This is a genomic window from Rhodococcus sp. C1 (assembly GCF_020809065.1).
Taxonomy (GTDB): Bacteria; Actinomycetota; Actinomycetes; order Mycobacteriales; family Mycobacteriaceae; genus Rhodococcus_F; species Rhodococcus_F qingshengii.
The window spans coordinates 2590198-2647177 of record NZ_CP078080.1; the positions used below are offsets into that span (position 1 = coordinate 2590198).

General features: G+C 61.4%; 60 protein-coding genes and 1 pseudogene (2 of these 61 running past the window's edge). 44 read left to right on the forward strand and 17 right to left on the reverse strand.

Annotated features, from left to right (window positions below; genetic code table 11):
* From KTR60_RS11950 to trmD, 9 genes are all read left to right on the forward strand, one after another.
* Positions 1–1166: the 3' portion of an ammonium transporter gene (locus KTR60_RS11950; RefSeq protein ID WP_051649690.1), read on the forward strand. It extends 94 nt beyond the left edge of the window; only the last 1166 of its 1260 coding nucleotides appear in the window; its start codon lies beyond the left edge, outside the window; the stop codon is at positions 1164–1166.
* Between the two features lie 56 nt (positions 1167–1222).
* Positions 1223–1561, forward strand: a complete 339-nt coding sequence (locus KTR60_RS11955) for a P-II family nitrogen regulator (protein WP_003942772.1) — start codon at positions 1223–1225, stop codon at positions 1559–1561.
* Complete coding sequence (locus KTR60_RS11960; RefSeq protein WP_003942689.1) at positions 1551–4058, forward strand: [protein-PII] uridylyltransferase; 2508 nt, start codon at positions 1551–1553, stop codon at positions 4056–4058. Before KTR60_RS11955 ends, KTR60_RS11960 begins: the two co-directional genes overlap by 11 nt.
* Before the next feature lie 115 nt (positions 4059–4173).
* Positions 4174–5751, forward strand: coding sequence for a signal recognition particle protein (gene ffh, locus KTR60_RS11965; RefSeq protein WP_003942713.1), 1578 nt, complete (start codon positions 4174–4176; stop codon positions 5749–5751).
* Positions 5752–5754: 3 nt separating this feature from the next.
* Positions 5755–6837, forward strand: coding sequence for an amidohydrolase family protein (locus tag KTR60_RS11970; RefSeq protein ID WP_050656640.1), 1083 nt, complete (start codon positions 5755–5757; stop codon positions 6835–6837).
* Positions 6838–7046: 209 nt separating this feature from the next.
* Positions 7047–7517 (forward strand): 30S ribosomal protein S16, encoded by a 471-nt coding sequence (gene rpsP, locus KTR60_RS11975; RefSeq protein ID WP_003942818.1) that lies wholly within the window; start codon positions 7047–7049, stop codon positions 7515–7517.
* Positions 7514–7756 (forward strand): RNA-binding protein, encoded by a 243-nt coding sequence (locus KTR60_RS11980; RefSeq protein ID WP_003939023.1) that lies wholly within the window; start codon positions 7514–7516, stop codon positions 7754–7756. The genes rpsP and KTR60_RS11980 overlap by 4 nt, the downstream gene beginning before the upstream one ends.
* A 14-nt stretch (positions 7757–7770) precedes the next feature.
* Complete coding sequence (gene rimM, locus KTR60_RS11985) at positions 7771–8343, forward strand: ribosome maturation factor RimM (protein WP_054802159.1); 573 nt, start codon at positions 7771–7773, stop codon at positions 8341–8343.
* A 9-nt stretch (positions 8344–8352) separates the two neighbouring features.
* Complete coding sequence (gene trmD, locus KTR60_RS11990; protein ID WP_003942745.1) at positions 8353–9057, forward strand: tRNA (guanosine(37)-N1)-methyltransferase TrmD; 705 nt, start codon at positions 8353–8355, stop codon at positions 9055–9057.
* Here the strand turns inward: trmD and KTR60_RS11995 are convergent.
* Positions 9054–9629 carry a dihydrofolate reductase family protein gene (locus KTR60_RS11995; protein ID WP_030535433.1) on the reverse strand — a complete coding sequence of 192 codons (576 nt, stop codon included), beginning with the start codon at positions 9627–9629 and terminating at the stop codon, positions 9054–9056. The two genes, trmD and KTR60_RS11995, sit on opposite strands and share 4 nt — an antisense overlap.
* Before the next feature lie 68 nt (positions 9630–9697).
* Between KTR60_RS11995 and KTR60_RS12000 the strand changes: the two genes are divergently transcribed.
* The gene (locus tag KTR60_RS12000; RefSeq protein ID WP_003942695.1) at positions 9698–10276 is read left to right on the forward strand and encodes a TetR/AcrR family transcriptional regulator; all 579 of its coding nucleotides are present in this window, start codon (positions 9698–9700) and stop codon (positions 10274–10276) included.
* 4 nt (positions 10277–10280) lie between these two features.
* Here KTR60_RS12000 and KTR60_RS12005 read toward each other — a convergent pair whose 3' ends face one another.
* Positions 10281–10727 (reverse strand): GtrA family protein, encoded by a 447-nt coding sequence (locus KTR60_RS12005; protein WP_030535434.1) that lies wholly within the window; start codon positions 10725–10727, stop codon positions 10281–10283.
* On the reverse strand, positions 10724–12922 hold the full coding sequence (locus tag KTR60_RS12010; protein ID WP_064444658.1) for a hypothetical protein: 2199 nt from the start codon (positions 12920–12922) through the stop codon (positions 10724–10726). The genes KTR60_RS12005 and KTR60_RS12010 overlap by 4 nt, the downstream gene beginning before the upstream one ends.
* Positions 12923–13094: 172 nt before the next feature.
* Between KTR60_RS12010 and KTR60_RS12015 the strand changes: the two genes are divergently transcribed.
* Complete coding sequence (locus KTR60_RS12015; RefSeq protein ID WP_228402174.1) at positions 13095–14081, forward strand: glycosyltransferase; 987 nt, start codon at positions 13095–13097, stop codon at positions 14079–14081.
* Positions 14071–15213 carry a dTDP-4-amino-4,6-dideoxygalactose transaminase gene (gene rffA, locus KTR60_RS12020; RefSeq protein ID WP_003942806.1) on the forward strand — a complete coding sequence of 381 codons (1143 nt, stop codon included), beginning with the start codon at positions 14071–14073 and terminating at the stop codon, positions 15211–15213. Before KTR60_RS12015 ends, rffA begins: the two co-directional genes overlap by 11 nt.
* Positions 15214–15239: 26 nt before the next feature.
* Here the strand turns inward: rffA and KTR60_RS12025 are convergent, their stop codons facing one another.
* Complete coding sequence (locus tag KTR60_RS12025) at positions 15240–16226, reverse strand: serine hydrolase (protein WP_007729299.1); 987 nt, start codon at positions 16224–16226, stop codon at positions 15240–15242.
* A gap of 75 nt (positions 16227–16301) precedes the next feature.
* Between KTR60_RS12025 and KTR60_RS12030 the strand changes: the two genes are divergently transcribed.
* The 6 genes from KTR60_RS12030 (at position 16302) to KTR60_RS12055 (ending at position 21997) form a co-directional block, all read left to right on the forward strand.
* Entirely contained in the window at positions 16302–18641 is a 2340-nt protein-coding gene (locus tag KTR60_RS12030) for a Tex family protein (RefSeq protein ID WP_228402175.1), read from the forward strand.
* 104 nt (positions 18642–18745) lie between these two features.
* Positions 18746–19633, forward strand: a complete 888-nt coding sequence (locus KTR60_RS12035) for a hypothetical protein (protein WP_003942742.1) — start codon at positions 18746–18748, stop codon at positions 19631–19633.
* Positions 19634–19722: 89 nt separating this feature from the next.
* Positions 19723–20064, forward strand: coding sequence for a 50S ribosomal protein L19 (rplS, locus tag KTR60_RS12040; RefSeq protein WP_003942791.1), 342 nt, complete (start codon positions 19723–19725; stop codon positions 20062–20064).
* 55 nt (positions 20065–20119) lie between these two features.
* Positions 20120–20923, forward strand: a complete 804-nt coding sequence (gene lepB, locus KTR60_RS12045; RefSeq protein ID WP_172403453.1) for a signal peptidase I — start codon at positions 20120–20122, stop codon at positions 20921–20923.
* A gap of 50 nt (positions 20924–20973) precedes the next feature.
* Positions 20974–21654: a ribonuclease HII gene (locus tag KTR60_RS12050; protein WP_024487346.1), complete on the forward strand. Its 681-nt coding sequence runs from the start codon at positions 20974–20976 to the stop codon at positions 21652–21654.
* Between the two features lie 37 nt (positions 21655–21691).
* Complete coding sequence (locus KTR60_RS12055) at positions 21692–21997, forward strand: DUF2469 domain-containing protein (RefSeq protein WP_003942715.1); 306 nt, start codon at positions 21692–21694, stop codon at positions 21995–21997.
* A gap of 84 nt (positions 21998–22081) precedes the next feature.
* Here the strand turns inward: KTR60_RS12055 and KTR60_RS12060 are convergent, their stop codons facing one another.
* The 3 genes from KTR60_RS12060 to KTR60_RS12070 all read right to left on the reverse strand — a co-directional run bounded on the left by KTR60_RS12060 (position 22082) and on the right by KTR60_RS12070 (position 24667).
* Positions 22082–23263, reverse strand: a complete 1182-nt coding sequence (locus KTR60_RS12060) for an RtcB family protein (protein ID WP_228402176.1) — start codon at positions 23261–23263, stop codon at positions 22082–22084.
* A 97-nt stretch (positions 23264–23360) separates the two neighbouring features.
* A complete protein-coding gene (locus tag KTR60_RS12065) occupies positions 23361–23579 on the reverse strand; it encodes a hypothetical protein (RefSeq protein WP_003942716.1) in 219 nt (72 codons plus the stop codon).
* Positions 23580–23659: 80 nt separating this feature from the next.
* Positions 23660–24667, reverse strand: a complete 1008-nt coding sequence (locus tag KTR60_RS12070; RefSeq protein WP_225320347.1) for an iron-siderophore ABC transporter substrate-binding protein — start codon at positions 24665–24667, stop codon at positions 23660–23662.
* 144 nt (positions 24668–24811) lie between these two features.
* On the opposite strand from KTR60_RS12070, the gene KTR60_RS12075 reads away from it, so the two are divergent.
* Entirely contained in the window at positions 24812–25618 is an 807-nt protein-coding gene (locus KTR60_RS12075) for a helix-turn-helix transcriptional regulator (RefSeq protein ID WP_228402177.1), read from the forward strand.
* A 115-nt stretch (positions 25619–25733) separates the two neighbouring features.
* Here KTR60_RS12075 and KTR60_RS12080 read toward each other — a convergent pair whose 3' ends face one another.
* Complete coding sequence (locus KTR60_RS12080; protein WP_228402178.1) at positions 25734–26468, reverse strand: hypothetical protein; 735 nt, start codon at positions 26466–26468, stop codon at positions 25734–25736.
* Positions 26469–26955: 487 nt separating this feature from the next.
* On the opposite strand from KTR60_RS12080, the gene KTR60_RS12085 reads away from it, so the two are divergent.
* The gene (locus KTR60_RS12085; RefSeq protein WP_267133025.1) at positions 26956–27654 is read left to right on the forward strand and encodes a DUF262 domain-containing protein; all 699 of its coding nucleotides are present in this window, start codon (positions 26956–26958) and stop codon (positions 27652–27654) included.
* A 217-nt stretch (positions 27655–27871) separates the two neighbouring features.
* Here KTR60_RS12085 and KTR60_RS12090 read toward each other — a convergent pair whose 3' ends face one another.
* Positions 27872–28360, reverse strand: coding sequence for a DUF3846 domain-containing protein (locus tag KTR60_RS12090; protein ID WP_228402180.1), 489 nt, complete (start codon positions 28358–28360; stop codon positions 27872–27874).
* A gap of 530 nt (positions 28361–28890) precedes the next feature.
* On the opposite strand from KTR60_RS12090, the gene KTR60_RS12095 reads away from it, so the two are divergent.
* Positions 28891–29847: a hypothetical protein gene (locus tag KTR60_RS12095; protein WP_228402181.1), complete on the forward strand. Its 957-nt coding sequence runs from the start codon at positions 28891–28893 to the stop codon at positions 29845–29847.
* Positions 29848–29939: 92 nt separating this feature from the next.
* On the opposite strand, the gene KTR60_RS12100 is transcribed toward KTR60_RS12095, so the two are convergent.
* The 3 genes from KTR60_RS12100 to KTR60_RS12110 all read right to left on the reverse strand — a co-directional run bounded on the left by KTR60_RS12100 (position 29940) and on the right by KTR60_RS12110 (position 32772).
* Entirely contained in the window at positions 29940–30890 is a 951-nt protein-coding gene (locus KTR60_RS12100; protein WP_228402182.1) for a hypothetical protein, read from the reverse strand.
* 926 nt (positions 30891–31816) lie between these two features.
* Positions 31817–31999, reverse strand: a complete 183-nt coding sequence (locus KTR60_RS12105; protein WP_228402183.1) for a hypothetical protein — start codon at positions 31997–31999, stop codon at positions 31817–31819.
* Between the two features lie 206 nt (positions 32000–32205).
* On the reverse strand, positions 32206–32772 hold the full coding sequence (locus KTR60_RS12110) for a hypothetical protein (protein WP_228402184.1): 567 nt from the start codon (positions 32770–32772) through the stop codon (positions 32206–32208).
* A gap of 102 nt (positions 32773–32874) precedes the next feature.
* Between KTR60_RS12110 and KTR60_RS12115 the strand changes: the two genes are divergently transcribed.
* From KTR60_RS12115 to KTR60_RS12160, 10 genes are all read left to right on the forward strand, one after another.
* Positions 32875–33507 (forward strand): hypothetical protein, encoded by a 633-nt coding sequence (locus KTR60_RS12115; protein WP_228402185.1) that lies wholly within the window; start codon positions 32875–32877, stop codon positions 33505–33507.
* Positions 33508–33523: 16 nt separating this feature from the next.
* Complete coding sequence (locus tag KTR60_RS12120) at positions 33524–33976, forward strand: hypothetical protein (protein WP_228402186.1); 453 nt, start codon at positions 33524–33526, stop codon at positions 33974–33976.
* 83 nt (positions 33977–34059) lie between these two features.
* Positions 34060–34734: a uracil-DNA glycosylase family protein gene (locus KTR60_RS12125; protein WP_228402187.1), complete on the forward strand. Its 675-nt coding sequence runs from the start codon at positions 34060–34062 to the stop codon at positions 34732–34734.
* Between the two features lie 113 nt (positions 34735–34847).
* Positions 34848–35390 (forward strand): hypothetical protein, encoded by a 543-nt coding sequence (locus KTR60_RS12130; protein ID WP_228402188.1) that lies wholly within the window; start codon positions 34848–34850, stop codon positions 35388–35390.
* A 141-nt stretch (positions 35391–35531) separates the two neighbouring features.
* Positions 35532–35792 (forward strand): hypothetical protein, encoded by a 261-nt coding sequence (locus KTR60_RS12135; protein ID WP_228402189.1) that lies wholly within the window; start codon positions 35532–35534, stop codon positions 35790–35792.
* A 179-nt stretch (positions 35793–35971) separates the two neighbouring features.
* Positions 35972–36328 carry a YraN family protein gene (locus KTR60_RS12140; protein ID WP_228402190.1) on the forward strand — a complete coding sequence of 119 codons (357 nt, stop codon included), beginning with the start codon at positions 35972–35974 and terminating at the stop codon, positions 36326–36328.
* Complete coding sequence (locus tag KTR60_RS12145; RefSeq protein WP_228402191.1) at positions 36328–37836, forward strand: YifB family Mg chelatase-like AAA ATPase; 1509 nt, start codon at positions 36328–36330, stop codon at positions 37834–37836. The genes KTR60_RS12140 and KTR60_RS12145 overlap by 1 nt, the downstream gene beginning before the upstream one ends.
* A complete protein-coding gene (gene dprA / locus KTR60_RS12150) occupies positions 37833–38960 on the forward strand; it encodes a DNA-processing protein DprA (protein ID WP_228402192.1) in 1128 nt (375 codons plus the stop codon). Before KTR60_RS12145 ends, dprA begins: the two co-directional genes overlap by 4 nt.
* 461 nt (positions 38961–39421) lie before the next feature.
* Positions 39422–39781 (forward strand): histone-like nucleoid-structuring protein Lsr2, encoded by a 360-nt coding sequence (locus tag KTR60_RS12155; RefSeq protein ID WP_228402193.1) that lies wholly within the window; start codon positions 39422–39424, stop codon positions 39779–39781.
* A 293-nt stretch (positions 39782–40074) separates the two neighbouring features.
* The gene (locus KTR60_RS12160; protein WP_030535667.1) at positions 40075–40845 is read left to right on the forward strand and encodes a siderophore-interacting protein; all 771 of its coding nucleotides are present in this window, start codon (positions 40075–40077) and stop codon (positions 40843–40845) included.
* Here KTR60_RS12160 and KTR60_RS12165 read toward each other — a convergent pair.
* Positions 40842–42014, reverse strand: coding sequence for a multidrug effflux MFS transporter (locus KTR60_RS12165; protein WP_118602697.1), 1173 nt, complete (start codon positions 42012–42014; stop codon positions 40842–40844). The genes KTR60_RS12160 and KTR60_RS12165 overlap by 4 nt on opposite strands.
* An 84-nt stretch (positions 42015–42098) precedes the next feature.
* Here KTR60_RS12165 and KTR60_RS12170 point away from each other — a divergent pair, with 84 nt between their 5' ends.
* A complete protein-coding gene (locus tag KTR60_RS12170) occupies positions 42099–43025 on the forward strand; it encodes a tyrosine recombinase XerC (protein ID WP_228402194.1) in 927 nt (308 codons plus the stop codon).
* A 123-nt stretch (positions 43026–43148) separates the two neighbouring features.
* Positions 43149–44258 (forward strand): MinD/ParA family ATP-binding protein, encoded by a 1110-nt coding sequence (locus tag KTR60_RS12175; protein WP_003942711.1) that lies wholly within the window; start codon positions 43149–43151, stop codon positions 44256–44258.
* A gap of 25 nt (positions 44259–44283) precedes the next feature.
* On the opposite strand, the pseudogene KTR60_RS12180 reads toward KTR60_RS12175, so the two are convergent.
* Positions 44284–44783: pseudogene (locus tag KTR60_RS12180) on the reverse strand (M23 family metallopeptidase).
* 307 nt (positions 44784–45090) lie between these two features.
* Between KTR60_RS12180 and rpsB the strand changes: the two are divergent.
* The 6 genes from rpsB (at position 45091) to KTR60_RS12210 (ending at position 50120) form a co-directional block, all read left to right on the forward strand.
* Complete coding sequence (gene rpsB, locus KTR60_RS12185) at positions 45091–45948, forward strand: 30S ribosomal protein S2 (RefSeq protein WP_003942709.1); 858 nt, start codon at positions 45091–45093, stop codon at positions 45946–45948.
* Positions 45949–46082: 134 nt separating this feature from the next.
* A complete protein-coding gene (gene tsf / locus KTR60_RS12190; protein WP_007734877.1) occupies positions 46083–46910 on the forward strand; it encodes a translation elongation factor Ts in 828 nt (275 codons plus the stop codon).
* A 200-nt stretch (positions 46911–47110) separates the two neighbouring features.
* Positions 47111–47839 (forward strand): UMP kinase, encoded by a 729-nt coding sequence (gene pyrH / locus KTR60_RS12195; protein WP_003942722.1) that lies wholly within the window; start codon positions 47111–47113, stop codon positions 47837–47839.
* A gap of 43 nt (positions 47840–47882) precedes the next feature.
* The gene (frr, locus tag KTR60_RS12200; protein ID WP_003942777.1) at positions 47883–48440 is read left to right on the forward strand and encodes a ribosome recycling factor; all 558 of its coding nucleotides are present in this window, start codon (positions 47883–47885) and stop codon (positions 48438–48440) included.
* Positions 48441–48488: 48 nt separating this feature from the next.
* Positions 48489–49385 (forward strand): phosphatidate cytidylyltransferase, encoded by an 897-nt coding sequence (locus tag KTR60_RS12205; RefSeq protein ID WP_003942673.1) that lies wholly within the window; start codon positions 48489–48491, stop codon positions 49383–49385.
* Between the two features lie 6 nt (positions 49386–49391).
* On the forward strand, positions 49392–50120 hold the full coding sequence (locus KTR60_RS12210; protein ID WP_054827408.1) for a class I SAM-dependent methyltransferase: 729 nt from the start codon (positions 49392–49394) through the stop codon (positions 50118–50120).
* A 79-nt stretch (positions 50121–50199) separates the two neighbouring features.
* On the opposite strand, the gene KTR60_RS12215 is transcribed toward KTR60_RS12210, so the two are convergent.
* Complete coding sequence (locus KTR60_RS12215; RefSeq protein WP_030535660.1) at positions 50200–51042, reverse strand: HpcH/HpaI aldolase/citrate lyase family protein; 843 nt, start codon at positions 51040–51042, stop codon at positions 50200–50202.
* 95 nt (positions 51043–51137) lie between these two features.
* Positions 51138–51548, reverse strand: coding sequence for a LapA family protein (locus tag KTR60_RS12220; RefSeq protein WP_221741945.1), 411 nt, complete (start codon positions 51546–51548; stop codon positions 51138–51140).
* A gap of 102 nt (positions 51549–51650) precedes the next feature.
* On the opposite strand from KTR60_RS12220, the gene rlmN reads away from it, so the two are divergent.
* Positions 51651–52760, forward strand: a complete 1110-nt coding sequence (gene rlmN, locus KTR60_RS12225; protein ID WP_003942816.1) for a 23S rRNA (adenine(2503)-C(2))-methyltransferase RlmN — start codon at positions 51651–51653, stop codon at positions 52758–52760.
* 78 nt (positions 52761–52838) lie between these two features.
* Here rlmN and KTR60_RS12230 read toward each other — a convergent pair whose 3' ends face one another.
* The gene (locus KTR60_RS12230; RefSeq protein ID WP_003942762.1) at positions 52839–53108 is read right to left on the reverse strand and encodes a DUF2631 domain-containing protein; all 270 of its coding nucleotides are present in this window, start codon (positions 53106–53108) and stop codon (positions 52839–52841) included.
* A 120-nt stretch (positions 53109–53228) separates the two neighbouring features.
* Between KTR60_RS12230 and dxr the strand changes: the two genes are divergently transcribed.
* From dxr to KTR60_RS12250, 4 genes are all read left to right on the forward strand, one after another.
* Positions 53229–54386, forward strand: a complete 1158-nt coding sequence (gene dxr / locus KTR60_RS12235) for a 1-deoxy-D-xylulose-5-phosphate reductoisomerase (protein WP_064073702.1) — start codon at positions 53229–53231, stop codon at positions 54384–54386.
* Between the two features lie 7 nt (positions 54387–54393).
* On the forward strand, positions 54394–55614 hold the full coding sequence (locus KTR60_RS12240) for a M50 family metallopeptidase (RefSeq protein WP_003942672.1): 1221 nt from the start codon (positions 54394–54396) through the stop codon (positions 55612–55614).
* Positions 55615–55701: 87 nt separating this feature from the next.
* Entirely contained in the window at positions 55702–56859 is a 1158-nt protein-coding gene (gene ispG / locus KTR60_RS12245; protein WP_007734888.1) for a flavodoxin-dependent (E)-4-hydroxy-3-methylbut-2-enyl-diphosphate synthase, read from the forward strand.
* Positions 56860–56970: 111 nt separating this feature from the next.
* On the forward strand, positions 56971–56980 hold the 5' end (the start) of the coding sequence (locus tag KTR60_RS12250) for a GNAT family N-acetyltransferase (RefSeq protein ID WP_003942692.1). 827 nt of this gene lie beyond the right edge of the window; the window shows 10 of its 837 coding nt (coding positions 1–10); its start codon is at positions 56971–56973; the stop codon falls past the right edge of the window.

The window sequence follows — 56980 nt, forward strand, 5'->3', positions numbered from 1 at the left end:
TGATGATGTCCTTCGGGGCCATGGCCGTCATCGGCGTCATCTACGTTCTGTGGGGATGGTCGATGTCCTACGGCTCTGAGAACATCGGGGGCATTTTTGCCAACCCGTTCGAGTTCTTCGGCCTCAAGAACAGCATCACCGATGCTGACGGCAACTTCATCGCCGGCGCCTGGGGCTACCCCAACGTCATCGACATCGCGTTCCAGGTGACATTCGCGATCATCACCACCGCCCTCATCAGTGGTGCCCTGGCCGAGCGGGTCAAGTTCGGCACCTGGCTCCTGTTCTCGGGTATCTGGGTCACCGTCGTCTACTTCCCGCTCGCACACATGGTGTGGGGTGGCGGACTCCTCTCGGGTTCCGAGGACGGCATCGCGGCAAAGCTCTTCGGCACCACGGTCAACGACGACGGAGTCACCGTCGCCAACGTCGCTCCGATCGACTTCGCCGGTGGCACAGTCGTTCACATCAACGCGGGTATGGCCGGTCTGGTCCTCGCACTCATCGTCGGCAAGCGTCTCGGCTTCGGCAAGACCGCCTTCCGTCCGCACAACCTGCCCTTCGTGATGCTCGGCGCCGCACTCCTCTGGTTCGGTTGGTTCGGCTTCAACGCCGGCTCGGCATTCGCCGCCGACGGTAACGCCGGTCTCGCCTGGGTCAACACGACCACCGCGACGTGTGCCGCAGTCCTGGCCTGGCTCGCTACCGAGCGTATTCGTGACGGCCACGCCACCAGCCTCGGCGCAGCTTCCGGTGCGGTCGCCGGTCTGGTCGCCATCACCCCTGCTGCCGGTGCGCTCAACCCGGTCGGTTCCATCTTCCTCGGCGCAGTAGCCGGCATCCTGTCCGCTCTCGCAGTCGGCCTGAAGTTCCGCTTCGGCTTCGACGACTCGCTCGACGTCGTCGGTGTTCACCTTGTCTCCGGCCTGTGGGGCACGATCGGTATCGGATTCTTCGGCACCGCAACCGGCCTCTTCTACGGCGGCGACTACAAGCAACTGGTGGTTCAGATCGTGATCGCACTCGCAGCACTCGTCTTCACCGGCGTTCTGACGACGATCATCGGCTTCGCACTCAAGCCCCTGGGCTGGCGAATCTCGGCCGAGGACGAGGCACGCGGCATCGATGAGACCGAACACGCAGAGACCGCATACGACCTCGCGTGATCAGCACGTGATTAAAGTGAATTCAGGCACTTCAGAGTTTGGAAAGGGATGAGCACATGAAGCTGATCACAGCAATCGTCAAGCCGTTCACGCTCGAGGACGTCAAGACCGGACTCGAGCAGGCCGGAGTGCTGGGTATGACAGTCAGCGAAGTTCAGGGCTACGGCCGACAGAAGGGCCACACCGAGGTGTACCGAGGCGCGGAGTACTCCGTGGACTTCGTACCCAAGGTCCGGGTCGAGGTCGTCGTCGACGACGCGGCCGTTGACAAGGTGGTCGAGGTGATCGTCGAGGCCGCTCGAACCGGCAAGATCGGTGACGGCAAGGTGTGGGTCTCGCCAGTCGAGTCGGTCATCCGGGTTCGCACCGGGGAACGCGGTGGCGATGCACTCTGACCCGAAAGGGTCCGAGAACTTCGGCCCTGGTTCCGTCGCGAAAGCGACGGGGCCAGGGCCGGTCTCGTCAGGGGGATCCGACGAAGCTGCGGACCTGGCCCGCGCACGCAAGGCCCTACTCACCGGAGGCGTCAAGAACAGGAGGCTCGACGCCCCCGCGCTGCGACATGCACTGGTCGATCTGCACGAATTCTGGTTGACCACCAAGGGGACCGAACTGGGCATCAAACCGGATTGTGGGTTTGCCATCGTCGCCGTGGGTGGTCTCGGCCGACGCGAACTGCTGCCGTATTCCGATCTCGATCTGATTCTGCTGCATGACGACATGGACCCGGCGGTCGTGGCCCAGGTCGCGGACAGCCTGTGGTACCCGCTGTGGGACGCGCACATCAAACTCGACCACAGCGTGCGGACGCTTCCGCAGGCGCTTCAGGTTGCGGCCACCGACATGACGGCGGCACTCGGAATGCTCGAAGCACGCCACATTGCCGGCGATGTGGAGCTGAGCAACCTGCTGATCAGTGGTGTCCGTCGACAGTGGCGCATGGACATCCGCAGCCGATTCGACGAATTGATCACCCAGACCCGTACGAGGTGGGAGCGCAGCGGCGAGATCGCCCATCGCGCCGAACCGGATCTCAAGAGCGGTCGTGGCGGGCTGCGAGACGTCCAACTGCTCAACGCCCTGTCCATCGCGCAATTGACCGACGGGATGCCGGGGCTGGGACCCAACTCGCCCGGCGGCGGTCTGGCACTTGCGCACAGGCGGTTGCTCGACGTGCGCACCGAACTTCACCGCGTTGCCGGTCGCGCCCGCGACCAACTGCGAGCACAGGACGCCGACGAGATCGGTGCGGCGCTACGGATCGGTGATCGCTTCGATCTGGCCCGCCTTCTCAGCGAATCGGCGCGCACCATCAGCTATTCGGTCGACGTCGGTATCCGTACCGCCGGAAACTCCTTGCCCCGGCGTGGTTTGTCGCGGCTGCGTCGCGCGCCGGTGCGACGGCCACTGGACGAGGGTGTCGTCGAGCATGCCGGCGAAGTAGTTCTGGCGCGCGATGCGAGACCGAAGAAGGATCCCGGTCTGGTGATGCGGGTCGCGGCAGCGGCGGCCACCAACGGCATGCCGATCTCCGCGTCGACGCTCAATCGCTTGGCAGACAATGCCCCCGAATTGCGTGAGCCGTGGCCGAAAAATGCAGTCAACGATCTCTTGGTCGTGCTGGGTTCCGGATCGCGTGCGGTTCCGGTGATCGAGGCGATGGACCGGACCGGGCTCTGGGGTCGACTCCTGCCGGAGTGGGGGACCATTCGCGATCTTCCGCCGCGCGACGCCGTCCACACGTGGACGGTGGATCGGCACCTGGTCGAAACCGCCGCGTATGCAAGCGGATTCACCACTCGCGTCGCTCGGCCGGATCTGCTCATGCTCGGTGCGTTGATCCACGACATCGGGAAGGGGCGAGGGGGAGACCACAGCGTCGTCGGTGCCGAATTGGCCACCGCGATCGGAAATCGCTTGGGACTCTGGCCTTCCGACGTCGCGACGTTGACGGCGATGGTGCGCTACCACTTGCTGTTGCCGGAAACCGCCACCCGTCGCGACCTCGACGATCCGGCAACGGTGCAGCGAGTGGTCGACGCACTCGAGGGAGACGGGACCCTTCTCGATCTCCTGCATTCGTTGGCGGAAGCGGATTCGCTGGCCACCGGGCCTGGTGTCTGGGGCGACTGGAAGTCGTCGTTGATCGGCGAGCTGGTGCGTCGTTGTCGTTTGCTGATGGCAGGGGAGGAGCTCCCGCAACCCGATCCACTCGCTCCCGAGCAATTGGCCATCGCCGAGGAGGGCGGGGTTCACGTCTCGCTCGTTCCGGCCGAGAATGCGCACACCTACGTCGTGACCGTCATCGCGCCCGACGCTCCCGGGCTGCTGTCTCGGGCTGCCGGAGTTCTGGCGCTGCAGTCCTTGCGGGTGCATTCCGCATCGCTGGGGTCGCATGCAGGTTCGGCGGTCAACTCGTTTGTCGTGACGCCGAGGTTCGGCACACCCCCGCAGGCGGTGCTGCTCCGGCAGGAATTGATCCGGGCTTCGGCCGGTGAACTGAATTTGCTCGAACTTCTCGACGCGAAGGACGAGGAGGCACGGGCAGAGCAGTGGGACGACCCGATCCAGACCAACAAGGATTCCGCGGTTCCGGTGCTCTATGCGCAGGCGCCACCGCGGGTCATCTGGTTCGACGCGCCCGGTGACGGTCAGGCGATCCTCGAATTGCGTACCGAGGACCGCGTCGGCCTGCTCTGCCGACTGGCCGCAGCACTCGAACACAGTGGAGCCGACATCCGGTGGGCGAAGGTCGCCACCTTGGGTTCCTCGGTGGTCGACGCGTTCTGCCTCGACTTCGGTGAGGCCGATACCCGCGCGGCGCGAGAGCGCGTCGAGGAGGCGGTGCTGGCGGTGGTTCCGGTGCCACAACCCAAGAAGAAAGAGGATTGACGGACCGGTTTCGGCAGTTACGCCCGCATCGGCTGGGATCGGTGCGGGCGTAGCGGCTAGGCTGGTGCCCGAGAATATCCACGGCTAACTCGCACGACCTTCAGGAGCGCACTCGGTGTTCGAATCCCTTTCCGACAGATTGACCGGATCTCTCAAGGATCTGCGTGGCAAGGGTCGTCTGTCCGGCGCCGACATCGACGCTACGGCCCGCGAGATCCGCCTTGCCCTGCTCGAGGCCGACGTAGCGCTTCCCGTAGTGCGCAGCTTCATCGCCAAGATCAAGGAACGCGCCAAGGGCGCCGAGGTCTCGGGTGCACTGAACCCGGCTCAGCAGGTCGTCAAGATCGTCAACGAAGAGCTTGTCGAGGTTCTCGGCGGCGAAACTCGTCGACTGCAGTTCGCCAAGACTCCGCCGACGGTCATCATGTTGGCCGGTCTGCAGGGTTCCGGTAAGACCACGCTGGCCGGAAAGTTGGCCAAGTGGCTCAAGGATCAGGGGCACACGCCCCTCCTCGTCGCCTGTGACCTTCAGCGTCCCGGCGCCGTCACTCAGCTTCAGATCGTCGGTGAGCGTGCAGGCGCCGCAGTCTTCGCGCCGCATCCCGGTACCTCCATCGGCGGCGGCGAGAACGCACTGGGCGTGTCCGCAGCCGACCCCGTCGAGGTCGCCCGCGCCGGCGTCGAAGAAGCACGCAACAAGCATTACGACGTCGTGATCGTCGACACCGCCGGTCGCCTCGGTATCGACTCGGAGCTGATGGCGCAGGCCGCCGGTATCCGTGACGCCGTCAACCCGGACGAGACCATCTTCGTCCTCGACGCCATGATCGGTCAGGACGCGGTCAGCACGGCCGACGCGTTCCGTGAGGGAGTCGGCATCACCGGTGTCGTCCTCACCAAGCTCGACGGCGACGCCCGCGGTGGTGCCGCGCTGAGCGTCCGCGAGGTCACCGGCCAGCCGATCCTCTTCGCCTCCACCGGCGAGAAGCTCGAAGACTTCGACGTCTTCCATCCCGATCGCATGGCCAGCCGGATCCTCGGTATGGGCGATGTCCTGAGCCTCATCGAGCAGGCCGAGCAGGTTTTCGACGCCGATCAGGCCGAAGCGACCGCAGCGAAGATCGGCTCCGGTCAGCTCACCCTCGAAGACTTCCTCGATCAGATGATGGCCGTCCGCAAGATGGGCCCGATCGGCAACCTCCTCGGTATGTTGCCGGGTGCCGGCGGCATGAAGGACGCGCTGGCCAACGTCGACGAGAAGCAACTCGACCGCATTCAGGCCATCATCCGCGGTATGACGCCGGCCGAGCGCGACGATCCGAAGATCATCAACGCCTCACGCAGACTGCGCATCGCGAACGGTTCGGGCGTCAAGGTTTCCGACGTCAACCAGTTGGTGGACCGTTTCTTCGAAGCCCGCAAGATGATGGCTGCCATGGCCGGCCGTATGGGTATGCCCGGCGCGCGTAAGCAGGTTCGCAGCAAGAAGGGCAAGAAGGGCAAGAAGGGCGGCAAGGGCCCGACGCAGCCCAAGATGCGCGGAGGATTCCCCGGCATGGGCGGATTCCCGGGTATGCCCGGCGGAATGCCGGCTGGCATGCCCGACCTGTCGAACATGCCCAAGGGTCTCGATCAATTGCCGCCCGGACTGGAAGGCATCGATCTCTCTCAGCTCAAGCTGCCCAAGAAGTAGTCGGTGGCTGCGCTTCATCTGCGGGGTATCGGTCTGCCCGATGCCGAGCCGATCGAATTGTGGATCGTCGACGGGCTGATTTCCTTCGAGCCGGTGTCCGGTGCGGAGACGATCGTCGAATCGGGTTGGATCACACCGGGTCTCGTGGATGCGCACTGTCACGTCGGTATCCGCTACGGCGGTGGCGGGGGCGAAACCGTCGACGGCTTGCTGGGGCAGGCGAAGACCGAACGTGACGCGGGCGTGCTGTTGCTTCGTGACGCCGGATCGCCGGTCGACACCAGGTTCATCGACGAGCGCCTCGATCTGCCGCGGATCATTCGCGCAGGCCAGCACATCGCAGCACCGAAGCGGTACATCCCGGGCCTGCCGGTCGACCTGGACGACGAATCTCAGTTGCCGGCCGAGGTGGTGCGTCAGGCACGCGCCGGTGACGGTTGGGTCAAGCTCGTCGGGGACTGGATCGATCGTTCCATCGGTGACCTCGCCCCGTTGTGGAGCGACGAGATTCTGGTCGAGGCCATCGCTGCCGCCCATGCCGAAGGCGCAAGGGTCACCGCTCACGTCTTTGCCGAGGATGCTCTGCCCGGCCTGATCAACGCCGGCATCGACTGCATCGAGCACGGCACCGGATTGACGGACGCGACCATCGAGTTGATGGTCGCTCACGGCACGGCCTTGGTTCCGACGCTGATCAACATCGCAACTTTCCCCGAGATCGCGGACTCTGCCACGCGGTATCCGATCTACGCGGCGCACATGCGGGATCTGCACGCTCGTCGACATCGGACGATCGGTGCCGCTCACGAGGCCGGGATTCCGATCTATGCCGGAACGGATGCCGGCGGATCGATCAGGCACGGGCGGATCGCCGACGAGATCGCCGAACTCGAAGTTGCCGGTTTGACGGCGCATCAGGCGCTGGGCGCAGCCTGCTGGGACGCGCGGAGTTGGCTGGGTGCGCAGGGGATCGAAGAAGGAGCGCCCGCCGACCTGGTGGTTTATTCCGAAGATCCGCGCGGAAACCCCGATGTGCTCGCGAAGCCGATGCGTGTGATCCTCCGCGGAACCCCCGTGAGTGGTTAGGGAGTCCCCGCACTCTCGAAGCGCGCACAGGGTGGTTTCCGAACGAGCCCACCCATCTGGCACAATGGACCATTGTTCGTCGCAACCGGTTACGTACCGCTGCGACGGTCACAGGATAGAGGCAAAACCGGGCTCACAAATCGTGTGGGTCGCTGAATTGCACGTGACATGCGCAGCACTGTTGTGCGCGCTGAAGGAGAACTGCAGCTGTGGCTGTCAAAATCAAGCTCACCCGCCTCGGCAAGATCCGCAACGCTCAGTACCGCGTTGTCATCGCCGACTCGCGCACCCGTCGTGACGGCCGTGCGATCGAGACCATCGGCAAGTACCACCCCAAGGAAGAGCCCTCGCTGATCGACATCGATTCCGAGCGCGCTCAGTACTGGCTGTCCGTGGGCGCACAGCCCACCGAGCCCGTCGAGGCACTCCTCAAGATCACCGGTGACTGGCAGAAGTTCAAGGGCCTGCCGGGCACCGAAGGCACCCTGCGCGTCAAGGAAGCCAAGCCCACCAAGCTCGAGCTCTTCCAGGCTGCGCTCGCGCAGGCCGAGAACGAGCCGGTTGCAGAAGCAATCACCCCCAAGAAGAAGAAGGCTGCAAAGGCTGACGAGGCCAAGGCAGAAGACACCGCGGCTGACGCCGAGGCTCCCGCTGCAGACGCCGAGGCTGCTGACAAGTGAGTGCCGTCGTCGCTGATGCGGTAGAGCATCTCGTGCGGGGCATCGTCGCCAATCCCGACGATGTGCGCGTCGAGCTGATCACCGGACGTCGGGGACGGACCGTCGAGGTGCACGTGCACCCAGACGATCTCGGCAAGGTCATCGGTCGGGGTGGTCGCACTGCGACCGCTCTGCGGACCTTGGTCTCCGGCATCGGTGGCCGCGGTATCCGTGTTGATGTCGTCGACACCGATCAGTAGACGGCAGTAAACAGGTGGAACTCGTAGTCGGTCGTGTCGCGAAGTCGCATGGCATCAAAGGTGAATTGGTAGTCGAGGTTCGTACAGACGAGCCCGAGGATCGTTTTGCCGTAGGTTCCGTGCTGCGTGGGCGCAAGCCGCGCGAGTCCACACTGAAGTCGTACACAGTGGAAGCCGCCCGGGATCATTCCGGGCGGCTTCTGCTGCGCCTCGAAGGCGTCAGTGACCGTGGCGACGCAGATGCGTTGCGCGGCACACTGTTTGTCATCGACAGTTCCGAACTCGAGCCTTCGGATGATCCGGACGAGTTCTACGATCACGAACTCGAAGGACTGAAGGTCGTCCTCACGGACGGTGCCGAGGTCGGTTCGGTCATCGAGGTATTGCATTCCGCCGCAGGCGAATTGCTTTCGATTCGCCGTACCGGTGAGGCATCCGGCGAATTGCTGATCCCGTTTGTCGCCGCCATCGTCACCTCGGTGTCGATCGCCGACGGTGTCGTGGTGATCGAGCCTCCCGAGGGACTGCTCGACCCGGACTTCGGCGACAAGTCGAACAGCGACAATTCGAACGCCGACAGCGACTGATCGCTTGTCATGCGTCTCGATGTAGTCACCATCTTTCCCGAGTATCTCGAACCGCTTCGTGCTGCCTTGCTGGGCAAGGCAATCGAACGTGGCTTGATCTCGGTCGACGTCCACGATCTTCGGTCGTGGACCCATGACGTGCACAAAGCCGTCGACGATTCTCCGTATGGCGGCGGACCCGGCATGGTCATGAAACCCACCGTCTGGGGCCCGGCACTGGACGACGTGATCGGGCGCTCCGATTCTTCCGGCCCCGATGATGCCGAGACCATTCTGGTGGTGCCCACTCCCGCCGGCGTTCCGTTCACCCAGGAGACCGCGCACCGCTGGTCCAACGCCAAGCACCTTGTGTTTGCCTGCGGCCGATACGAAGGTATCGATCAACGGGTTTTCGACGACGCCGCCAAGCGGGTCAGAGTCGAAGAAGTCAGCATCGGCGATTACGTCCTGATCGGCGGCGAAGCAGCCGTGCTGGTGATGGTCGAGGCTGTCGTGCGACTGATGCCCGGCGTTCTCGGCAATCAGCTTTCACACCAAGAGGATTCGTTTTCCGACGGCCTTCTCGAAGGGCCTAGCTACACTCGCCCGGCTGTGTGGCGCGACCTCGAAGTTCCGCCGGTGCTTCTCTCCGGTGATCACGCGAAGATCAAAGCGTGGCGCCATGAGCAGTCGCTGCAGCGCACGGCCGAGCGTCGACCGGATCTTCTTCCTTAGGTATTTCGCTTCAACCAGGTGATGCTTGCGCCGTCGTCGAGCGATTCGGTTGCAGTCGGTGTGAACAGTGTCGGCTCGAAGTTACCTCTGATCATCGGTATGCCTGCGCCGGCGACTACCGGATACCTCTTGATGATCAACTCGTCGATCTCCGGTAGTAGTTCGCCGGCGAGAGTTCCGCCGCCACACAGCCAGATATCTTGTCCTTCTTCCTCTTTGAGAGATCTGACTACCCCAAGCGGATCGGCGCGAACGATGGTGACGGGGGGATCCTCGGCGTCAGGGATGGTTGTGGAGACGACGAACTGACGCAGGTGCGCGAAGGGGCTTCTCACTCCGGCGGCCAGCCCGGGCTCGTAGGAGCCGCGGCCCATGACGACCGTGTCGAAGGTCTTGTTGGGTGCGTCCTCGATTCCGAGAGCGGGCCGCACATGCGTTGGCACGGTTTCAGGATATCGATCGCATATCCAGGCCGTGATCTGTTCGGAGACCGGGAGGAAATCGAATTCGCCACCAGGCCCCGCGATGTATCCGTCGAGGGAAGCTCCCACGTAGTACACAAGCTTTCGCATAAGGCGCTCCCTTCGTAGTACTATGTTTGTAGTGGTTTAATTTAGGGTTGTGTCAGGAGTGATGTCAAGTGCGAAAGAACCCGGAACGCCGGCTTGCCCTGATCGACGCGGCAATCGAGGTGTTGGCCCGAGAGGGTGCTCGAGGCTTGACGTTTCGAGCCGTCGACGCCCAGGCAGCAGTGCCGAACGGGACAGCGTCGAACTACTTCTCCAATCGCGACGACCTGCTCACTCAAGCGGGTGGCCGGATCTACGAGCGACTGATTCCGGAGGACCTCGAAGGGATGATCGATCCCGTCAACGGCACCGATCGTGAGCGCCTGGTGACGCTCATGCTCGACGTGGTCGAGCGCGTCACCTCGTTCGGAACGGGTTTCCTCGCGCTCATGGAGTTGCGACTGGAGGCGACGCGTCGACCGGACCTGCGTGCGGTACTGACCGTCCGCATCCGAGAAGACTTCGATCTGAACGTAGCCAATCATCTGGCGTCGGGCGTGCCGGGTGATGCGATGACCGTTCGCCTGCTCTATTTGTCGCTGAACTGGCTCGCACTGGATCGACTCACATTGCCGAACCTGTTCGGAGAGGAAGATATTCGGACGATCGTCGAGGCAGCGGTGGATCGAGCGCTACCCCGCGAATCGTAGAAGGTCAGTGCCGTTCGGCAGGTTTGCGGCGGAACGAGAAGTATCGATGACCGAAGAAGCTCACACCGGCAACGATCAACATGACAACCGCCTGGGCGGGAAGCGGCGGGGCATGCAGAATCGACACCGCGATTGTTCCGAGTATCAGATTCAGCACCAGGCCACCGGAATTGACGACGATGAACGCTCCCAGGTCGCGTGCCACATGTCCGCGGACGCGGAAAACGAGAGTCCGATGCAGAACGAAAGCGATGAGGACGCTGATGGAGTACGCGCCGATCACAGCCACTTGATACAGATCCTTGTTGTCGAGGATCAGTGTCCAGATCACGAAGAGCACGTATCCGATCGCCGTATTAGCCACTCCGACAATGGCAAATGCGATGGGTTGATGCTTGACCACCCGAAGCAGTGGGCCGGGATTCTCGGGTGATGCGATGTCTTCGGTCATGAAGACTCGGTTTTCACGGTGTTGATCCCGTCCTTGCGTCGGTTCCGCAGATACATCCACTCGAGCACGCCGAGTCCGAGGACTCCGGCGACCATCGAAGCGCCGCCGACCTTCCATCCCGGGGGACGCCACGTCAGGACAAGTTCCGCGTCTTTCGTACCGGCTGGAACGTCCACGGTGACAAAGGACTTCGCGACGACGTCGATCGGGACAGGCTGACCGTCGATGCTCGCCCGATATCCGGGCCAGCCGAGCCGTGCGAACACAACCTTGCCGCCGGTCTCCGAACTGACACGAAGGGTGCTCGACATGTTCGATTCCGCGATCGACGTAGCCTCGACGCCGTGGGCGTCGGCGATGCGTCCGTTGCGTGTCGAGACGGGGCCGTCGACGCGTTCGAGTACCGAGATGTAGTTCTCGTGTCCGGGGTAGTCGACCCATTTCCATCCGTCGGGAGCCGGGTTCTTGCGTGCATCGGGGTAGAGAGCGTTCTGAAGTACGACGCGGTCCACGTTCATCAGGTCGACGATGGTGCGGCCGGTGGTGGGTTCGACGGTGAATGCGCGTCGGAAGGCGTCGGGGCAGACACTCATGTCCCAGCGCATGCAGAGCAGATCACCGAAGTAGAAGTGCCCGTTGGGGGTGTAGCCGCTGGTGTAGGTCAGTTCGAGGTCTTTGGGGTAGTTGCCGAAAGCAAGGGAACCGTACGCTCCGTCGAGGGTCTTGTCCCCGGGGGCGATGAGCGCACGGTCGCCCAGTTGCAGTGTCGTGCCTTCGAAGTCGGGGAAGGCGTCTTTCATCTCCGAGCGGGATTCGGGCAGGTTCCAGCTCATCGGGGTTGGTTGCGCGGCCCGAACCTGGGCGTACGCGATGGGGGAGACCGCGACGATCGCTACGAGGCATGCGAAAGCAGTGCCCTTGGTACGGCCGAGCCAGACCATCGCGGCGCCGAGTGCGGCAACGAGCAGGGCCGAGATCACATGCCATTTCGCGAGCCCGGGAGCTGCCGAGGCTGACCGAATCAGAAGCAGGCCCACGAGGATTCCCGCTGCAACGCAGCGCCCGCGCAACTTGTCGGTCGTGGCGTAACGCCCGAGCAGGATGCACACCAGAAGCAGGAGTCCGATGGCCACCATCGGAAGTACGCGCGCGGGCCACCGCAGTGGGCCGATCGTGCTCGGCCCGGCAGTCCACATGAGGACGGCGACCGTGAAGATCCCGACGGCGGTCAATTCGCGTGCCGCGGCGCGTGCCTTGCCCCAGTCGATGAATGCCAGGGCGGGTATGAGGAACCAGGCGATGTAGACCATGGGCATGGTCTGGATGTATCCCCACCACGAGGTGAACGCGGGCATCGTGCTCGGCAGGCTCGCGTTCAGCGATTCCGACCACGGGACGGCGAGGAATGCATCGTTCTTGACTTCGGATGCACCGCGCCAGGTGACGTCCGCGGTGAGCAGGCTCGGCAGATACGTCGCGAGACCGGCCAGAGCGGCACACGCGGACACCGCCAGAAGCCGCAGTGACGGCAGCCAACGCCGCTGATAGACAACTTCGCCGATTGCGACCGCGCCGATCATCAAGCCGGATTCGACTGCGGGGAAAACATATTGGACCGACATCGCGAGATACAAGAACACGAAGGTCGGGATCGGACCGCTCTTACCTCGGGCGTAGCGGATTGCCGACGCCCACGCCTGAACCATCCAGGCAGTGCCGGTGAAGGCAGTCATCCAACTGGCCGAGTCGAAGAACAGCAGGAAACCGGTGAACGGAATCGAGACGCCGGCGACGGCAGCCCACGTGGGCTTCGAGCCGTACTCGAGGCAGATCCGATAGACGCCGAGTGCAAGGATGATCGCGAAGATCAACTTCACGATCGTCGCGTACAACGCCAGGTTGTCGAAGGACGGTGCGATCAGGTCGATCAGGAGTTGCGGTGGATTGAGAAGGCCTGCTTCCTCGATCGCGTAGTTGCCCGCCATCCAGTTCTCGGGGACGAGCACCGGGAGGTGTCCTTCTCGCAGACTGCGGCCGAGCATGACCCACAGCGGCGCGTATTGGGACTCGGTGTCGTCGGTGTAGAAGTGACGAGCATTCGCGAGCACCACGGCCAGATAACCGGCGATGACACCGATCGCCGTGACGGCGCCCCACTTGTACACGTCTGCCCGGGCGAGAGTGCGAGTTTCCACCACGAGTTCCAGACCTTAACAGGGCAGGTGGGGCGTACGGAGACGCGAGCGCGTCACGCGCCGCCGGCATCCGAAGTCAAGACATCTCTGCGTGTTAAAGTTCGCGACGGTGTGGGCCCGATCGTGCCTGTCTCTCGGCGCCAGTCGAGCCCCCTGAAGGGAGTGGAAGCGAGTGCACTCGATTTCCGTCGTAGTGCCCGTTTATCAGGGCGAAAAGACGATCACGGCGCTCGTCGAGGAGTTGGACGGCCTGGGCACACCGAGTGCGACGCCCGGTGGTGCGCAGTTCTCCGTCGACGAGATCGTGCTGGTTCACGACAACGGCCCGGACCGCTCCGACGTCGTGTTACTCGAATTGGAGCGCCGTTTCGAGCAGGTGCGTGTCGTGTGGCTCAGCCGCAACTACGGCCAGGACGCGGCGACCATCGCCGGCATGGCCGCTGCAACTGGACAGTGGATCGTGACGATGGACGAGGACGGCCAGCACGACCCGGTGCACATCGGGGCTTTCCTCGACACCGCGCTGACGGAGCGATCCGATCTCGTGTATTCCAAACCCACGAACACACGCCCGCACGGATTCTTGCGGAACCTGACCTCGCGCGGCGCAAAGATCGTCTTGGCGACGGTATTCGCGTTCCCTGATTCGACGAGATTCGAAAGTTATCGCCTGATCCGCGGTGACATCGGCCGACAGTTGGCCGGCGTCGCGGCCAACGGCGTGTATCTGGACGTTGCGCTGACGTGGGTTGTCGGTAACACGGCCACGGCGCCGGTGACACTTCGAGCCGAAGGCCGCGAAGAATCCGGGTACAACTACCGCCGTTTGTTCTCGTTGTTCTGGAAGATGGTGTTGTGTAGCGGAACACGCGGTCTGCGGCTGGTCAGCCTGCTCGGAGTCACCCTGGCGTCGGCCGGCGTGATCATGGCCGCGGTGATCTTCATCGGGGCCATGACCGGCGACAACGATGATCCCGAAGGATGGGCGTCGATCATCATGGCGCTGCTGGTCTGTTCGGGTGCGATTCTGTTCTCGCTCGGGCTCATTGCCGAATATCTCGGTGTGGCACTGCACGTCCTTGTCGGAAAGCCGCTGTATCTGACTGTCGACTCCCCGCGGCCCGGAACCTCGATCGATCGGCGTAGTCGTGAGCACTGATCGCATCATCTTCTCCCGCCCCTATCGGGCATCGAACGAATTGTCGAATCTGGCAACGGTTCTGGAGTCCGACCACATTCACGGTGACGGACGTTTCACCAAGTCCGCGACTGCAGCGCTCAAGGCGATCACCGGATCCACGCATGCTCTGCTGACCACCTCGTGCACGCATGCACTCGAATTGGGTGCGCTGCTGCTCGAATTGGGCCCGGGCGACGAGGTAATAGTTCCGAGCTTCGCGTTCAGTTCGGCGGCGACCGCCGTCGCGTTGCGCGGGGCCACTGTTGTTTTCGTCGACATCGATCCGAGTACCGGCAACATCGACCCGGCGTGCGTCGCGGCGGCGATCACCGAACGCACCAAAGCTGTACTGGTCATGCATTACGGCGGAGTCGCCGCGGACATGGAACCTCTCCTCGACCTCGCGGAACTCCACGGCGTTGCGTTGATCGAAGACAACGCTCACGGGCTCGGCGGAAAGTGGCGCGGGCGCTCGCTCGGCACCATCGGAACAATCGGAACGCAGAGTTTTCACGACACCAAGAACGTTCACTGCGGTGAGGGCGGCGCGCTGTTGCTCTCCGACGATCAGTTGATGACTCGCGCCGAAATCATCCGTGAGAAGGGGACCGACCGTGCGCGTTTCCTGCGCGGGCAGGTCGACAAGTATTCGTGGCAGGACATCGGGTCGAGTTATCTGCCCAGTGAACTCAATGCCGCCGTCCTCGACGCACAACTCTCCGAGTTCGACGCGATTCAGGCGGCGAGGCATCGCGTCTGGGACGCCTACAGCGTGAGTCTGGGCGAGTGGGCGGCCGCGAACGGTGTCGTGCCCATGGCGGTGCCCGATGATCGCGAGCACACTGCGCACCTGTTCTATCTCAAGATGCCGACCGAAGAGAGCCGTGACGGCTTGATTCGGCACCTTGCCGGTGACGGAATCGTGGCGCCGTTCCACTACGTTCCGCTCGATACGAGTGCGGCCGGTGTGCGCTACGGACGAACACCGCAGCCGTGCGTGCGTAGTGCCGAGTTCTCCGCGTCGATCCTTCGACTGCCGCTGTGGCCCATGCTCACATTCGAACAACAGGACCGTGTCATCGGTTCGGTGCTCGAGTACAAGCAGGCTTGAGGACGAACACGACCGCGTGGATCGAATCAGGGCCCGGAAGCTTCGGGCATCGCCGAATCCGCGGTCGTGGATGCCGCTGCCCAGTCGTCGATGCTTCCGCTCGGGAAGAGAATCTGCGTGACGCCGGTGACCGTGTCGCGAGCGTGCAATGCACTTTCGTCGTCGACGGCATCGGTGAACGAGGTGTCGGGATAGAAGCTGTCCTCATCCGTGTACTGGACGTCTTCTCGCGAACCGATTGCGATGATGTATCGGTTGTCGTCACCGACGATGCCGGTGGACAGATGGATCCACTTGTCCTCGACACAGCACATCCAGCCCTGTTTGACTCCTATGACGGGCTCGCCGAACAAGGCCTCGGGCAGGCCGAATCTCTGGTCGTAACCGTCGGTTCCTTCGGGAGTGGATTGCCGCAGGTACTCGACGAACTGCTCGACCCGTTCAGGTCCGAGTTGATCGGAGTCGTCGAGGACACCGCTGTAGAAGGTGACCAGGTCACGTGTCGTGGTCTCGGTGTTCCACCACATTCCGTCCCAGGGCGGCGTCGTCGCGGTCAGTGCGTAACGCTCGGCGACGCGGGTGATCACCTCTTGGCCGCCGACCTCGTCCCACAGGAGGTTGGCTGCGGTGTCGTCGGAGGATTCGAGCATCGCCGCCATGAGGGTGCGATCGTCGTCCGTGATGGGTCGCTCACCGCGCGCATCCTGATGAAGTAGATCCTCGGCGATGAAAAGTTTTGCCACCGAGGCTGTTTCGATCTGCTGGTCACCGGCGACGTCGAGGTACTTGTCCGAGGAGCGGTCGAGGATGGCGATGGAGACGTCCGCACCACGCCCGAGCGCAGCCACCTGAGCCTGTCCCAGACGGCCGTCGAGGGTCTCGGCTACCGGAACATTGGTGTCGGGAAAGGCGGGGGTCTGCATCGGATCATCCGGGTTCTGTCCACCGCTGCACGAAGCCGCAAAAGTAACTGCGGCCACCATTGCGGCAATCCGGACGTACCGCGTACTCATTTGTTTCCCCCGGTAGCCCTGACACGGCACTGTTGCCGATCTTCTTGTCTCAGGATAGCGGTAGGGTCGGATCTCGTGATTCTCAAGACCGTGAACCAGCGCATTGCCGAGGAACTCGACGTCCGCGAAGGCCAGGTTGCAGCAGCAGTCGACCTTCTCGACGGCGGAGCCACGGTGCCCTTCATCGCCCGGTACCGCAAGGAAGTCACCGGCACGCTCGACGACGCCCAGCTGCGACTCCTGGACGAGCGGCTGCGGTATCTCCGCGAGCTCGACGACCGTCGTGACGCCGTGCTCACGGAGATCGACTCTCAGGGCAAACTCGACGATCAACTGCGCGGTCAGATCATGCTGGCCGAGACGAAAGCGCGGCTGGAGGACATCTACCTCCCCTTCAAGCCGAAGCGGCGCACCAAGGCGCAGATCGCCCGCGAGGCCGGCCACGAGCCCGTCGCCGATGCTCTCATCGGAGATCCCACCACCGATCCCGCGAAGTATTCGGACGAGCAGCTCGACGGTGCCCGGTCGATCCTCGTCGAGCGCTTCGCCGAGGACGCCGATCTGGTCGGTGAATTGCGTGAGCTGATGTGGAATCGCGGCCAGGTCGTCTCCTCGGTCCGCAAGGGCAAGGAAACCGATGGCTCGAAGTTTGCTGACTACTTCGAGTTCTCGGAACCGTTCTCCAAATTGCCCTCGCACCGCATCCTCGCCGTCCTGCGCGGCGAGAAGGAAGAAGTGCTGTCGCTCAACATGGCGGCAGACACCGAAGAACTCGCGCCGGGGGAGCGCACGGTCTACGAAGGCCGCATCGCGTCGCGGTTCGAGATCGCCGACCGTGGTCGGGCCGCCGACGGGTGGCTTCTCGACACCGTCAAGTGGGCGTGGAAGACGAAGTTCGCCGTCACGCTCGGTATCGACACTCGGATGCGTCTGCGGCAGTCGGCCGAAAAGGACGCCGTCGACGTCTTCGCCACCAACCTCAAGGATCTACTCCTCGCAGCTCCCGCCGGCGCCCGACCCACCATGGGACTCGACCCCGGATTCCGCACCGGAACGAAGGTTGCCGTCGTCGACGGAACCGGCAAAGTTGTTGCCTACGAGACGATTTACCCGCACCAGCCGCAGAACAAGTGGGACGCGGCTCTCGCGACGCTTGCCGGACTGGTCGCCGAACACGGCGTCGAACTGATCGCCATCGGCAACGGCACGGCCTCACGCGAGACCGACACGCTCGCTACCGAACTGATCAAGAAGACCGGCGCGCCCAACCTGACCAAGATCGTCGTCTCCGAGGCAGGCGCATCGGTGTACTCGGCTTCGGCCTACGCGTCGCAGGAACTTCCCGACCTCGACGTCTCGATTCGCGGTGCGGTGTCCATTGCGCGTCGCTTGCAGGATCCGTTGGCGGAGTTGGTCAAGATCGATCCCAAGTCCATCGGCGTCGGTCAGTACCAGCACGACATCACCGAATCGCTGCTCTCGCGTTCCCTCGACGCCGTCGTCGAGGATGCCGTCAACTCGGTCGGCGTCGACGTCAACACCGCGTCCGTGCCGCTGCTTGCTCGGGTGTCCGGAATTGCAGGATCCCTTGCAGAGAGCATCGTCGCGCATCGGGACCAGAACGGTCCGTTCAAATCCCGCAAGGGTCTCAAGGATGTCTCCCGCCTGGGACCCAAGGCATTCGAGCAGTGCGCAGGCTTCCTGCGGATCACCGACGGCGACGACCCTCTCGACGCGTCGAGCGTCCACCCGGAGGCATATCCGGTGGTTCGCAAGATCGTTGCGAGTGCAGGCGGGGACGTGCGCACCGTGATCGGAAACTCGCAGGCACTTCGATCGGTCAAGGCGTCCGACTACGTCGACGAGCGATTCGGTCTACCGACCGTCACCGACATCATCTCCGAGTTGGAGAAGCCGGGACGAGATCCACGACCCGAATTCAAGACCGCAACCTTTGCCGCAGGTATCGAGAAGGTCGCGCATCTCAAGCCCGGCATGACTCTCGAAGGCGTGGTCACCAACGTCGCAGCCTTCGGTGCCTTCGTCGACATCGGAGTTCATCAGGACGGTCTGGTTCACGTCTCGGCGATGTCACACAACTTCGTCAAGGACCCACGCGAGGTCGTCAAGTCAGGTGACGTCGTCAAGGTGAAGGTCCTCGAAGTGGACGAGGCACGCCAACGCATCGGGCTGACGCTTCGTCTCGACGACGAGGTGGGAGCGTCCCGCAAGTCCGAAGGCCAGCGAGGTGGGCAACCTCAGCGGCAGGGCCAGCCGCAGGGCCAGCGTCAGGGGCAGGGTCAGCAACGAGGAAATGGCGGACGCCAGGGCGGACGCGAGCAGCGACCGGACAACCGCGCGCCTGCTGCCGGGTCGATGGCCGACGCTCTGCGCAAGGCGGGCTTCGGCAAGTAAATCCGTCCGCCGGGTTTTCGAAGTCCGTATCGTCACAATCGAGTCGGTTGGCGGTATGAATCCGATCAGGGTCGGATCATGAATTCGGTGAAGGGAGGACAGTGATGCGGGAGTGGCTCGAGCGCGAGATCATCGCCCATGGCCGATTGCCGTTGCTGTTCTTCCTGCTCGGGTTCCTGTCCGCCTTCCTTTTCATCCGCCTCAGCGTCCGGATGATTCGCGCGCAAGTGAAATGGTGGCCGGGCAACATCGCGCCCGGAGGCCAGCATGTGCATCACGTCGTGTTCGGTGTGATCGCCATGATGATCTCCGGTGGTGCGTTGATCGCGGTCTACGTCGATGGTTCGCAGACCACCGGTGCCGTCCTGGCGGCGATCTTCGGTATGGGTGCTGCGTTGGTGCTCGACGAGTTCGCACTGATCTTCTATCTGAAGGATGTGTACTGGTCCGAACAAGGTCGGACCTCGGTGGATGCGGTCTTCGTCGCGATCGCCGTGACCGGCCTGGTGCTGCTGGGTTTCCGCCCGCTCGAACTTCTCGACGTCGCCGGATTCCGTGAAGAACGCGATCCGTGGATCAAGTTGGTCTTCGTTTTCGTCGCGTTGATCAACTTCGCCTTGGCAGCCATCGTGATTCTCAAGGGGAAGATCTGGACGGGGCTCGTCGGTCTGTTCGTTTTCCCGTTGCTGGTAATCGGAGCGGTCCGCCTGAGCCGGCCGGGTGCACCGTGGGCTCGCTGGCGGTACACGCGCAAGCCGAAACGGATGAACCGCGCGCTCGAACGCGAACGGAAATGGCGTCGGCCCGTCATCCGGGCCAAGATCTACGTCCAGGATCTGATAGCCGGATCGCCGAGCGTCGAACATGCGATGACCGCGGCCGAGCAGGAACTGGACCACACCATCCACGCAGCTCCGCCGCCACCGATTTCCCCGCTGGTATCCGCGTCTGGCACAATGGACGGGTTGCCTGGACCAGGCAGCAGCACTTGATCTGGGCACGAACCAGACGAGCGCCGTTTCGGGAGACCGAAACGCGTGCCGCTCGGTTCCTCTGCTCCTGCGAAATACAAGGATGACATATGAACACCCTGGACTTCCTGGACAAAAAGTCGCTCCGCGACGACATCCCCGAGTTCCGTCCCGGCGACACGCTCAACGTGAACGTCAAGGTTATCGAAGGCTCCAAGGAGCGCGTGCAGGTCTTCAAGGGCGTCGTTATTCGTCGCCAGGGCGGCGGCGTTCGCGAGACCTTCACCGTCCGTAAGGTCTCCTTCGGCGTCGGCGTCGAGCGCACCTTCCCGGTTCACAGCCCCACGCTGGCCTCCATCGAGGTTCTGACCCGCGGTGACGTCCGTCGCGCCAAGCTGTACTACCTCCGTGAGCTTCGTGGCAAGAAGGCGAAGATCAAGGAAAAGCGCTGATCTTTCCGATGAGCCCGGCACCGCGTACGCGCGGTGTCGGGCTAATCTGGTTTCTGTGGCAGATTCTTCGAAGGAGCAGGCATTGTCGTCCGGACCCGAGAATCACGAGGGATCAAGCGGTTCCGCGGAACCGACCTCACATCGGCCGCAGAAGAAACAGCGATCGTTTCTGCGAGAACTCCCTGTTCTGATCGGCGTAGCGCTGGTACTCAGCATCGTCCTTCAGGCATTTGTCTTCAGAGTTTTTCTCATCCCATCCGAGTCGATGGAACCGACACTGCACGGCTGTGCGGGATGTACCGGTGACCGCATCGTGGTGGAGAAGATCGGATACCGCTTCGGCGATCCGGAACCCGGCGACGTCGTCGTCTTCAAGGGACCCGATTCGTGGAACACGAAATATGTGTCCAATCGGTCCGACAACGTTGTCGTCCGCGGCATTCAAGAGGTCGGTTCGTGGGTCGGCCTCGTTCCGCCGGACGAGAACGACTTGGTCAAGCGAGTGATCGCTACCGGCGGCCAGACCGTCGAATGCTGCGACGAGCAGGGCCGAGTCCTGGTCGACGGCAAGCCGCTCGACGAGCCGTACATCAAGATGGATTTCCCGTTCACTCCGGGAACGCAAACGTGTGACACCGAATTGAAGTCGGGCCGCTGCTTCGGACCGATCACCGTTCCCGAGGGCCACGTGTGGGTCATGGGTGACAACCGCAGCAATTCCGCCGACTCGCGCTACCACGTCGACGACGAGTTCCAGGGAACCGTCCCGATCGACAACATCATCGGTCAAGCTCGTTTCATCGTTCTTCCCCCGTCGCGAATGGGCGGCATCGATGCGCCTGATATTCAGGGCAACTGAGTTGTCGGACCGCACACATGGATTCGCGTAGTTCCGAGTAGGCAGAGACAGTGAGTAGTTGGCCCCCTCGCGTTGTCATTCGCAGATCGGCAGGTCTGCGGACGATGGAGTCTGCGTTGGCGCGAACCGGACTCGGTCCGGTGGCCGGCGTCGACGAGGCCGGGCGCGGAGCGTGCGCTGGTCCACTTGTCATTGCAGCGTGTGTCCTGGCGCCGAAACCGCAAGCAGCCCTCGCGCGGCTCGACGATTCGAAGAAGCTGACCGAACGTGCGCGCGAGGAGCTTTTCCCGGCGATCAAGCGCTTGGCGTTGGCGTGGAGTGTCATCTCTGTTCCCGCTGCGGAAGTCGATCAGATCGGCATCCACGTCGCCAACATCGAGGGGATGCGACGAGCAGTTGCGGGCCTCGACCTCGAACCGGGCTACGTTCTCACCGACGGATTCCGGGTTCCGGGTCTGACGGCTCCGTCGCTACCGGTCATCGGCGGTGACGGCGCCGCTGCATGCATCGCCGCGGCGAGCGTTCTCGCGAAGGTGACCCGAGATCGTGTGATGACCGAGATGGACGACACTCATCCGGGATACGGCTTCGCGATTCACAAGGGATACAGCACGCCACTGCACATGGACGCACTCGACGAGCTGGGGCCGTGCCCTGAGCACCGCATGACCTATGCCAACGTGGTGGCTGCGGGAGTCCGGTTGGAACAACGCGCGGGCCGTACGGGATGATGGACGTTCAGACGAACTGGGAGGACTGGCTAAACCGATGAGTGCCGAGGATCTCGAGAAGTACGAAACCGAGATGGAGCTGTCGCTCTACCGTGAATACCGGGACATCGTCGGACAGTTCTCCTACGTCGTGGAGACCGAACGACGTTTCTACCTGGCCAACACGGTCGAGTTGCTGCCCCACAATTCAGACGGGGAGATCTACTTCGAGCTGCGGATGTCCGACGCCTGGGTGTGGGACATGTACCGCCCGGCGCGATTCGTGAAATACGTACGCGTCGTGACCTTCAAGGACGTCAACATCGAAGAGCTGGACAAGCCGGATCTGCGCCTTCCTGACTGATCTGCGCTTGCCGGACTGATCTCGACAACGAAGTGCCCCGCCGATATCGGCGGGGCACTTCGTATTTCGCGGAGTTGTGCGGGGTCAGTTGCCCTTGACGTTCACAATCTGACGCAGCGTGTGTCGAATCTCGACCAAGTCCTTCGCGTCGTCCATCACGACGTCGATGTCCTTGTACGCACCCGGGATCTCGTCGAGGAACGCCGCGGAACGCTTGTATTCGATGCCGACCATTGCCTTGTCGAGATCTTCGATGGTGAAGGTCTTGCGTGCCTGGTTACGTCCGTACACCCGACCCGCGCCGTGGGGGCTGGACTTGAACGACGGTACGTTTCCCTTTCCGACGACGACGTAACTCGCCGTCCCCATCGAACCGGGGATGAGCCCGGGCGTGCCCTCGTCTGCCTTGATCGCACCCTTACGGCTCAGCCACACACCCCTGCCCATGTGGAACTCCTTCTGGGTGAAGTTGTGGTGGCAGTTGATCCGCTCGACTTCGTCGATGATCGCGGGCTTGCCGTCTCCCATGAAATGCGCGAAGTCCTTCACGACGCGGTCCATCATCTCCTCGCGGTTGAGCAGAGCGAAGTGCTGAGCCCAGTTGAGATCGGTGATGTACGAGTCGAATTCGGGTGTCTTCTCGACCAGGTAGGCAAGATCCGGATCGGGAAGGTTGATGTACCACCGCTCGCACAAGTCCTTGGCGATCTTGATGTGATGCTGCGCGAGCTTGTTTCCGATACCGCGGCTTCCCGAGTGCAGGAACAGCCAGACGCCGTCGCTTTCATCGAGTGTCACCTCGATGAAGTGGTTACCAGAGCCCAGCGTTCCGAGCTGAAACCTCCAGTTGTTCTTGAACTTGTCGTAGAAGGCCAGGCGATCGCCCGCCATTGCCTCGAGTTCTGCGATGCGGATTTTCGCCGTGTCGCTCAGCGTCTTGTTGTAGACACCTGCCGAGAGCGGAACGGAGCGTTCGATGCTGTGGCGAAGTACGCTCAGGTCGCGGCCTTGAAGGTCGCGTGCGCTGAACTGGGTTTTGACCGCGATCATTCCGCAGCCGATATCGACTCCGACGGCGGCGGGCATGATTGCGCCTTCCGTCGGAATGACCGAACCCACCGTCGCTCCCGCACCGAGGTGCGCATCCGGCATCAATGCCAGATGTGGACGGACAAAAGGCATCTGGGACGTGCGCAGCGCTTGCTCGCGAGTGTTTTCGTCGAGTATCGATGCCCAGTTCCACAACCTCTTGGTGATCTTCTCCATCAGATTTCTCCCACATAGTTCACAGCCGAACCCATCGGTCCGGTGTGTCGTGCAGGAATGACCATGCGCTCGGTCAGTGGTTGTGTGCAACCCCTTTTCAGGTTCGCAGGCCGTCTGCGAGTTCGTAGATTCGTCCGACGTACTTCTCCTGGAAGGCTTTTCGGGCAGCATCTGCCTGTTGCCGTGCGCCCATCTGGGAGTAGAGGTACTCGAGATGAACCAAACTCTCGCCGATGTCGACGCGTCGCTGGTCGAGAACCGTCAGCTCGTCGACCAGTCGAGCCAGATCTAACGCGGTGTCCGGTACCTCGTCCATGGTGATCCTCGATGTCCGTGAGTGCTTCCTGACCCCGAGGCTAACACTCTTCGAACATATTTTCGATACTGCCCTGTTGTTTACTTCGACAACGTGGCTGTCAGTTGGTCGATGGCATACGGAATGCTCAGGACGGTATTGCCGGACATCGCCGCGCCGACGGGTGGATCTGCGGTGTACCGCACGACTATCGCATTTCCGCTCTTCACGGCGGGTAGTCGCTGGTAGAGCGTGTTGTCGGCGAGGGCTTTCTCTCCCCCCGGATCGGCCATCACGATCAAACGATCAACGGGTTCGAGGATGTCGTATCGCTCGTTCGGCAGCCAGTCGCCGAACTGGTCGCCGACGAATGCGTCGACGGTCGCGGGGAGGGTGAACCCGAGTGACGAGAGGAAAATGCCGCGTGGGTCGTGCGACGAGAACACGTATCCCTCGGGAGTGTCGAGGTTGACGATCGTTGCGGTTTGCCCGGCGAACTCCGGGTGTGCAGCGCGGGCGGCGGCAAACGCGTTTTCGGTATCCGTGATCAGTTGCTGAGCTTGTGGTCCTTTGCCGAGGGCGCGCCCGGCGGTGAGCGTCATGTCGGTCCACGGCGTTGTGTACGCGTCGTAGTCCTTGCTCTGCGCGACAGTCGGCGCAATCGAGGTCAGCTTCTTGTAGGTTTCCGTGTCGATGTCGGCGTACAGCGCGAGGATCAGATCTGGTGCGAGGGAGGCGATTTGCTCGAAGTTGAAGTCTCCGCCGCTGTTGATGTAGGTCGGAGTCTTTCCCTTCCAGTAATCCTTCGTCCACGGCCAGCTTTCATCCATGCCGGACCCCCACCATTCGGCCATGCCTACGGGTTCGACTCCCAAGGCGAGCAGTGGTTCGTGATCGGTGTATCCGAGTGTCACTACCCGCTGCGGTTCGGCATCGATGGTCGTCGAACCCTGTGCGTGCTCGATCGTCACGGGGAATGCGTCGTTGCTCTGGGTCGCTGATGCGGTGTCGACGCCTTGCGAGGTTCCACAGGCGGTCGAGAACCCGATGATCGCGGCCGTCGTGAATAAGGCGGCGAGGATTCGGGTGCTACGTGAGGGCACGTGCATGCTCCTTCGAAGTGGTGGGCGAAGTGATCTGAGTTCCGCGTGAAGTGCTGAACTGGTCGCGTCAGCAATAAAGTGAGGCTAACCTTTGCAAGATCGTCGGTCCATCCTTCAGGATGGACTCGGATACGCCCAGAAAGACGCAAAATGTCCACTATCGAGTACTCGACTCGTCCAAAGTCCTTGCTAGCGCTGCCCGATAGTCGCGGACGGACATTCAAAGATTTTCAGGTCTACACCAACGTCGTCGACGGAGTGACTGCGTACGGAGTTCATCGACACCCCGAGCATCAGATCGCCTGGATGAGTGAAGGGACGATGCAGATCGCTGCCGGAGGCAATGTGTGGCACCTGCACAGCGAGCACTTGGTCTGGTTGCCGGGCACCGTTCTCCACGACATGACACTTCTGACGGAGGGGTGCATGATTGCGGCCTATGCGCGTCCGGATCTACGCCCTGCCGGGCCGCGGTGGACTCAGCCACTTGTTCTCGAAGTCGATGCTCTGTCCGCTCAATTGCTGCGGCATCTCGCCGACCGGACCATCGACGATGCTCGGCGGTTGATGAGTCAGGAGTTGCTCTACGACATTCTTGCTGCCGCGCCCGAACGGCACGACGTCCTCGCGGTTCCTCGCAATGCTGCGGCGAGTTCGGTTTCTGCCCGCATCCTTGCCGATCCGGCAGACTCACGGACGCTGGGGGAGTGGGCGGGCGAACTCGGGGTCAGTTCCAAGACCTTGATGCGAGCCTTTGTCGCCGATACCGGGATTACCTTCGGGCAGTGGAGAACTCGAGCACGCATGTACGCATCACTCGAGATGCTCGCGCGGGGTGAGGGTGTCAATGACGTTGCCCCGCAGGTTGGTTACCGCACCAGCAGTGGGTTCATCGCCGCATTTCGGGAAACCTTCGGTACGACGCCGGCCCGGTACGGCGGAAAGCTGATGCGGTGATTTGCTGATGATTTCTTGAACTCGGTTGACGGCAAAGCTTTGTTCGGCAAAGTAGAAATGGGCCGAGCTACCAGCATCTGCTGGTAGCTCGGCCGATTTACTAATCTGAACTGAGTCAGCTCATGTTGCCGAGCACATTGCCCAAGACACCGCTGATGACATTGGTCATCGACCCCTGCGGGTCGGTCAGGGAGCCGAATACCTGGCCTGATCCGGAGTTGAGTGAGCCGAAGCCCATGTCCTCGAGGCTTCCGGCGCCCGCCTCGACGGGGTTCGGCTGCCGGATGGTGACGCAGACGCCCATCGGATTGATGTTCCAGTCGCCCGCCGCCAGCACAATGTTGGTGCCGGCGCCGCTGTCGAGCTGCGTGCCTACAACTGCGTTATCGGGAACTTTGTAGGTGGTTTCCAAAGCAATGACGCCGCCGCCCGCAGTGGTCCATCCGCCGCCCTTTGCCACCACGGAGTTGTTGCCGACAACGACGGTCTTGGTGACGTCGTCCCACTTCTGGTCGCCGATAAGCCATTTGACGTTCAGGCGAGCCTTGACCAGCTGGAATCCTGCCGGGTGGAAATCGCGGATCTGATTGACGAGGGCTCCGGAACCGGAAACCTTGGTGATGTAGGTGACCGTCTGACCCGCTGCGACCTTGCCGTCGCCGACAACCTCCTTGCTGACGGTATAGGGCGTCCAGACGGAGCCGGGCCAATCGTCGGTGACCGACTGGTTGAGCGCGCAGGCCGGCGCTGCTTGTGCCACCGAAGCACCAAGTCCAACAGTGACGCCGGCGGCGAGGAGAACGAGGGAAGTGGTGGTGGCTACTGCGTGGCGTAGTGAGCGGCGGGCCATGTAGAACTCCATTCAGCGGGGTGCGTGACGGTTTGAACAAAACTGTAACTAGTTCTACTGGACTTTCGTCCAATTTGTGGGGATTTCAGAAATTGTGGTGGTTTTGCCGAATTCCGCAGGCTCTGGGTTGTCAACATGTAGTCCGACTGAGGGCAAGCGGGGGTAGCGATGGCCACGGGAACAGATGGTGGTTTGCTGCACAGCCCTAAGCCGCAGTCGGTTTACAAGTGATATTTGAGAGGCTGTCGCCCGATCAGGGAGCGTGAACCGGACCGGCCTGCTCTCCTCGCGTCGAGGTATTACCGGCCAAGTTGCCCGAAATTGTCGGCGGTGGCAGGCATTATGCCCCAAGGAATATTGGCCGCGTCAGTCCCAGGATTTGTGGCGCCTGGTGTCCGTCGACGCGACGAGCGACGTAGAGAAGGAATATTGATGGAGACCACCGTACTCACCCCGCAGCAGGTGCTTCCTCCCTCAGCATCTGATGGTGCCGCTCTTTCAGCGCCCGTACGTGTGGGAGGAGATGGACCAGTGGCAGCCGCTGTGGCGGGACATCGCAAGATTGGCAGAGATACGCTACCGCGATCCCTATAGCGGTGCGCGACACTTCCTGGGGGCAGTGGTGTTGCAGGCCAACGACGTGGCACACGGATCAACGCCGACGAAGAACGTGATCGACGGGCAGCAGCGGCTTACTAGCCTCCAGCTATTCATTGATGCCACTGCGGCGGTCCTGAGTGAGTTCGGGGTCGACAGCCTCGCGAGACAGCTTGATGACCTCACCCGCAACAGGTCCTATGACGCTGCTGTTGAGCCGACGTTGAAACTGCTGCACACCAACCGCGACCGGGATGCGTTCGTGGAGGTAATGAATGCTGAGCCACCGGTAGATTACGCCGACTTTACGCACTCGGGTTCGTTAATCGTTGGCGCGCACAGGTACTTCTGCCAGACAGTTGCCGGGTGGCTGACAGATTCAGACGGCGAAGTGGACCAAGCGCGTGCCGGTGCGCTGGTGCACGTTCTCTCCGAAGGGCTTCAGATCGTAGTGATCGACTTGAAGGCGCAGGAGAACTCCCAGGAGATATTCGAAACGCTCAATGCTCGCGGCACTCTGTTGACTGCTGCTGACACCTGCCAACGGGCCGTCCACCACGGTGTTCGCTACAGAAGCCGAACTCACTAAGGTGGTCCCGCTCGAAGTCCTCCAGAGGGCGGACGGCACGCGTGGGCGGCGAAAAGGTTGGACGCCGACGACCAGGGATCAGTGATCCGTAACTGACACAACACAACTTCATATGCGCATCCCCGTGTTCGCTTGAGCCAAAAGCTCGTGGACACGGGGATGTTTCCACTTCCGGCCAATTGAAGTGCCTCACTTCCGAAATGGTGGGGCTTTAACTTCACGCTTGGACAACACGTATCTCTGTCACAGACGGGCGTCGTTGAGATAGCTTGATTGCTCTGGTCGCAGCCACGAAGTAGTTATTGAACACACCATCGTTGCCGACCCACTCATCTGTACCGTTCTGCACCTCGAACTTCCACCCGTACATGCCACCGACCGCATCTAGTACCGACTCAGGCACGCTCGTGATGCTTCCGCTTTCATCTGGTTGCCCTGTCACCAGGACGCTGCCGACGATGAAGTCATGTTCGCGCCAGATAGATTCGAGCCACAAGATCGTCGTAGCACGATGATTGATCATGCGCTGCTTGGCCTTACCAAGATCATCGAACCAGATGTTTGCACCGTGTACAGCACTGCTAGCGACATCGAAGCAGCCACCGACTTGCTCTTGTATGAAATCGACATCATTCGGCTCGAACATCACCAGCTCGATCCCTTGGTCGGGATCGGGTGGGATAACCAAGCCCATTATGGGATTCATTTGTTGTCCTCTCGTGAAGTGGTTCACTGCCCATCACTGGTGTGTGGACAGGGGACACGCCACGAGCTTCCAATGAGAGTGCCCGCCACCTGTCGACGGCGGGCGGGTTCTCACGCTGGAACAACGCGAACGCTTTCGACCAATGACCAACACTCAGCCAGTGATACGCCGCCGAAGTACGCTTCCTGCCAATCGGCGAAGGTTCGGTGATTACCGTGCCACCCGTCCTCGTTGATCGTCTTCACCTCTTACTTGTAGGTACTGGTGTTGAAGAGCAGATCAATCAACTCGTCGGGGCAACCTTGAGAGTCGCCTTCATCGTCGGGTCGTCCGGCGAGCACCACATCGCCCGCAATCGCATCCATACCTCGGTACCGATCATTGTGGCACCAGAGTGGGAGCAGTAGTATGCGCTTAGTGAACATGATTTGCAATAGTAAAAAGGCTAGAGTTATCCACAACTGCCGTTCCGCCTAGAACAAGGGTGTCACCTGCGTCGACCTGTCGGCGTGCACCGATATCCTAGAACTATGGGACGAAGCGCAGCCGCCAAGAAGAGGTTGGCCAAGAGGCGGGCCGAGGACATGCAGTACGGGCCGTGGGAACCGGTACCGGACTCCATGCGATTCGTCGAGATCGCACGGCCACCGCTCGCGTTGGTGTACGAGCAGACGCACTCGCGTGTTCACAAGAAGACGGGCACCCGGACAATCAAGTCCAGGGAGTACACGGGTGCGATCCATCCGGTGCAGTTGAAGTTTGACCCGCCACTGCAGGATTTCGCGACGAACCCAAAGGCCTTCAAGTACCACTGGGAACGACTCACGTACCTGTTTGACCTGCCAGAGCCAACAGCGTTCCCAGCGCTGAAGTTCGACGAGGCCGACACAGCGACCCTCGTCAGGTTTGTCGATCACTGCCAACAGCTAGCGGGGTACTCGGCGATCAACGATGGCGGAAGCATCACCTACCAGCGATCGCGCGATAGTTCCGACTGGCAGATGCTCACTGACTTTCCCTCTCACGAGGCATTCACCGGACTCTCTGGAACCTTCCGGCAGCTTCATCACGAGAAGGAGAAGGCCAGCTTCTCCATCGTCTACCGCATCCTTGAGAAGGCGACTAAGCACCTCACGGAGCCCGCAGAAGCGCGGGAAGTTTTGAAGCAATGGGCGACGGTGCATCACCAGCTCAACCAGGAGATGGTCGCGACAATGATCTGCGAGCGCCTGCAGGAGGGTGTGACAGCAAAGAACCCGCCGGTCAGTCTCAAGGGCATAAAGCCAGCAGACATGATCGAGGCTCACAACTACGGCGACAGCTTGCATTGGGGATCAAAGCGAGAGGAGCTGGCTGAGCTACAGAACGACGAGCTGGCTGAGTCCTTCCACAAGAGCTGCTGTATCTCGGCGATGATCCAACTCAGTCATTTCTACTTCGGATTTGCAGTGTTGACCGGTGCCGCGCTCGCAGAACCGGTCTCATGACCTAGGTTCTCGTCTTCAACCTCAGCGTCGTACATGCAGTCCACACCGGTCGCTTCACATGGGGATCGAGCGGGTGAAGTGTACTTCCTGTCTCAGGTTGAGGACGCGGGCGGGGGAGTGATGGCGTTCTTTACCATTGAGTGGACTGAGTAAGCGGTGTACATGAATCCGACGATGCCGAGGTACAGATAGGCGTCGTCTTCCAGATTGTCGGGAAGTGTCTTGACTCCAAACATGATCGCCGCGCCCGCCGAAAACATGATGACGGCAATCATGAGGTGTTTAGCAATCCTGGACGATTTGAACCGCGACCCCGTCTTGGTCAGGGTTTCCTCGCTGATGAGCCCCTGACTAACAAGCTGTTCCTCGATCGACTCGTAGGCCTCTTCGAGTTCGGGGTGCTCGTCGAGGAAGTCCTCGAACGCACCTTCGTCGACATCGTCGAGCACCGAGAAGTCGAAGTCATCGAAGATCTTGCTCTGCTCGAAGGTAGCCCGAAGGCTCTCCATGACGGGAGCCATAGACTTTGTGAAGGTCTCAGCGAACAGCCCGGCCTGACCGTTCATCACGTTGATGCTCTGGATGGTTTCGGTGATGGCAGGGGTGCTGAACACGTTACGAGCAAACTGCTCAGTGGTCACGCTGGTGCCGAGCACGTCGCGCATCATGTTGGTCAGTTCTGGCGTGACGACTGGCTCGAAGCCTTTCATCGTCTCCCTTAGCTCTTGCATCCACGGTGGTGAGGCGAACTGCTGCTTGATGGAGTCGAATTCAGCGAGTCTGTCAATCGTCTTAGCAAGTTCTGGCGTGACCAGATCCATCTTGTAATTGTTCATCTGGTTCATGGATTCCAGAATCGGAGACATCTGCTTCAACATGTCGTTGCGAAACGACTCCAGCGGCCTGACGGCGTTCACCATGCTGTTCATCGCGCTGATTGTGTGGGGGTCAATCTTGTACTGGGGCATCTGAGCCGCAGCTGACGCGGCGGTTGCACGCATCTTTCGGATGGCCTCAGCGTCATACTTGTCCGACGGACCCATGTCGGCCCCCTTCGCTAGCTGTTGAGTGCCAGTTTACGGAGGAGGTCCGACACAAGTTTTGAGCATACGAGTGTCGCCCGGTGAACCTGATTCCTTACGGCGTGTGCGACAGCCACGAAGCCGCTTAGGCATCTGAAACTTCAGCCACTACCTGGAACACTACGATTCCTGACGTTTGGTAGCCACCGGGCACAACGCCGTCCAGTTCGTCTCCCAACAACACCCCTCCTGCCTGAGTTATCCCGTCCCCACACTGCCGACCGCTCGGAGCGTTGTTGGTGTAGATCTGTGTCGACCCAGGCACGTACTAAAGGTGGAACGGCTGGTCGTTCGCACTCTCAAATAAAAGGCTCGACCAGATGGCCGGCGGGCTGGTGTTCTCGCCGACAATAAAGGCAGTGACCAGCGCGTTGGTAGCCATTGGGCTCGGAAGATTGCACAGCGCCCTCGCGCCTCGTGCGACGGCGGTGAGGCCTGCACTGTTGTGGTAGTACAACCGGAGCGCGTACTTATGTCCAACCTCGACACTGAGCCGCGCCTTCCACCCGCCTGCGGTCGTATCGGCTGTGTCTTCGCGATTGCTATAACCCGCTCATCGCCATAATTAGGGTTCACGGAGTGACGGTTGAAGGCAGGATGAGGGGCCTCGTTATTGGTGCTGCTCAGCATGGTTCTCTCAGGTCCGCATGGTGCTCTCAAGTCTTCCGAGATATTGGCGGCTGCCCTGCGTTCAGATCGGCGTACCCAGGCCTTGACTGACTCGTTGACCGCGCCGTCGATTGCCATCTCAGTGGCTTTGTCTAGGGCGTATTGAAAAGCCGCCCCGTACATCTCTTCGATCGTGAACATCCGGCCCATCGCACTTGAAATATGTCGTCTGGATGCTATTGCCAACAGGCTCGTGGCGGGGCGTATGTCATCGAGACCTACTGTGGGTCATCCCGGTGGCCAACTAAGCGGTACTCCCAGAGTCCGTCGCGCAGCCGCACGCTCTCGATGACCCAGCCTTCCTCGCGGAGGTTCTTCAGTCGTGCGCCGAACCGACCGATTCCCATCGACAGGAACTGGTTGCCGGTGGCGCGCCGGTACTTTTTGAGGTATTTGAGCATCGTGGCGCACTGCGAGGCAGGGGAGTGATCCCGGACTAGTGGTTCATCCTGTGGCAACGGTCATCGGTTGCCTCGTTGGACGCAAGAGATGGCGGGGCTGCGCCCGGAGACACCCCTCGCGTTCACCACGTAGCACTTGTTGTCTCCGTCATCGAAGACCGACACTGTATGTCCTACTGAACTACCGTTGATCTCTTCTACGTCACTTACGTTGTAAATGTTCTTTCGATGACGCTGATTATCACGATGAACACGAACCCAACGGCGATCGTTGCGATGGTGGCGACTCGTGTCGACTGCGCGTACCTGGTTACTAGGTCGTGGTAGACATTTAAACGCTTGCGATTGTCTTGCCAGAGTGAGTCAAAGTCTGTGGAGTTGGTGACTGGGTCACTTTGGATTTGCGCGAGGGCTTGAAGTGTTTGGTTGCGAGTTATGTTCCCTTCGCCGATTGTCCGCCGCGCTATTACCCAGACAGTAAGACCGCTGGCGATAGCGAGGAAGAGGACAAACCTGACGGTGTCGTTTTTGAATATGCCGTCGTAGTCTGTAGCGCGATAAGTAGAGCCAATCGGTAGCGGCAAGACACCGCCGTCTATGACTATGAGCACCAGTGGCGCGATAAGTACAACCGCACCAATCAAGGCGACTAGTTGCTGATTTCTACCAAGACCGACCACCGATCGTGTCGCTCGTGATCGATGGTGTCTTACGGTTGCGGTTTCGATGATGTGACGCCGTTCAGACGCGTCGAAGTCGTCCTGCTCAGGCATGCGTACATCAAACACCACACACGGGCGTACTTGCCGATCACCTACAGGTACGTCCAACCTTGGGGCATCTGTCTGTCAGCCTCGTGTGTGACCATCATCTGTATGGACCCAACCGCCGACAACGTCACTCGCTTGATCGCGCACATCAACGCCCTCGGTCTCGAGCCCAAAGAGGAGGAGCGGAAGTGGGGCCACATGGGTGCGCTCATCACTGACGCTGCACTCCAGCCGCGGACGAATTACCAGACGACCGTGTGGCCACGCGCAAACAAGGTGTGGAGGGAGTGGCCAGACGCGGACACGTTGAGCGGCTTCCTCAAGCGACTCGATGCGGAAGACTTGCCCTCGTTCCTCAAGTGGCGGCGCTCGTCTCCCAAGTTGCCGAAGATTCAACACACTGCCATGGCACTGGATGAACTTGGCGTAGAGACGGTTGCGGATCTGGCCACTAGGTTCCGTGATCCAGTCCTGGAGGCGGAGACGCGGAAGACGCTGAGGCGTGTGAAGCATGTCGGGCCGAAGACGCTGGACTACATCGCTATCCTTACCGGGTCCAACAACCACGTCGCCGTCGACCAACATGTCCAAGCGTTCGTGGCAGATGCCGGCGTCCCTGGCCTGGACTACGACTCAATCGGTTCGCTCGTGAAGGCGACCGCTGACGAGATGGGCTTCAGCCCCGGAGCTCTGGACGCTGCGATCTGGAACCACATGAGCACGCGGGGCAAGGCTTGATCGGCATACTCAAACTATGGAGCTGACGAACACAATTCCCAACGTTAAGCCGGGGCAGTCCCTCTACATCGGCCGGCCGCATTCAAGGGACTGGCGGGAGGCGCTGAAGGATCACTGGGAAGTGATGGCCGGCGGAGCCCCGAAATCGGTCTGGGTCGTTCCTGAGTGGACCTTCAAGAAGGGCGACATCCTCGTGACCTACATGCAGACGCGTCCCTCGATGGTTGTGTTTGTCGATCGTTTCACTGAGGACGCAGCCGAGTGGCAGGACTACATACCGTCGGACACCTTGGCGCTGTTCAAGCACGGCATTCCGCTCGGAGTCGTCGCCGAGCACACGGGCATCGATCTGAGTCAGCGGTTCAAGCTCGATGAATCCGAGGCGAGAGCCGTGCTCAAGGTGTTGCGCCGGGAGCACAAGGCCGACGTCGGCGTGTTCGGCGACAGCAGGATGGCGGATCTGATCTAGCGATCTGGTTGCAACCCTGTACGGACGACGGACTTACACCGCACACTGTCGGTGGGCCGAGCTGTCAGATCAACTCGGCACTCGTGACGGTTTACAACAAGCTCGCGTACCAGCGCGGTGAGCTGCTGAGTAAGCAACATGCCCCGCGCAACGTAGAAGCCCGGCTTGCATGCCGATTCAACGGCGAAGTAGGTCGTCTGAACAAGTGGGTCGAAGAGGTGCGAGCCGAGACCAGCGAGTCAATTCCGTACCTGGACTCCGACGCCGCACGCAAGGGTGTCCGCATACTCATGCTCTTCCAAGACCCGTCGGGAGCTGCCGAGGGTGACTCCGGCTTCATCAGCAAACTCAACAACGATCCAACGGCGCGCAACTACTACGGGGCCACCGAGGCAGCCGGAGGCCCATACGACATCACGTTGAACTGGAACGTCGTGCCGTGGTGGTCGACGGACAACCCGCTGTTCCCAGCTCGCACAGTGAGCAAGGAGGCTCCGCGTGCAGCGCCGTACCTCGTCGACTTCATCCGGCTGTTGAGTGAGCCGCCCCGCGTACTGGTGTTGTCAGGGGACAAGGCGCAGAAATCATGGGATCGGATTGCTTCGAAGATCGATGCTGAAGTAATCCGTAACACCGTTATCCTCAGGTGCCCACATCCGAGTCCGTTGTCCTACAACGCCACCAACAGCGGTGACGGTCGCAAGAACTACCTGCACATCATCGAGACGTTCCGGGAGGCTGCGAGGATCGCGGGCTAGTTGCTCGGGTGCTCCGAAGAAGTTGGGTAATCGGTCGGTGCCCGCAAGTAGAGTCCTGAGCATGACTCCTGGCAGGACGACCCCGCCGTTCGCCCTCATGTCCGAGGTGTCGCGTGGTTACTAGTAGGAGAGGTTCGTTCGAGTGGGACGACGATAACCTGATTCCCGGCAACAGTAAGGACGGCGGGCTTCACAACAACCTTTACGACTCTGACGGCAAGCTCAAAGGGAGTGCCAGATTCATCCCGGATGACGAGCCTGACCCCGTGGTGGTCAACAAGCCGACCAATACGCACGGCAAGGCACATGCGCGGCGGCAAGTCCATCAGGGACGGCGAGTCCGTGTTCAGGGAGAAGTAGTCGAGTTTCTCGCCGATATCGTGAAGGGCGCGGCCAAGGAGCTCGTCATTGAGGCAACGCCCCACGTGAGAAGGTTGTGGGAGGAGAAGGCTCTCCCTGTCATCGAGGCACGACGCGCAGAGGCAGTGCACGACGCCAAGCTGTTGTGGGACGAGAAGGCCATGCCAATTATTGAACGACAAGTTGTACGACAACGCGAAAAGTTGGCGGCCCGCAAGACGAACAAGGCCGCAGCCAAACAACCCATCGTGATTGAGGGCGAGGTCGTTCCCAATGAAGAGCGACGCGATCGGTAATGGTGGGAACGACACCTGCTAATTCGTAAGGTGCCGGTAGTCTGGCGTTACTAACTCATCCACACCCGTTTATGAAATTCTTGTAATAAAAAGCACTATAGCGCATACTAGCACCGAAATATAAGCGGAGACAACTGAATAATGAATAACCAAATCAATCTAATAGCGAAGCTTCCCAGCAGCAAGAAGCTCATCCTCGCCGCAAGTACCGGCCTCGTAGTACTCAGCACTTCATCCGTCCTAGCCTTTAACGGCTTACTCAGCACTGGTGCCAGTGACACCGCCGTCGATGTGAAGGTCGAAGACCACGACAATCGCATCACCAAGAATGAGCAGGACATCGCCGAGACCAAGGATCGTGTCGGCCAGGTCGAAGATCTGCTGGCAATCGGCTTGTGGTGATTGATCTTTGCCGGGCAGAGCCGTGCTCAGGGTCCGGGCCAGGGGGAGTTCATCCACAGGTTCTGGGTTGTCAACAGGTTGGTTTTGGGTGGCTTGGTTTGGTGGTGGTGGGTTGAGGGTGGTGTTGGGACGCGTTTCGTATGGGCGGGCGCGCGGTCGTGTGAGTGGTGGGGGCTGCGATGGCGAGGAATATGGCGTTGGGTGCTCGGGGCGAGGATGTGGCTGTCGAGTTCCTGATCGATGCGGGTTTGGAGATCGTTGAGCGTAATTGGCGTTGCCGGTATGGCGAGTTGGATGTTGTTGCGACGTCCGGTGATCGAATTGTGTTCGTGGAGGTGAAGACTCGCTCTGGTGTCGGGTACGGGAGTCCGGCGGAGTCGGTGACGTTCGCGAAGCAGCGTCGGATTCGGGTGCTGGCGATGCAGTGGCTCACTGATTCGGGCCGGTCGTGGTCGAGGGTGCGTTTCGATGTGGTGGCCGTGTTGATCGGCCGCGACGGTGAGCCTTCGGTCGAGCATTTTGTGGATGCGTTCTGATGGCGTTGGGGCGGGCGCATTCTGTTGCGGTCAGTGGTGTGGACGGGCAGATCGTGGAGATCGAGGCGGATATCGGGCGCGGGTTGCCTGCGGTGCATTTGGTGGGGCTGCCTGATACGGCGTTGCACGAGTCGCGTGATCGGATTCGGGCCGCGGTGACCAATTCTGGTGAGGAGTGGCCGGATAGCAAGGTGATTTTGGCGTTGTCGCCGGCGACATTGCCGAAGGTGGGCAGTGTTTACGATTTGGCTTTGTCGTTGTCGGTTCTCGATGCGGCGAAGAAGTTGCCGCGGAAGTTGTTGCGGGAGACTGTCTTTTTGGGGGAGTTGGCGCTCGACGGTCGACTGCGGACGGTGCGTGGCGTGTTGCCTGCGGTGCTTGCGGCGAAGCGGGCGGGGTGGGGGACTGTGGTGGTTCCGACTCGGGCGTTGGCTGAGGCGGGCTTGGTGAAGGGGATCGAGGTGTTGGGTGCCGATGATTTGTCTGCGGTGATCGGCTGGTTGCGTGGGGAGTTGGCGCTGGCTGTTCCTGATGTTTTCGAGCGTGCTGGTGTGGTGGCGGTGCGGGATTTGAGTGAGGTTGTCGGGCAGACGGATGCTCGGTGGGCGATCGAGGTTGCTGCGGCGGGTGCGCATCATTTGATGTTGACGGGTCCGCCGGGGATCGGGAAAACGATGTTGGCGCAGAGGCTTCCGGGGATTCTTCCGCCGTTGACGGAGGGGGAGTCGTTGGAGGTGACGGCGATTCATTCGGTGGCGGGGGTGTTGCCGGAGGATCGGCCGTTGATCGATATGCCGCCTTTCATTGCGCCGCATCACAGTTCGTCGGTCAGTTCGCTGGTGGGTGGTGGTAGTGGGATGGCTCGTCCTGGTGCGGTCAGCCGCGCCCATCGCGGCGTGCTGTTTCTCGACGAATGTGCCGAGATCGGGGTGAAGGTGCTCGAAGCGCTACGCACGCCACTCGAAGACGGGGAGGTGCGAATCGCCCGGCGGGACGGAGTTGCCCGATACCCGGCGCGGTTCCAGCTGATCCTGGCCGCGAATCCGTGCCCATGCGCGCCGCCGCGAGACGCGGACTGCGTCTGCGCACCCGCGGCGCGTCGCCGTTACCTGGGGAAATTGTCTGGCCCGTTGTTGGACCGAGTCGACATCAGGGTCCGGATGCAGGCGGTAGCAACCGGAGCGCTGATCGACGAAGTGGGGGAAAGCACCAGCGATGTTCGTGCGCGCGTGGCGGCGGCTCGAGACACTGCAGCCCAGCGGTGGAGTGAGTACGGGTGGCGGACCAACGCGGAGGTACCAGGGCCGGCGTTGAGACAGAAGTTCAGACTCTCGCGTGCAGCGCTGGCGCCGGTGGAACGGGCGCTGCGTAAAGGTGTCATCACTGCTCGTGGGGCGGACCGAGCGTTGCGGGTTGCCTGGAGTGTCGCCGATCTGGCAGGTGAAGCGATGCCCGGACCAGACCAAGTTGTCACCGCACTCGACTTTCGAGACAGGGGATTCCAATGACTGCACACGATCCACGACTACTCGCTTGGGCATATCTGTCCCGCGTCGTGCAGGGCCCTAGCGCATATATGTCCATGTTGATCGGCGAGCTCGGGGTCGAAGAAACTGCGAGGGCGGTTCGCAACGGCGATCTGCCACCCGCGATCGAGGAGAAGACGCGAGCCCGCGCTCACATCGACACAGCCCAACGAGACCTCGACCTGATGGAGGCGATGGGTGGCAGACTCGTTACACCGAACTGCGCCGATTGGCCGGCGTGGCGAATGCTTTCCTTTGACGGACTCGATCCCTCCGGGGGTGAGACGGCACCATTTGTGTTGTGGGTGTTGGGGTCCGGGGATTTGGTTGATCTGACCGAGAGATCGGTTGGAATTGTGGGCACGCGGGCATCTACTGCGTACGGCGAACACGTGACGGCAGAGATTGCCGGTGACCTGGCTGTCGACGGATGGACCGTGATTTCCGGGGCGGCCTTCGGTATCGACGGGGCCGCGCACCGCGCTGCATTGGGCGTAGGTGGAACCACACTGGCTGTCTTGGCCTGTGGCGTGGATCGAGCGTATCCGTCAGGGCATGCGCGACTACTCAAACAGATAGCGAGTTCGGGTGCAGTGATAAGTGAATATCCGCCGGGCACTACACCTGCAAAGTTCCGGTTTCTGGCAAGGAATCGACTGGTAGCTGCGTTGTCGGACGGAGTAGTGGTGGTCGAGGCGGGTTGGCGCAGTGGTGCACGCAATACCGCCAATTGGGCTCGGAAGTTAGGCCGTCCCGTGATGGCGGTGCCCGGACCGGTTACCTCGGCATCGTCGACCGGATGCCACCGGATGATCCGAGAAGGTGAAGCGCAACTCGTTTCCAATGCCGTGGATGTAGTCGAAGCGTCAGGCCCATTTGGTGTCGGGGATTCCGCGGAGGATGCGGCCGCGACGCGTGACATCGACGCATTGCGAGGCAATTCTCGATTGGTATACGAAGCATTGCCGGGAACGGGGTCTCGCAGTACGCGTGAGTTGTCCGAGGAATCGGGATTGCTCATAGCTCAGGTTCGTGCCACTCTTCCTCTGCTCGAACTGGAGGGATTTGCAAGTTCTGATTCCAGTGGTTGGTTTCGGACGCGGTAGTACGTGAACTACTTCTGCGCCCGTCAGACCATACGTGGCGATGCTCACTAATCGTTTGCGAAGACCGCGAATCGTCGATACCTGCAGCGCATCGGAAATGGCACGTCAGGGCTATTTTTCACGAATTTGCTCGACTGTGTGCAATGTAATTCTCGATGCGTTTCGCCGACCCGACCTGCAAGTTCGACGGGTCTCAGGAAAGCCTCAGGTCAATGTGCATGGAAGTCCGATTAGTCTGGATCACGATGACGGCGGGCATTGATTGACACCCGGCATCCGAGGGATGAATGTGCAGAATTTTCAGGGTCGTGTTCGGTCGAGGCAATGCCGCTAACCCGCTGCTAATTCGGACCATTGAGTCTGTTCGGAAACGGTGAAGGCTTTCGAACTTCTTTTGTTCATCAACGCTCTATCTGTGTATTGTGAAGGAGAATTGAATCGATCATTGAAAGAGGAGTGCAATGGCTGAGAAGCTGATTCGGCAACTCATCGACGACCTTGATGGTAAGCCGATTGACGATGGATTCGGTGATCGAATTGAGTTCTCTTACCAGGGAACGGATTACGTGATCGATCTGCGCGCCACCAATGCAGAGAAGTTCGACGCTGGGGTGAAGCCGTTCGTCGAGGCTGCTGCGAAGGTGAGCGGGAAGCGCGGCAAGAAGGCTCAGGCTGCATCTCCGCAGGCCACATCAGGTTCCGGACGCTCCAAGGAGACGCTCCAGGCCATCCGTGACTGGGCAGGTAAGAACGGTTACGAAGTTGCTCCGCGTGGGCGTATCAAAGCGGAAATCATCGACGCTTTCGACGCTGCACACTAGATTGAATTAAATACACCTCTGGCTCTCGGCGAACTCGCCGCGAGCCAGAGGTGTATTTTACTGTTGCTTTGCCGAGTTCTCGGACAGCTTTGTCCGACAGGTCGTCCGTGTGAAGCAGATCAAATAATTCGTCTAAACAGCACCGAATTTACCCAGCAGATTGGTCGGTTTCTTTCGCTCTGTACAAAGGTCGACAGTGCGCTGTGTGGAGTCGCCGGCGAGGTATTTCGCTCTCGTGCTGCAATTATCGTGTACATTAGTTAGGTAACACTAACTTTCGGAAGGATCTTTCTGTGGCCAAGCCGACAACTGCATTGACGGTTCTGCGGACCGAACAATTGACCCCGCATATGGTACGAGTGTTTCTCGGGGGACCAGGCTTCGAGTCGTTCACTCCCAGCGAATACAGCGATTCCTATGTAAAGATCGAATTCGGCACTCCTGATCAGCCGACACTGCGCACCTACACGATTCGTTCGTACGATCTTGATGCCAAAGAGATTGCAATCGATTTTGTCGTCCACGGCGACATGGGTGTCGCAGGTCCGTGGGCCGCGTCAGTTCAGCCGGGCGCTGAGATTACTCTGCGGGGACCCGGTGGCGCGTTTTTGCCGTCACCAACCGCTGATTGGTATCTCTTCGTCGGAGACGAGACCGCAATACCCGCTATTTCCGCGTCGATAGCGCGATTGGCGCCGAATGCGGTCGGCTACGCCGTCGTCGAGGTCGGGGGACCGGAAGACGAAATCGCGCTCGATGCCCCAGAAGGTATTGCCGTGACCTGGCTGCATCGCGGGGCATCGTCCGACGCGGTCGGCGAAGAATTGGCTGGCGACAACGCTCCGGTTGTCGCCGCGGTCAAGGCTCTCGAGTGGTTGCCGGGCGAACCGCACGTGTTCATTCACGGTGAAGCGCAAGCCGTCATGCACAACCTCCGGCCGTACATTCGCAAGGAACGAAATGTCCCGGCGTCGGCCGCTTCTATTTCCGGCTATTGGCGTCGTGGTCGCACCGAAGAGGGCTTCCGGGTCTGGAAGTCCGAACTCGCCGCGGCCGAAAACTAACTCGCGGCGGCCGTGCCGCGAGTCAGCAACACGAGCGCAACGGCCGCGAGAACTCCGAAGGTGGGAATTGCGATTGCCATCGGAACTGCCGTGTCTTCTCCCGCAATTCCCACCAACGGCGAAACCAGCGCCGCCAAGCCGAACTGGCCCGCTCCCATCAGCGCTGAACCGGTCCCGGCCGCGTTGGTGACCTCTCCTTGGGCGAGAGCGGTCGCATTCCCCATGATGAACCCGATGCTCGAAATTGCCACGAACAGTGGGACCAAGATCAACCAGGTATTCGTGGAACTGAAAACCACGCTGGTGCAGAACAATACGGCGCCGCCCATGAGGAGTAGGCACACCCCGAAACGCAGCAGCGTGCGTGCTCCGACGCGACCGAGCAGGCGAGTGGTGATCATCGCTGCCGTGACCATTCCGGTGGCGTTCACTGCGAACACGATCGAGAATTGTGACGGACTCAGCCCGAGAACGTTCTGAACGACGAACGGTGACGCGGAGATGTACGCGAACAAGGCGCCGAATCCGAAGACGAATGCGAGCGCATATCCGAGGTAGTGCCGATTGCGGACCACGTATCGCAGATTCGAGATCAGGGCCTTCAATCCGCCGCCGTGGCGTCGCTCGGGCGGAAGTGTCTCGGGAACGAGCAAAACGACACCAGCCACCATCACGGCGCCCGCGACAGCCAGGACCCAGAAGATTCCGCGCCATCCGACGGGGCCGAGAAGTGCGCCGCCGATCAGTGGCGCGACGACGGGAGCGATACCGCCGATGATCATCATGATGCTGAAGAGCTTCGCTGCGTCGTCGCCGCGCGCTCGGTCGGCAATACAAGCGCGGGCAAGAACGATGGCAGCGCCTCCACTCAAGCCCTGGACGAGTCGTGCACCGATGAGCAACTCGATGTTCGGCGCCACCGCGCATGCCGCGCCGCTCAGTGCCGTGATGATTGTCGCGGCCAGCAGTATTCGTCGCCTGCCAAGTCCGTCGGAGATCGGACCGATGATCAGCTGGCCGATTCCGAGGCCTGCCATGAAGGTGGTCAGCGTGAGTTGAACGCTGGCCGCAGTAGTGTCGAGTGCATCCGCCATCAACGGTAGGCCGGGCAGGTACATATCGATGGACAGTGGAGCGATTGCGGAAATCAGTGCCAGTACGCACAACATCTTCAGAGGAATTGCTCGATTCACCGATCAACCCTATCGGCGAGGGAGCTTGCAGTTTCAATCGCGGCGAGCGAGCGTGTGTTCATGACTGACGCATTGCCGGCGAGCTTGAGCGTTCACCTCGATGCGTATGCCGAGCACCTCCGACTGAGCCGAGGCCGGTCGGAACACACGATCCGCGCCTACGTCGGTGACGCGCGGGCATTGCTGACCCATTTCTCCGCGGGTTCGGAGCATGCAGATCTCGACCGCCTCGACCTAAGTGTCATGCGTTCGTGGTTGGCCGCCCAGAATGCCGTAGGAACAGCCCGTACGACGGTAGCTCGACGGGCTTCTTCGGCGCGTGGGTTCACTGCGTGGCTCGCGCAGACCGGACGCATTTCCGTCGACCCGGGCACACGTCTGGCGGCTCCACCCGCTCGCCGGACGCTGCCGACGGTGCTGCGTCAGAGCCAGGCCCTCGACGCAATGGATGCGGCGGAAAGCGGTGCGCAGCAACAAGAGCCGCTCGCCCTGCGAGACCGACTCATCGTGGAATTGTTGTACTCCACCGGAATTCGCGTCGGCGAGTTGTGTGGACTGGACGTCGAGTCGGTCGATGCCGATCGACGATTGCTTCGTGTTCTCGGCAAGGGGAACAAGGAGCGGTCGGTGCCATACGGCCTGCCCGCAGAATCGGCACTGAACGGCTGGCTGGAGCACGGACGACCCGCGCTGTGTTCGGATCGGTCCGGGCGAGCGTTGCTCCTCGGAGTTCGAGGCGGCCGGCTCGATCAGCGTCAGGCGCGTTCGGTGGTCCACGAAACCATGGCTGCAATTCCAGGGGCTCCCGACATGGGTCCGCACGGGCTTCGGCACTCGGCTGCGACACATTTGCTGGAGGGTGGTGCGGACCTTCGTGTGGTCCAAGAACTCCTCGGTCATGCGAGTTTGGCGACCACTCAGCTGTACACGCACGTGTCGGTCGAACGGCTTCGATCCGTCCACGATCAGGCCCATCCGCGCGCCTGATTTGTGGAGCGACGCGAGTTCTCGGCTGGTATTTGGTAGCGTCGCAGCTCAGAAGAGTGAACAATCGGCAAAGTTCGATCGTCGTGTCAAGACACTCGATTACATGCGATATCCGGGGGATTCGTGAACCGCCAAGATGTGAAGCACCTGCCGAACAGCGGCCAACCAGCCTGGCTGTCCGAATCGCCGCAACCGGCTCCCGAGCCGGCGCCGACGCCGGAGCCTGTGGCGCGACTGCAAGAGGTCTGGTCCACGCCACCGCCACCGTCGAGTCAGCAACAGGTGACAAACCAGGATCTGGTTGCCGAAGCTTTACTGAAACGCCCGAAACGGACGCCGCGTGGCGGCTGGCGAAGAGGATTGCATCGTGCGACCGGAGGTGTGGTCAATCTGGGGGATTCGACCAACGAACAGCGCAACCGTGCACTGGCCGCCCGAATCGAGCAGCCGATCCGCAACGACTACCGAGTCGCTCTGCTCTCGCTCAAAGGGGGAGTGGGCAAGACGACGGTCACGGTCGGACTCGGTGCGACGTTTGCTTCGCTGCGTGGTGACTGCGTCGTGGCGGTTGACGCCAATCCCGATTTCGGGACCTTGGCACAACGTGTTCCGCTGCAGACCAATTCGACAGTGCGCGATCTGATTGCTGCTAGACCGGACATAAAGAGCTATTCGGACGTTCGAGTGCACACATCCCAGTCGTCGAGTCGTCTCGAGGTGCTGGCGAGTGAGCAGGATCCGGCGATTTCGGAGGCATTCAGCGAGGCCGACTATCGCCAGGTCATCGACATCTTGCAGGTCTACTACAACATCATCCTCACTGATTGCGGTACCGGGATCATGCACTCGGCGATGAACGGCGTTCTCGATCTTGCCAATTCGTTGGTTCTGGTCAGTTCGCCGGCAATCGACGGAGCGCGCAGTGCAGCGGCAACGCTCGACTGGCTTCAGTTGCACGGATACGGCCATCTGGTCGAGCGGACCGTCGTCGTCATCAGCGCCGCCAGACCAGGGTCGAGCGTGATCGACATGGACGCGTTGGTGGACTATTTCATGCGTCGATGCCGCGCCGTCGAGGTCATTCCTTTCGACGAGCATCTCGCGGAGGGGTCGGTGATGGACCTCGAATTGATGCGACCGGCCACCAGACGAGCGTTCATGGAACTGGCAGCGATGGTGGCCGACGACTTCGCGGACGCTGTGGGTCGGCACGCCGTTTCCGAGTGGCACTGATTCTGCGACCGATTTCTGCGACCGATCAGCCTCCTTTCAATGGCTTGAGCCTGAGCGGTTGCGACCGAACCAGTCCGAGTGGATCGAGATACTCGCGTCCTCTGCGCAATCCCCAGTGCAAACATGCTTCGACAGCGCACCCTTCGTGCCCGGTTTCGAGGGTTCCGATCACGGACCTGGCTGCGACGCGTTCACCTGTGCGAACGACTGCGGTGACGGGTTCGTAGGTCGTGCGTAGGCCGCCGGGATGATCTATCGACACCGTCGGCTTTCCGGCGACCACTCCCGCGAACACCACATGCCGTCGCCGGCCGCGAGGACGGATTGGCCGGCGCTGCCGCCGAGATCGACCCCGCGATGACCCGGCAGCCAGTTCTCGGCCGGTTTGTCGAAAGCGCGTTCCACGTGCGGCCGAGGAGCGAGCGGCCAGTCGAATCGCGTGTCTGCTGACGCAGTGCCTACGGCGACACAGCAGGAGATCACGGCAAATACCACGCCTCGTCGAGCTCCGCGCAAGATCGTCATTCCTTGATCTTGCGTGGAGTAGCGCACGCTTCAATGCAGATCAGACGGGTAATCCACAAGGTAGCCGCCGATCCACAACCGCCGGTTCGGTCTGTTGCTACCGGGGTGGTTATGGCATCGGGGGACGAGGACGTACACTTGTCGAGCGGTCTGTGCTCGCACAGTCCGACTTCGCGCGCCCGCGCACGTTTTCCGGCCTCGGCTGGTCCTGGTTCTCACGAAACAGGTCCGACGGCCGTGCGGGTGCCAGGGCAGGGATCACCCGATCGCCTGCATCAACCGGATTGAAAGTTTGAGGTACACAGCCATGGCTGTCGTAACCATGAAGCAGATGCTCGATAGTGGAACCCACTTCGGACATCAGACCCGTCGCTGGAACCCGAAGATGAAGCGATTCATCTTGACCGACCGCAACGGCATCTACATCATCGACCTCCAGCAGACGCTGACGTACATCGACAAGGCGTACGAGTTCGTCAAGGAGACCGTTGCCCACGGCGGCACCGTTCTCTTCGTCGGTACCAAGAAGCAGGCGCAGGAGTCCATCGCTTCCGAAGCGACTCGCGTCGGAATGCCCTACGTCAACCAGCGTTGGCTCGGCGGCATGCTCACCAACTTCACCACCGTTCACAAGCGTCTGCTTCGCCTCAAGGAGCTCGAGGCAATGGAGCAGACCGGTGGATTCGAAGGTCGCACCAAGAAGGAAATCCTCATGCTCACGCGTGAGATGACCAAGCTGGATCGCACCCTCGGTGGTATCCGCGACATGGCCAAGGTTCCTTCCGCGGTGTGGATCGTCGACACCAACAAGGAGCACCTGGCAGTTGCCGAGGCTCGCAAGCTGAACATCCCGGTCATCGCGATCCTGGACACCAACTGCGACCCCGACCTCGTCGACTACCCGATCCCGGGCAACGACGACGCCATCCGTTCCGCAGCACTGCTGACCAAGGTTGTCGCTTCCGCGGTTGCCGAAGGTGTGCAGGCACGTGCAGGACTGAGCGCCGACAAGGACGCGAAGCCCGAAGCCGGCGCAGGCGAGCCCCTCGCCGAGTGGGAGCAGGAACTGCTCTCGCAGGCAGCTCCGGCCGCAGAGGCTGAGGCAGCTCCGGCTGCAGAGGCTGAGGCAGCCCCCGCCGCAGAGGCACCGGCCACCGAGGCCTGATTCGTTGAAACCGGCCCTGACCAAGAGTTCTTTTGGTCAGGGCCGTTTCACCGTTAGGCCCGAGCACCACCGTCAGGCCGTGCTTCACCGTTAGTCCTAGGTCCGAAACAGACACATGAGGAGGCTCGCTAATCATGGCGAACTACACCGCCGCTGACGTCAAGCGGCTCCGTGAGCTCACCGGCTCCGGAATGATGGCATGTAAGAACGCACTCGCAGATGCAGACGGCGATTTCGACAAGGCCGTCGAGCAGCTGCGCATCAAGGGCGCGAAGGATGTCGGAAAGCGCGCAGAGCGCACCACCGCTGAGGGTCTCGTCGTCGCCAAGGACGGCGTCATGATCGAGATCAACTGCGAGACCGACTTCGTCGCCAAGAACGACGAGTTCATCAAGCTGGCCGACGAGATCGTGACCGTCGCTGCTGCTGGTAAGCCTGCTGACCTCGACGCTCTCAAGGCACTCGAGCTCGACGGCAAGACCATCGACACCGTCATTGCGGAGCAGTCCGCGAAGATCGGTGAGAAGCTCGAACTGAGCCGCGTCGCTTCCTTCGACGGCCCCGTTGCCGTTTACCTGCACAAGCGCAGCTCCGACTTGCCGCCCGCTGTCGGCGTTCTCGTCGAGTACACCGGTGAAGGCGATGCTGCTGCTGAGGCCGCTCGCGGCGCTGCAATGCAGGTCGCAGCACTCAAGGCGAAGTACGTCACGCGTGACGAGGTTCCCGAGGAGATCGTCGCTTCCGAGCGTCACATCGCCGAAGAGACCGCCCGCGCAGAAGGCAAGCCCGAGCAGGCACTGCCGAAGATCATCGAAGGCCGCGTCAACGGTTACTTCAAGGACGTCGTTCTGACCGAGCAGTCTTCGGTCACGGACTCCAAGAAAACCGTCAAGGCGATCCTCGACGAGGCAGGCGTGACCATCAAGCGCTTCGTGCGTTTCGAGGTCGGCGCCTCCGCTTAATTCGGAGCCCGCACACATGGACCCCGCCTGAAGAGCATTTGCTCTACCGGCGGGGTCTACGTGTACCTGGGGCCTCCGATGAGGCAGGATGAGAGTGCCTCGGGACGAGTCCCGGGGGCTTTCCTATGCCGCGGTGTCCGATTCGGCGGCAGAAGAAGAATGAAGGACCTACACGGTCTTGTATCGAACTGAGGAGAACAATGTCCGAACCAGCCAACGAACGTCCAGGATTCAAGCGGGTCCTGCTCAAACTCGGCGGCGAAATGTTCGGAGGCGGCAAAGTCGGTCTCGATCCCGACGTGGTCACCAAGGTGGCTGAGCAGATCGCAGAGGTCGTTCGATCGGGCGTACAGGTTGCAGTGGTCATCGGCGGCGGAAACTTCTTCCGCGGAGCGGAATTGCAGCAGCGTGGCCTCGATCGCGCGCGCTCCGACTACATGGGCATGCTAGGCACCGTCATGAACTGCCTCGCTCTGCAGGATTTCCTGGAGAAGGCGGGCGTCGATTCTCGCGTGCAGACGGCCATCACCATGGGCCAGGTCGCCGAGCCGTACCTCCCCCTTCGCGCACGCAGGCACCTCGAGAAGGGGCGCGTAGTCATCTTCGGTGCCGGGATGGGTATGCCCTACTTCTCGACTGACACCACTGCTGCGCAGCGCGCGCTGGAGATCGGTGCCGAGGTAGTACTGATGGCCAAGGCTGTCGACGGCGTCTACTCGGCCGACCCGCGTCTCGACCCGGACGCGACGATGTACGAACAGATCACGCACCGTGAGGTCATCGAACGTGAGCTCAAGGTCGCGGACGCGACGGCATTCAGCCTGTGCATGGACAACTCGATGCCGATGATGGTGTTCAACCTCCTCACCGAAGGAAACATCGCTCGCGCGGTGTCCGGTGAGAAGATCGGCACCCTGATCAAGTCGTGAGTGACACCCAAAAAATGATGCAGAACAACATGGAGGAACAGCCGTGATCGATGAAGCGCTCTTCGAGGCAGAAGAGAAGATGGAAAAGGCTGTCACGGTAGCCAAGGACGATCTCGGCTCGGTTCGCACCGGACGCGCGAACCCCGGTATGTTCTCGCGCATCGTGATCGACTACTACGGTTCGATCACGCCGATCACGCAGCTCGCGAGCATCAACGTCCCCGAGGCCCGCATGGTCATCGTCAAGCCGTACGAGGCTTCGCAGCTCAACGCGATCGAGACGGCGATCCGCAACTCGGATCTCGGTGTGAACCCGTCCAACGACGGCAGCATCATCCGCATTTCGGTTCCGCAGCTCACGGAAGAGCGTCGACGTGAACTGGTGAAGCAGGCCAAGTCCAAGGGCGAGGATTCGAAGGTCACGCTGCGCAACATCCGCCGCAAGGCGATGGACGAACTCGGCCGGATCCAGAAGGACGGTGAAGCCGGCGAGGACGAGGTCGGTCGCGCAGAGAAAGAACTCGACAAGACCACGGCGAAGTACGTGCACACGGTCGAGGAACTCGTCAAGCACAAGGAAGCAGAGTTGATGGAGGTATAGCCTCCTCATTTGCAGTGTTTGTCGTCGGGAGTAGATCAGGGAGTTTGGGTGCACGCACAAGAGGGAACCGCCGGTGGTCCCGTCACGGACGGGCCTACGGGCGGCGCTGAGGGCGCGCAACCGCCGAAGTCGAAGGCGGGCAGGAACCTACCTGCCGCCATCGGCGTCGGAGCTGGCCTCGGCGCCTTGGTCATCGGCACTTTGATCTTCCTGCCCCCGGGATGGATCGCTGTCGTTGCGATCGCGATGTTCATCGCGACGTGGGAGGTCACCACGCGGCTTCGTGAAGCCGACATCGAGGTGCCGCGAATTCCGCTTCTCGTCGGCGGGCAAGCCACGATCTGGCTCGGCTGGCCGTGGGGACCGGTCGGCGTGCTCAGCGGATTCACCGCGACCGTTCTGGTGTGCATGGTGTGGCGGTTGTTCGACCACGGGCTCAAAGCGACCCCGAAGAACTTCCTGCGAGACACCTCCATCACGGTGTTCGTTCTGGCGTGGATCCCGCTGTTGGCGTCATTCGGTGCGTTGATGGTGCTCGAAGACGACGGCCCCGGTCGCGTCTTCGTCTTGATGATCGGTGTCGTGTGCTCCGACATCGGCGGCTACGCGGCTGGAGTGCTGTTCGGGAAGCATCCGATGGTGCCCGCTGTGAGCCCGAAGAAGTCCTGGGAGGGATTCGTCGGATCCCTCATTTTCTGCGTCATCGGCAGTTTGCTTTCGGTGACGTTGATCCTCGACGCGAATTCGATGATCGGCGTCCTGCTCGGTGTCGTCCTGGTGGTAGTCGCGACGGTCGGCGACCTGATCGAATCGCAGATCAAGCGTGAACTCGGCATCAAGGACATGGGAACCTTGCTTCCCGGCCACGGCGGAATCATGGACCGCCTGGATTCACTCCTGCCGTCGGCATTTGTCACCTGGCTGATTCTGTACGCACTCGTCTGATTTCTCGTGCGTGATTTCTTCTCAGGCCGTTCCAAGCCGATCCCCAGTCCGAACATCTGGCATTGGCCGGACGTGTACGAAATCGAGAACCGTGCGCAGGACGTCGACGGTTCCCTCTGGGCCGCGATGCGAGCCCAGGTCGACTGGTCTGGACGCGATGTCGTCGATGTCGGCTGTGGGGCGGGGTTCCATCTACCGGAGTTCGCTCGTACTGCCCGTCGTGTTGTCGGAGTGGAGCCGCACGCACCGCTGGTGAGGGCCGCGCGGGAACGAACCCGCGATTCGGCGTCGATCGACGTAGTCCAGGGTTCAGCAGAGTCCACGGGTCTGGTGGATGCTTCAGTCGATCTCGTTCATGCCCGTACGGCGTACTTCTTCGGAAAAGGCTGCGGCCCGGGAATTCGTGAGGCCATGCGCATCCTGAGGCCCGGGGGAGTCTTGCTGATCGTGGATCTCGATGTGAGCGCCGGCCCGTACGGGGAGTGGATGAGGGCGGATCTGCCCAAATACGATCCCGCGGCGGTCGAAGCGTTCTTCGAGGCTCAAGGATTCTCGCTCACGCGCGTCGAGACCCGGTGGGAGTTCGAGAATCGAGACGATATGCGGCGGGTACTCGGAATCGAGTTCACCGAGAAGACTGCCGAGCGTGCGTTCTCGCAAGTAACGGGATTGGGCTTCACGGTGCGATACCGGATCCATGTTCGGTCCAAACCACGATCACTCGAACTTGCGTGAAGGCGGGCTCAAAAGACGAACGTCAGGCGCTCCGACTTGAGCGCCTGACGTTTTCTGCACCGATTCAGTAGTAAAAAAATCAGTGATCGGTGGGGATGTGGAACAGGGTGGCGAGCTTGTGAATCTTCTTCGCCTTGGCGAGCTTGGGCAAGTCGCTGCCGTCGCGCACGCGTGAGCCGTCTTCGCCGAGATCGTCGATGACATTCTGAGCCCAGATCGCGTCGGCTACAGAGGGACTCAGTCCTGCGTTGACGGGGGCAGTCTGCGCGGTGGTCATGCAGAGTTTGCCGGCCATGCCGAGTGACAAGGTGATCGCACAGTCTCGGGCGAGCAGATCCAGATCGGGGCCGAGCGTGGGACCGTCGATCGGCGGAGCGATGCGTGCCGCGCGGCTGGCGATGGTGAGCCGCGAACGCGGGTACGACATCGACGTGGGGGAGTCGTCCATCCCAGTGTCGCGCCGGAAGTCGCCGCTGCCGAATGCGAGACGGAAGATGCCGTCAGTGCGTGCGATCTCGGGCGCAGCCTCGAGTCCCACCGCGGATTCGACGAGAGCAAGAATCTTGGTGCCGTCGGGAAGTCGCTCGGCTGTGGCGTCGGCCTGCTGACCGCTTTCGGTCTTTGCGAGCATGACACCCTCGAGTCCGGGGAGGCCCGCGAGTACGGCCAGATCCTCTTCCCAGAACGGTGTCGTGGCGTCGTTGATCCGAACCCAGGCGTGATTGTGTTCGCTCAGGAATGCGGCGACATCGCGGCGGGCAGCTGGTTTGTTGGGTGCGGTGACGGCATCCTCGAGGTCGAGAATGACGGCGTCGGCCGCACTCGCGAGTGCGGCGTCGAAGGTGTCCGGTTTGGACGCGGGGACGAGGAGCCAGGATCTTGCCTGCTGCGGGGCAATTCGCGAGGTCACAGGTCTCTCCATGTGAGTAGTCACATCAGGGCCTTTCCGGTGATTTCCACGACATCAATGATGCCTGCTGGCCCATCGATCGACCCAATTGCGTAACTAGATTTCAGTCACATCTGCCGCTTCGCTGCGCGCCGGATCTGAATGATGCGAACGCCGCCTGCCAACGCCATGATCAATGCGCCCGCGATGGCGGAAAGCAGGATCGTGATTCCGAGCGGAAAGTCGATCTGCCAGGCGAGGATCTTGACGGAGACGCTCTCGAGGTTCTGCAGGATGAACACCAGCAGTAAGATCAACACGATTGCACCTATGACCAGGCCAACCCAGGTCGTCGCAGCCCTGGTTCGGTCGGTGACCGACGTTCCGGTCGGCACCGGTTCAGGCGTCAGTGTCGGTTCCGGATCGTGTTTTTCCACTGCCTTGTTCTCGTCCACCTTCGGAAGTTCCGGATCGGGGCCGAAACCGTCGGCTGGGCCGTACACGGGGGAATTCGACGGATCCTCTGGTGTGGTTGACATGACATGATCATCACTCAACCTGCGCGAAGTTGCACGGGTAATCCGGCCACAATCGGGTGGCAGTGGGGTAGCACCCCAAAACAATGGGACAATGGTGTAACTATGGCTGCCTCTCTTCCCCTCGTTTTCACTGCACCCAAGCGCGGAATGCCTCCACGGCACCTCGCCGATCTCGATTCCGCCGAGCGCAAAGAAGCGGTGAAAGAGCTCGGCCTTCCGGCTTTCCGGGCCGATCAGCTGGCGCGTCAGTACTACGCGCGGCTGGAAGCCGATCCGGAGAAGATGACCGATCTCCCCGCATCGGTGCGCGAGAAGGTTGGGGAGTCGCTGTTCCCGACCTTGTTGACCCCGATCAAGCACCTCGCGTGCGATTCGGGCGACACTCGCAAGACCCTGTGGAAGGCACATGACGGAACGCTGCTCGAAAGCGTCTTGATGCGCTATCCCGACCGGGCAACACTTTGCATCTCGAGTCAGGCAGGCTGCGGAATGGCCTGCCCGTTCTGTGCGACGGGTCAGGGCGGCCTCGACCGCAACCTCTCGACCGCCGAGATCGTCGATCAGGTTCGCGAGGCAGCGGCTGCCATGCGCGACGGTGAAGTTGCCGGCGGCCCCGGACGCCTCTCGAACGTCGTGTTCATGGGTATGGGCGAGCCTTTGGCGAACTACAAGCGCGTGGTGGCAGCGGTACGACGGATCACCTCGCCTGCACCCGACGGCCTCGGCCTGTCTCAGCGGTCCGTCACGGTCTCGACCGTCGGCCTAGCTCCCGCTATCCGCAAGCTCGCTGACGAAGGCCTGAGCGTCACGCTGGCGGTATCGCTGCACACACCGGACGACGAACTGCGCGACACTCTTGTCCCGGTCAACAATCGCTGGTCAGTGTCGGAGGTACTTCAGGCTGCCCGGTACTACGCAGATAAGACCGGTCGCCGTGTGTCCATCGAGTACGCGATGATCAAGAACGTCAACGATCAGCCGTGGCGCGCGGACATGCTGGGCAAGAAGCTGAAGAAAGCACTCGGCGGGTTGGTGCACGTCAACCTGATTCCGCTCAACCCGACTCCGGGCAGCGAGTGGGACGCGAGCCCCAAGGACGTCGAGCGTGAGTTCGTGCGTCGGGTCATCGCCCAGGGCGTCTCGTGCACGGTGCGCGATACGCGCGGTCAGGAAATCGCCGCAGCCTGTGGCCAGCTGGCAGCCGAGAACTGAAACGTTCCAGGCCTGAAACACGTAAAGAGAAGGCCTCCACGAACTTTCGTTCGTGGAGGCCTTCTCTTTGTCAGGTTTCTAGCGCGGGCGGCGACGGATGACGATGTCGCGGACCAGAATGAAGATCATCAATCCGGCGGTGCCGATGAGCCACAGATCCTCGACCTTGCCGTGATGGTTTCCGATCATCATCAGAAGCAGGAATATTGCGAAGAACCATCCGAGGAAACGGAAAAACTTGAGTCCTTCACCACTCCACCCCCATGCGGCAGAGGGAACCTCGGCCTCATCGACGTGCGAGACCACGACGGGGGCGCTGGACTTGACGTCCAACTGGGTATCGGCCACGGTCGATCCTCCTGCTCATTCGGTTGCACTACTGCCCAATATGGTGACATACGACTGCCTGTCGTACGTAGTTGGGCGTCGATAAGGTTGTTCTCAGGTGTTATCAGGAACAATGGGCGAGTGCAGGAAACCACACGTACCCGCGTCCTCCTCCTCGGCAGTACCGGTTCGATCGGTACCCAAGCGCTGGAGGTCATCGCTGCCAACCCCGACCGTTTCGAAGTAGTCGGTCTTGCAGCGGGCGGCAACAACGTCGAGTTGTTGGCCGAACAGATTCGTGCAACCGGCGTCACGGACGTCGCCGTCGCCGATCCTGCAGCGGCATCGGCGCTGGAATCGGTAACCGCCCGTTCGGGACCGAGCGCCGTGACGGAACTGGTTCGGGACAGCGGTGCCGATGTTGTCCTCAATGCGCTCGTCGGTTCTTTGGGACTCGAACCGACACTGGCGGCTTTGAACTCGGGAGCGCGCCTGGCGCTGGCGAACAAGGAATCGCTTGTCGCCGGCGGAGCGCTGGTGACGAAAGCCGCCGCCCCCGGTCAGATCGTGCCGGTCGACTCGGAGCATTCGGCGCTTGCCCAGTGCCTACGTGGTGGAACAGGCGACGAAGTGGCCCGGTTGGTTCTCACCGCTTCGGGTGGGCCGTTCCGTGGCTGGAGCGCCGAGGAGCTCGAAAGTGTGAATCCGGCTCAGGCAAAAGCGCACCCCACCTGGTCGATGGGCCCCATGAACACCCTCAACTCGGCAACTCTGGTCAACAAGGGCCTCGAGTTGATCGAGACGAACCTGCTGTTCGGGATCGACTACGACCGCATCGACGTCACCGTGCATCCGCAATCGATCGTGCACTCCATGGTGACCTTCTTCGACGGATCGACGCTGGCACAGGCGAGTCCACCGGACATGAAGCTCCCGATCGCTCTCGCTCTCGGCTGGCCGGACCGCATCGAAGGTGCGGCGTCGGCATGCGACTTCACCACCGCCTCCACCTGGGAATTCGAGCCGCTCGATTCGTCGGTGTTCCCAGCCGTCGATCTGGCGCGAAGCGCAGGAAAATCCGGAGGTTGCTTCACCGCGATCTACAACGCGGCCAACGAAGTGGCGGCTCAGGCATTCCTCGACGGTGTCATTTCCTTCCCGGCGATCGTCCGCACGGTGGCTGCTGTTCTCGACGATGCAGGTCAATGGTCCGCAGAACCGGTTACCGTGGACGACGTTCTGGCCGCAGACGGCTGGGCACGCACACGAGCGCGTCAGCTCGTGAAGCAGGAGGGCTAGAGCTTTCATGGTTTTTGCACTGGGCGTAGTGCTGTTTGCCCTCGGCATCGGCGTGTCCATCGCCCTGCACGAAGCCGGTCACATGTGGACGGCCAAGGCTTTGGGAATGAAGGTTCGCCGCTACTACATCGGCTTCGGACCGAAAATCTTCTCGTTCCGTCGAGGTGAGACCGAGTACGGCCTCAAGGCGCTGCCGCTGGGCGGATTCTGCGACATCGCGGGCATGACGGCCCTCGACGAGATGACGCCTGAAGAAGAGCCGCACGCGATGTACAAGAAGGCGGCGTGGAAGCGCGTCGTCGTCATGTCCGGCGGTATCGCGATGAACTTCATTCTCGGGTTTGCGCTGCTGTACGGGCTGGCTCTCGGCTGGGGCCTGCCGGATCGCAGCGGGGATACGTTGGCGAAGGTGGGCAGTCTGTCGTGCGTCGCACCGACGCAGTCCGAAGACGGAACTCTGGCGACCTGCTCCGGTGACGGTCCGGCGCAACGGGCTGGGTTGGAGCCGTCGGATGTGATCACAGCCGTTGATGGCCAACCGGTGTCGACATCGGCCGATGTGGTGGCCAAACTGCAGCCGGTCACCGGTACTGCAGTGCTCAGCGTCGAACGCGACGGGCAGGATCTAACGATTCCAGTCGTCGTAGAACAAGCGCAGCGGTGGGTGACGGATCCGGCAACAGGTGATTTGCGTTCGGCGACTGTGGGCGCGGTCGGAATGAGCCTGGGTACCGTGTCGCCACCCCTGCTCCAGTTCAACGCTTTCAGCGCAGTTCCGGGCACCCTGAGTTTCACCGGCTTCACTCTGGTCGAATCGGTCAAGGCCATGGCTGATCTGCCGGCAAAGGTCGGTGCGTTGTGGGAATCGGTGACAGGCGGCGAACGCGCCCAGGACACACCTATCAGCGTGGTCGGTGCAAGCGTTATCGGCGGTGAAGCGGCGGACCGTGCACAGTGGGCGACGTTCGTCGGACTGCTCGCATCGATCAACTTCTTCCTCGGTGTTTTCAACATCCTGCCGCTGTTGCCGCTCGACGGCGGTCACATCGCGGTGGTCTTCTACGAGAAGATCCGTGATTGGTTCCGCGCCCGCCGAGGCTTGATTCCCGGCGGCCCGGTCGACTACACCAGACTCCTTCCGATTACTTACGTATTCATCGTGATCGGTGGCGCGTTCATGTTGCTGACACTCACGGCTGACATCGTCAATCCGATCAAGATCTTCTGACCGTGTGAGAAGGGTGACGGTTGCCGCGCGGTAGTGCGGCGATCGCCCGGCTAAACTTGCAGTGAAGCTATGAAAGAAGGCACAGACGTGACCATCCCTATCGGACTGGGAATGCCCTCGGCACCCGCAGCGATTCTTGCTCCTCGACGCAAGACACGGCAGCTGCAGGTCGGCACGGTAGGTGTGGGCAGCGATTTCCCCATCTCGGTGCAGTCCATGTGCACCACGAAGACGCACGACGTCAATGCAACGCTGCAGCAGATCGCGGAACTGACCGCGTCCGGTTGCGACATCGTTCGTGTCGCCTGCCCGCGTCAGGAAGACGCGGACGCGTTGTCGATCATTGCGAAGAAGAGCCAGATCCCGGTTATCGCCGACATCCACTTCCAGCCGCGCTACATCTTCGCGGCAATCGATGCGGGATGCGCTGCGGTGCGCGTCAATCCGGGCAACATCAAGGAATTCGACGGCCGTGTCAAAGAGGTGGCCAAGGCTGCCGGTGACGCAGGCATTCCGATCCGTATCGGTGTCAACGCGGGATCGCTCGATCCTCGGTTGATGGAGAAGTACGGCAAGGCGACGCCCGAAGCGTTGGTCGAGTCCGCGCTGTGGGAGGCCGGGTTGTTCGAAGAGCACGGCTTCGGTGACATCAAGATCTCCGTCAAGCACAACGATCCGGTGATCATGGTCGAGGCTTACCGCCAACTCGCCGCCAAATGCGATTACCCGTTGCACCTCGGCGTCACGGAGGCAGGGCCGGCGTTTCAGGGCACGATCAAGTCCGCGGTCGCCTTCGGTGCGCTGCTCGCGGAGGGGATCGGCGACACGATCCGGGTTTCGCTCTCGGCCCCGCCGGCCGAGGAAATCAAGGTCGGTAACCAGATTCTGCAGTCTCTGAACCTGCGTCCCCGCAAGCTCGAGATCGTCTCATGCCCCTCGTGTGGCCGCGCACAGGTCGATGTCTACACACTTGCCGACGAGGTCTCCGCCGGCCTCGAAGGCATGGAGATCCCGCTGCGCGTGGCAGTCATGGGTTGCGTCGTGAACGGACCGGGCGAAGCGCGTGAGGCCGACCTCGGTGTGGCGTCCGGCAACGGCAAGGGCCAGATCTTCGTCAAGGGCAAGGTCATCAAGACGGTGCCCGAGGCGCAGATCGTCGAGACGTTGATCGAAGAGGCGATGAAAATTGCCGAAAGCATGGAGGGTGACGCCTCGGAGGGTGCGCCGGTCGTCACCGTGAGTTGAGTGATTGCCGGATGAATCTTCCCCGTCGGTGTCAGGTTCGTGGCAATCTGAGTGCATCATGATCGGGTAGTGATATTCGTGGACGCGCAGTCGAGTCGAGGGGGTTGACGGATGCTCAAAC

Bases quoted from the DNA above. Each gene is read 5' to 3' on its own strand.
- KTR60_RS12055 (WP_003942715.1), top strand. From the start codon at position 21,692: ATGAGTGCCGAGGATCTCGAGAAGTACGAAACCGAGATGGAGCTGTCG.
- trmD (WP_003942745.1), top strand. From the start codon at position 8,353: ATGCGTCTCGATGTAGTCACCATCTTTCCCGAGTATCTCGAACCGCTT.
- KTR60_RS12165 (WP_118602697.1), bottom strand. From the start codon at position 42,014: ATGTTGTGCGTACTGGCACTGATTTCCGCAATCGCTCCACTGTCCATC.
- KTR60_RS12240 (WP_003942672.1), top strand. From the start codon at position 54,394: ATGGTTTTTGCACTGGGCGTAGTGCTGTTTGCCCTCGGCATCGGCGTG.
- KTR60_RS12155 (WP_228402193.1), top strand. From the start codon at position 39,422: ATGGCTGAGAAGCTGATTCGGCAACTCATCGACGACCTTGATGGTAAG.
- pyrH (WP_003942722.1), top strand. From the start codon at position 47,111: ATGTCCGAACCAGCCAACGAACGTCCAGGATTCAAGCGGGTCCTGCTC.
- tsf (WP_007734877.1), top strand. From the start codon at position 46,083: ATGGCGAACTACACCGCCGCTGACGTCAAGCGGCTCCGTGAGCTCACC.
- KTR60_RS12080 (WP_228402178.1), bottom strand. From the start codon at position 26,468: ATGGCCCGCCGCTCACTACGCCACGCAGTAGCCACCACCACTTCCCTC.
- KTR60_RS12135 (WP_228402189.1), top strand. From the start codon at position 35,532: ATGAATAACCAAATCAATCTAATAGCGAAGCTTCCCAGCAGCAAGAAG.
- KTR60_RS12220 (WP_221741945.1), bottom strand. From the start codon at position 51,548: ATGTCAACCACACCAGAGGATCCGTCGAATTCCCCCGTGTACGGCCCA.
- KTR60_RS12005 (WP_030535434.1), bottom strand. From the start codon at position 10,727: ATGACCGAAGACATCGCATCACCCGAGAATCCCGGCCCACTGCTTCGG.
- KTR60_RS11960 (WP_003942689.1), top strand. From the start codon at position 1,551: ATGCACTCTGACCCGAAAGGGTCCGAGAACTTCGGCCCTGGTTCCGTC.
- KTR60_RS12110 (WP_228402184.1), bottom strand. From the start codon at position 32,772: ATGCCTGAGCAGGACGACTTCGACGCGTCTGAACGGCGTCACATCATC.
- KTR60_RS12035 (WP_003942742.1), top strand. From the start codon at position 18,746: ATGCGGGAGTGGCTCGAGCGCGAGATCATCGCCCATGGCCGATTGCCG.
- KTR60_RS12095 (WP_228402181.1), top strand. From the start codon at position 28,891: ATGGGACGAAGCGCAGCCGCCAAGAAGAGGTTGGCCAAGAGGCGGGCC.
- KTR60_RS12065 (WP_003942716.1), bottom strand. From the start codon at position 23,579: ATGGACGAGGTACCGGACACCGCGTTAGATCTGGCTCGACTGGTCGAC.
- KTR60_RS12105 (WP_228402183.1), bottom strand. From the start codon at position 31,999: ATGCTCAAATACCTCAAAAAGTACCGGCGCGCCACCGGCAACCAGTTC.
- KTR60_RS12170 (WP_228402194.1), top strand. From the start codon at position 42,099: ATGACTGACGCATTGCCGGCGAGCTTGAGCGTTCACCTCGATGCGTAT.
- rlmN (WP_003942816.1), top strand. From the start codon at position 51,651: ATGGCTGCCTCTCTTCCCCTCGTTTTCACTGCACCCAAGCGCGGAATG.
- KTR60_RS12140 (WP_228402190.1), top strand. From the start codon at position 35,972: ATGGCGAGGAATATGGCGTTGGGTGCTCGGGGCGAGGATGTGGCTGTC.
- rplS (WP_003942791.1), top strand. From the start codon at position 19,723: ATGAACACCCTGGACTTCCTGGACAAAAAGTCGCTCCGCGACGACATC.
- KTR60_RS11995 (WP_030535433.1), bottom strand. From the start codon at position 9,629: ATGCGAAAGCTTGTGTACTACGTGGGAGCTTCCCTCGACGGATACATC.
- KTR60_RS12075 (WP_228402177.1), top strand. From the start codon at position 24,812: ATGTCCACTATCGAGTACTCGACTCGTCCAAAGTCCTTGCTAGCGCTG.
- KTR60_RS12090 (WP_228402180.1), bottom strand. From the start codon at position 28,360: ATGAATCCCATAATGGGCTTGGTTATCCCACCCGATCCCGACCAAGGG.
- KTR60_RS11955 (WP_003942772.1), top strand. From the start codon at position 1,223: ATGAAGCTGATCACAGCAATCGTCAAGCCGTTCACGCTCGAGGACGTC.
- KTR60_RS12120 (WP_228402186.1), top strand. From the start codon at position 33,524: ATGGAGCTGACGAACACAATTCCCAACGTTAAGCCGGGGCAGTCCCTC.
- dprA (WP_228402192.1), top strand. From the start codon at position 37,833: ATGACTGCACACGATCCACGACTACTCGCTTGGGCATATCTGTCCCGC.
- KTR60_RS12145 (WP_228402191.1), top strand. From the start codon at position 36,328: ATGGCGTTGGGGCGGGCGCATTCTGTTGCGGTCAGTGGTGTGGACGGG.
- rpsB (WP_003942709.1), top strand. From the start codon at position 45,091: ATGGCTGTCGTAACCATGAAGCAGATGCTCGATAGTGGAACCCACTTC.
- KTR60_RS12215 (WP_030535660.1), bottom strand. From the start codon at position 51,042: ATGGAGAGACCTGTGACCTCGCGAATTGCCCCGCAGCAGGCAAGATCC.
- KTR60_RS12100 (WP_228402182.1), bottom strand. From the start codon at position 30,890: ATGGGTCCGTCGGACAAGTATGACGCTGAGGCCATCCGAAAGATGCGT.
- KTR60_RS12025 (WP_007729299.1), bottom strand. From the start codon at position 16,226: ATGAGTACGCGGTACGTCCGGATTGCCGCAATGGTGGCCGCAGTTACT.
- KTR60_RS12070 (WP_225320347.1), bottom strand. From the start codon at position 24,667: ATGCACGTGCCCTCACGTAGCACCCGAATCCTCGCCGCCTTATTCACG.
- KTR60_RS12060 (WP_228402176.1), bottom strand. From the start codon at position 23,263: ATGGAGAAGATCACCAAGAGGTTGTGGAACTGGGCATCGATACTCGAC.
- KTR60_RS12115 (WP_228402185.1), top strand. From the start codon at position 32,875: ATGGACCCAACCGCCGACAACGTCACTCGCTTGATCGCGCACATCAAC.